A 49442-nucleotide genomic window follows, 5' to 3' on the forward strand; every position below is an offset into this window, starting at 1 on the left:
ATAAAATTCTTTCTTTGTCCGATATCTGTAAAATTGTGTCCGATATCAAAGTATGAGGCAAAAAAATACCCCCAAGGTGCATCACCATTGGAGGTTTTTGAGAAAGTTCTCTCTTTTTTTATAGAGTTGATGGGCAGTTTCAATGCTGCAGCGCTCAAATCGAATCGTTCCACCAGGCGGTAGCTGGGCGATTTTATAAGTATCGGCGGCAATGATCGTTGCGATTCGAGGATAGCCCCCTGTTGTTTGCCGGTCTGCTAAAAGGATGATGGGCTCGCCGCTACTTGGAACTTGAATACCACCAAGAGGGATTGCGTCGGATGCAATTTCGGCCCTTTCTTTATGCTGCAAGGGTTTTGTCCCCTTTAATCTATACCCCATCCGGTCCCCTTGAAGGGCCTGAAAGGTGTCGCTAAAAAACTGTTCGATGGAACTCTCGGTAAAATAATCCTGGTGTGGCCCTAAAATTGCGCGAACGGTTACCCCTTTATCAAAGGTTGGAACAAGGTAGTGCGAGAGTCCTGTATTTTTTCGAAGAGTATCAACAGAACCGTAAATAATATCACCATCGTTGATCTCTGTCCCAAGCTTTGCCTTTGCGTAATATGATTTACTTCCGAGGACTTCTTGAGCTTCAAATCCGCCCGCCACTGCTAAGTATGCGCGAGTTCCCGATACGGGTTTGCCAAACTTAATAATATCCCCTTTTGACACAACAAACGACTGCCATAATGGGGCTTTGTTTCCATTCACAGTCATGCTCAAGTCTGCCCCGCAAACAGAGAGTGTCATTGCGTCTGCTTCTACCCGTAATGTCGGGCCAAGCATGGTAATTTCAAGTACGGCCTCCTCTCTAGAGTTACCGACTAGAATATTAGCAAGCTGGCTTGAATATGTATCCATTGCTCCACTTGTTACGACTCCAAATTGTTGGTAGCCATAGCGGCCTAGGTCCTGAAATGTGGTTAAAAGTCCTTTTTTAAGGACGGTAAATAGCGGTTGTCCCATATAATCACCTAAATGCCTTAATAGTAATGCCTTCATTGGTTAGTGCATGTCGTAATTCTTGTACAAATTGGAGGGCGTGATCATTGTCGCCATGAACACAAATGGAGTCAGCTTTAATTGGAATAATTTCGCCAGTTGTCGTTTGAACGGTTTGTTCTTTCACCATTTGCAGAACTTGTTTGATTGCAACATGGCTGTCGTGAATAACTGCGTCCCCTTGGGTCCTTGGTGTTAAGGTTCCATCAGGTTGATAGGTTCGATCAGCAAACACTTCGGAAACCGTATGTAAGCCGTATTTTTCTCCAGCTTCAATTAACTTGCTACCAGCTAGTCCATAGAGTGAAAGAGTGGGATCAAATCTGCTGACAGCTTTAGCAATTGCCTCTGCAAGGTTAGTGTCGACTGCGGCCATATTATAAAGAGCACCGTGTGGTTTTACGTGAGAGAGCTTTACTTCGTGTGCTTTACAAAATGCAGCAAGAGCACCGATTTGATAAAGAACAAGATCATAGACGTCATTTGGTGAAACGGCCATGGCTCTCCTGCCAAATCCGACAAGGTCCTGAAAGCCTGGATGGGCACCGATAGCGACGCCATATTTCTTCGCCAGCTGTACAGTTTGATTGATTACATGCGGGTCGCCTGCGTGAAACCCACAAGCGATATTTGCGCTGGAAATAAAGGAGAGGACTTCCTCGTCTTTCCCGATTTTATAGGCACCAAAACTTTCCCCTAAGTCACAATTTAAATCAATGGTTTTCAATTTTTTTCACCTCTACTTTGTATTGGTTTTCTTTTACTAGATTTTCAATTTCTCTGTATTCTTGTGCTGAAATCTGAGTGAAGCGGAGGTAGTCCCCTGCTTTCAGTAAAAACGGATTCTGCCGTTCCGGGTCAAATAAAGGTACCGGAGTTCGTCCAATGAGATTCCACCCTCCTGGTGACTCGAGTGGATACACCCCTGTTTGATCACCGCCGATGCCGACCGCCCCTTTTGGAACTTTTAATCGGGGAGTTGCCAGGCGCGGTGTGCTAAGTGTAGCTGGGAGCCCTTTTAAATACGGAAAACCCGGTAAAAAGCCAATCATGTAGACAAGATAATCAACGCTGCTATGTATGGAAGTCACCTCTTCGGTTGAGAGCCCATTCCTGCGAGCGACATTCTCGAGGTCCTCACCATCATAACAGGTTGGAATCACAATGATCTCTTTTGAAGTGGTGCTTTGTTCTGTGGAATGCTTTTCGCAAATCTCAGCAACCTGAGCAAAAAGACGATGATAGGTAGTGAGAATTGGATTATAGTAAACTGTTATTGATTGAAAGGCAGGAACGAGTTCAACAACACCTGGTATACTCATTTGTTCAATGTGTTTCGTGGTTTGCTGAATTTGACGCTGCAAGTTGTCTGAAGCAGGCTCCTTGTATAGAATTTGCAGGGCCATGTCTCCAATAGGTATAATCTCGTAGTTCATAGTAAAACTCCTTTATGGTCTAGAGTCCTACTCCTATCTTATAATGAATATGGTAGAATAAAAATACGAATTTTAAAAAAAGGATGGAGAACGAAAATGAAATTGTTCTTAATATTGGGAGCGATTAATGCATTTTTAGCAGTTGCGCTTGGTGCATTTGGTGCCCATGGTTTAGAAGGAAAAATTACCGAAAAATACTTAAAAACATGGAATACAGCTGTCCAATATCAAATGTTTCACGCGATTGGATTATTTGTTGTTGCCTTTTTAGCGGACAAGTTTTCACAAGTTAGTTTAATTACAACGGCTGGTTGGAGTTTGCTTGTGGGAATCTTTTTATTTTCTGGAAGCTTGTACGTTTTAAGTGTGACTGGTATTAAAATCCTTGGTGCCATCACACCGCTTGGTGGGGTTGCCTTTTTACTAGGTTGGGTATTATTAATAGTGGCTGCCGCAAAACATATGTAAAAAACGAAAGATTAAAGGAGTGTCCGCGGACACTCCTTACTTTTTTAGCGTGGTGGGTAATTGACTAGGCCTTGGCCTCCACCAAATGGATATTGGTACTCAATTTCTTCGTCAAATGTAATGTATTGTAAGTAGACCATTAAGAGTAAGTAGCGCACGCCTGTTTGAGGGTCACTTAAAATAATGTGGTCACGCCCTGCAGCTTCAACAACGCCTTTGAAGACTTTTTGTTGGTTCGTGGTATCAAAGCCCATGTAAACAGTCGCTTGCTTTCCTTTGTTCAGGCGAAGAATGTTTTCGATGTAGGATTCTTCAAGCGGAAGCATACCCGGTACATTTTGCGCGACCCCACCCGTTTGAGCGAAAGTTGGCGTTTGTGGTGCCTGAAAGCCTCCTTGTTGTTGCTGTTGGAATGGATATCCCCCATATGCGAATTGGTTTGGATCCATGTAGCCCCCAAACTGGCCCATACTTTGCGGGTTAAACCCGTAAGCAGCATATGGATTTTGCATTGATTGATTATCTTGACTCAATGTAAGCCCTCCTCAGAATGTTTAATTTTTCTCTTTTTAAATTAAGGCATATGCCTTAGAAAACGTCTGGACAATCCTCCTGTGTTGGTTGGTAGAAGCAGTGTGCTTTAAACCTTCCCACGTTCCACTGGTTAAACCATTGTGCTGGACAGTTTCCTGATGGTTCAAAAAACCACAAAGAAAACCTGGCAGGGTGAAACCTTTCCCCTTTTAGTACCCTTCGTGCAAGTGCAATCTCAGACGGTCGAGCGGCCTGGTAGAAATAGCCCTTTTGGGTTGCTTCAAAGCCACCAGGACTTTGAAAGACCATTTTTCGGATGGTGTTAATATCTTTAAAATCCAGACAACGAGATCTCGCGCGATTTACCCCGACATTCCCTACTAATAGCATGCCTTGTTTACCTTCGCTTTCAGCCTCAGCGCGTAACAACCTTGCTAACAGCTTTACATCTGCTTCCGTGTGCGCAACTACTGCCATCTTTTCACCTCACTACAAAAGAAGACAAGGATAATGAAAAAGCCTCTTTACTAACTTATTGTTTAGGTGAAAGATGGGTTCCTACTTTTTGATTATTTTTGGGATTTTGACTAGAACTTTTTGGTGGTATGTTTAGTGGATTCATCATTGCATTGTATGAGCGAGGAAAAAGGATTATGAATATGGATAAAAAAAAGAGAGGAAGTCCCTCTCTTTTTTTATGTCTAGTTTCATGCGCCATCGGCTCTCTGGTCTAAGAAAAGCGCTTCGGAAGGTAAAATGCACCTTCTGTCAGCGCTTTTCTTATGCTTGTCGCCTAAAACAGGGCGCCTGTCACTTTTCTTAATTAATGTGTAGGAATTGTGGTACTTTTTCTTCAGTTAAAATGTTTCCAACGAAGAATGCTCCGAATTCACCGTATCGAGCACTTACTTCGTCAAAGCGCATTTCATAGACAAGCTTCTTGAATTGAAGCACATCGTCCGAGAATAAGGTTACGCCCCATTCATAATCATCAAAGCCAACAGAGCCTGTGATGATTTGTTTTACGATTCCTGCATATTGGCGGCCAATCATACCGTGGCTGCGCATAAGCTCTTTGCGTTCTTCCATTGAAAGCATGTACCAGTTGTCATTGCCTTCACGGCGCTTGTCCATTGGATAGAAGCAAACATATTTGTTCTTCGGTAAGGTTGGGTATAAACGTCCGCGTACATAAGGATTTTGATATGGATCCTCATTGCTTTCGCCTGCTACATAGTTACTTAATTCAACAACAGAAACATAAGAATATGTAGGAATTGTGTATTCAGCAAGCTTTGTTTTATTGAATTCATTTTCGATTTCATTTAGTTCTTCCATTGTTGGGCGAAGAATCATCATCATGAAATCAGCCTTTTGGCCGACAATTGTATATAATGCATGGCTTCCTTGGTTCTCTGCTTGAGTTTTATTCCACTTATCTACTAAACCAAGAAATTCATGAATTGCTGCTTGTCGCTCGTCACTAGAAAGGGTTTTCCAAGACGTCCAATCAATCGAACGAAAATCATGTAGGCAATACCAGCCATCAAGCGTTTGTGCTGCTTCAGCCATTACAATCACTCCTTATTTATCACATGTTTATGTATTCAACACTACTATATCACAGTTTCCCCTATAGCAAAGTGATTAAACCTTAGGAGATTTTGTGAACAAAAGTGAGAGTGAGTATTTTGTCAGGTTGTTGGGAAAATTGAAGATAGTGTCATAATACTGTCACATGATTTTTAAGGCTTTTTGGTTTTCAATTGATGAAAAAAGCCGTATCCTAATGGTTGGCAGTTTTGGTACGGCTAAATGCCTAACTTACATAAAACGCATTTATTAACATACTAGGAGGAATAAGAGTGAGCGATTTATTTACTCAATTAAAACAAAAGGTATCTGGAAAGGAAATGAAAATTGTTTTTCCAGAAGGATTAGATGAGCGCATTTTAACAGCGGTAAGCCGTTTGGCAAGTGAAAAGGTACTTGTACCAATTGTAGTTGGCGAAAAAGCAGCGGTTGAAAACAAAGCGAAGGAACTTGGTGTTTCCCTTGAAGGAGTGGAAATCTATGATGCTAATTCATATCCAGAGTTCGATCAGCTTGTGGCTTCATTTGTTGAACGACGTAAGGGCAAAGCAACTGAGGAGGATGCACGTAAGATCCTTAAGGATGAAAATTACTTCGGAACCATGCTAGTGTATACAGGTAAAGCACACGGGCTTGTAAGTGGTGCGGCACATTCAACTGCAGACACGGTTCGTCCTGCCCTTCAAATCATTAAAACAAAACAAGGTGTGAAGAAGACTTCTGGTGTATTTATCATGGTTCGTGAAGATGAGAAATATGTATTTGCTGATTGTGCGATTAATATTGCACCAGATAGTCAGGATTTAGCAGAGATTGCAATTGAAAGTGCCAATACGGCTGATATGTTTGATATCGAACCAAGAGTAGCTATGTTAAGCTTCTCAACCAAAGGTTCTGCAAAATCTCCTGAAACGGAAAAAGTAGCAGAGGCTGTTAAAATTGCAAAAGAAATGAATCCTGCCTTAGTATTGGATGGAGAATTCCAATTTGATGCGGCATTTGTTCCATCTGTTGCAAAGAAAAAAGCACCAGATTCCATAATCAAAGGTGACGCAAATGTATTTGTTTTCCCAAGCCTTGAAGCGGGTAATATCGGATATAAAATTGCACAGCGTCTCGGAAACTTTGAAGCGGTTGGTCCAATTTTACAGGGCTTAAATCAGCCAGTAAACGACCTTTCACGCGGTTGTAACTCAGAGGATGTTTATAAACTTGCTTTAATCACAGCAGCGCAAGCGTTGTAAGAATGAGAATGGCCATGTCTTTAGGACATGGCCTTTTTTGTGGGTGTATTTTTGCTAGTGGCAGTAAATTACGATTAGTGGCAGTAAATTAGAAATAGCGGCAGTAAATTAAGATTAATGGCAGTATTTCTGAAACAGTGGCAGTAAATCGTCAGCTACACACCCAATTGTCTGAATTTCAAATGTTCCAATCCGTTTTTAATACTTTTTTTAATAGCTCTACTTGTTCATCCCCGATATTTTCTATGATTTGTTTTTCAATCGTTGCTTTTAGTTCCTCATTTTTCTCATAGCACTCTTCACCAAGGGGGGTTAATTCGATTCGTTTTTCCTTTTTGTTGTTTTCAACATCCATTACGTTGACTAGCCCTTTTGCCTTTAAGTTTTTTATAAATTTATGTGTTGCTTGCCTAGTTATATCAACATTTTTAGAAACATTCGCAATCGTTGTTTGTCTTTTATAGATCCGCGACATGATATACCATTCTGAATTTGAAATCGCGATGTCGCTGGTCTCATTCCATAATTTTTCTGCAATCCCTCGAAGCTGTCCATGTCTTTCACTTAAGAGGTCGATTAAATCTAAATGTTGAAGTACAGGGTCCATAAATTCCACTCCCGTTTTTATAATCGCCATTACTATACAAAAATAAATAGATGTAGTCAACTAAGTTGACAAAATTTATGTGAGGGTTAAGCTGAAACTTTTGTCGATTTATACAGGATATTGAGGTTTTACAGGTCGGTTATTTGTCTTGGAAATGTTATTTTTGTCAACCAAGTTGATATTTTTTGAATTATGGTGTATGATTAAATAAAGTCAACTAAGTTGACAATCCATTGGATAGGAGCATGGTACATGTTTAATATCGGTGATCTAGTGATTTATTCGAATATGGGTATATGCCAGATAGATGATATTTGTGAAAAAACATACGGTGGTATGACTCGGACTTATTATATAATGCACCCAATTGAAGACAGCACGTTGATAATCCAAAACCCAGTGGATAATGACAAAGTATTAATGCAAGGAATTATTGATAAAAGTGAATCAGAGGAAATCTTAGAATCCTTTAAGCTACCAGGAATTCAGTGGATTGACAACAGTTCGGAGCGTCATAAAGTCTATTCTGGAATAGCTTCGTCCGGAAATAGAGAAGAAATATCTAAAGTACTAAATACATTGCTTTGTAAAAAGCATGAATTTGAAATGAACGATAAAAAATTGTCGGAACATGACCGTCGTTTACTTCTTTATTTACAAAAAATATTTTATAAAGAATTGGCGATTACGTTAGATACAACGGTTGAGGCCGTAACGAAAAAAATCAATCAAATGATTGCCTTTAAAATGAGCAAAACCTCACGACATGAGGTAGCTAAATACGTAAATTAAGGGTAAAATAGGACGGTACAGGAACCAGGCATCGCCTGGTTTTTTGGGGTTTATTTCTTTTAAGAACCTCATTGTTAATCTAGTATTTATTAACTTTATTCATTCAGAAGTCTCCTACTTCTGTGGGGGATGAATGCAAACAGAGTATACAATTCAGTCGGGGTTCTAACTCTGACTGAATAAAGTTAAAGCCTCCGGCGGATGCCACAGATTTTCAATGGAAACTTTTCGAGCAAGTAAGTTCAAAGACTAAGAACGCCACGTCCTGTGGCAACGTCTTTATGACCCACTTCATGTGGGCCTAAAATCTGGGCGCAAATACGCCATGGCGCATTTGATATTATAGGAGTATGCCTTATGACCGAAAGTCTTTTATTTCAGCCAAGTTGGCGGATTATTGATCAATCTAGTCTAGGCTATCAATTTGATGCACTACAATCGTTTGCGATAGATGACACTCTTTGTGCGTTTGTGGGTAAAGGTGAATCGCCAGCTACAGCGCGGACTTGGGTTCATCATCAAACCATAGTTCTTGGGATACAGGATACTAAATTGCCTTTTTTGGATGAAGGGGTTGAGTTCCTTGAATCATTGGGCTATCGCGCGATTGTTAGGAATTCAGGTGGACTAGCAGTGGTATTAGATGAGGGAGTGTTGAACATTTCACTCATTTTTCCTGAGACGGAAAAAGGGATTGATATCAACCGCGGATACGATACAATGCTTGAACTCATTCGAAAAATGCTTGAGGGCTATGAAGTCGATATCGTTGCACGAGAAATCGTTGGATCATATTGCCCTGGAAGCTATGATCTAAGTATAGATGGGAAAAAGTTTGCGGGGATTTCTCAGCGCCGCTTACGTAATGGAGTGGCTGTGCAAATTTATTTAGGTGTGACCGGAAGTGGGTCAGAACGAGCAGACATCATCCGTCGGTTCTATGATATAGGTTTGCAAGGTGCGGAGACGAAATTTGTTTACCCAGATGTAAAACCCGAAACAATGGCTTCTTTGGCGGAATTAGTTGATCCAAACCTTACCGTACAAACCGTCATGATGCTGTTGCTTCAAACATTAAAAAAAGAAAGTGAGCACATTTTTGCTTCACAATTAACGGGAGAAGAAATGCCGTTATTTGAGCAAAATTATGCACGTGTACTTGATCGGAACGAAAAAGCATTATAGGAAACTAGGAGATTTGGTTCTCCTAGTTTTTTTGTGGAAAAATGGGATTGTGGGCGTGCAATTGCGTGTTAGATATGATAATTGCGCGATAGATGCCCGGAAATGCGTATGTTAAATTCGATAATTGCGTGATAGAAGATCACAATTGCGTACTAAATCCAATGATTGCGTTTTACCGTAATTTTTTTCTCCAAAAGATATTTTCACTATTAAAATATTTTTTATTATAAAAATATTGAATTTTATTTTTGGGCATGATATGATTCTCGTCAAGTAAGTTATTTGAATGAAGTTAATTGAATATGTTTGCTGTATTTTTCTCTTATCAAGAGTAGGCTGAGGGATTTGGCCCTATGACGCCCAGCAACCGACCGTAATACCATTGTGAAATGGGGCGAGTTTTTTTCGCCGGGTATGACCCGTAAGGCACGGTGCTAATTCCAACAGAAGGATTTTTCTTTCTGGTAGATAAGAGGTGCGAAGACTTTTGTATGCTTCAAGCCTCTTTCTGATGAGAAAGAGGCTTTTATTTTTTTCAAAAAAGGCCTCATAAACGGGAGAGTGGTGGCTTTTTAAAAAGTAAGTAGATTAAAATGGCTCTTTTCTAATAGATTGTTGCTTTTATAAGAAGTGCAAACCAAGTTGATTGAAGCGGAAGGCGGCGACTCCAGCGGGAAAAGCATGAGACTTGAGACCCCGCAGACGCGACAGCGACCTGTCCAGTTGCAGCGGCTAGAAACTCGAGAAATTTCAACTCCTCCTTCAGAGGCAAAATACGCCTCTTTGTCGGAGTCTCCGACGCACAGGATGTGCTAGTGCCGACGTCGCCACAGGACGTGGCGCTTTAGTCGGCCAATTTTCTCGTTTCTGTTCAAGCCGCCTCCACACTTCGTTGAGGAGGCTCAAGCCACGCCCGCGGAAAGCGTCCGCCTGCAGTGGAGATCAACGGTGCAAAAAGCAACAATGTCTACGAAATCAGCCATTTAATATGAAAATGGATGACATACAAAAAAGGGGAGAAACACAATGAAATTAACAAAACTATTATTCACAGCGTTACTACTTATTGCAGTATTGGTTGGATGCCAACCGAAAGTCGCAGAGGAAACAACAAAAACAGATAGTACAGAAGTAAAAAATTCTGAACATCCATTAGCAAACAAAAAAATCGCTTTAATTATGCAACAAAACTTAGGAACTTTTTCTGCTCAATATATTGAGGGTGTTGAAGAGCAGGTGAAAAAGTTTGCTGGCGATACAACTGTTTTTACATCTGATGGAGACCTAGCAAAAATGGCGTCAAACGTCGATGCGGCGGTAAACCAAGGATTTGATGCTATCTTGATTGACCACGGAACAAAAGAAGCCCTACAAGGTTCAGTTCAAAAAGCGGTAGAAAAAGGTATCCCAGTTGTAGTGTTTGATGCAGAAGTGGAAGTGGATGGGGTTACAGTTCTTGAACAAGGTGACCAGCAAATGGCGCAAATGACACTTGAGAAATTAGCGGAAGATGCTGGTGGTGAAGCAAATATCGTAAAAATTTGGGTGGCTGGATTTGCTCCAATGGAAAGACGTCAAATCGCCTATCAAGAGTTTCTTGACAACAATACTGGTATAAAGGAAATTGCAACGTTTGGTGCAGCGACTGCTAATACTGCGCTTGATACACAAGCACAGATGGAAGCTCTTTTAAAGCAATATCCTGAAGAGGGTCAAATTACAGCAGTTTGGGCAGCGTGGGATGAATTTGCAAAAGGTGCTGTTCGTGCAATTGAACAAGCAGGCCGTTCAGACATTAAAGTTTATGGAATTGACATGAGTGATGAAGATTTACAAATGATTCAAGCAGAAAACAGCCCATGGGTTGCATCTGCGGCGGTTGATCCAAAAGATATCGGACGTATTCAAGTTCGTTTTGCCTACCAAAAACTAAATGGTGATGAAACACCAGAACGAGTAAAACTAGAGCCAGTATTCGTAACAAAGGATGCACTGCCTGAAGAAAAAATTACAACTGCAGAGCTTGACCAATACATTGAAGGCTGGGGTAAAAGCGAACAAGGTTACACAGATGAGCTGAAAAAGCTTGAAGCTGGGGAGTAAAAATGGGGGCCTCAAGGGGTCCTCTGTAAAGGAGGATATGCAGATGCCTTTACTCGAAATGAAGGAAATTACAAAAGGTTTCGGTAATGTGGTTGCACTTGAGAATGCTTCTTTTGAGCTACAAAGGGGCGAGGTCCACGCGTTGCTTGGGGCAAATGGCGCTGGAAAAAGCACGCTGATGAAAATTCTATCAGGAGCCTATGGGCTCGACGCTGGGACGATTACCCTTGAAGGCAAAACAATTGATATTCGTTCTCCGAAGGATGCAAAATCATCTGGTATTCACATTGTTTATCAAGAGGTCGATACGGCGATTGTACCGCAGTTAACGGTTGCTGAAAATATTTTACTCGATACTTTTTCAACTGAAAAAAGCTTGTTCATTAATAAAAGAAAGTTTCGTGAAAAAGCAGCCTCGATTCTAAGGCTCTTGAATGTCACGGATATACCAATGACAAAGCAGGCATTAGAGTTATCACTTGCCGAAAAGCAGTTGGTTTTGATTGCGAGAGCCCTTGCACATGAAGCGAAGGTCATCATTTTTGACGAGCCAACTGCACCATTATCGATTGAGGAAACAAAATACCTTTTCGATATTGTAAAAACACTGAAGGAAAAAGGTGTCGGTTGCGTTTTTATCTCACACCGATTACCCGAGGTGTTTGAAATCTGTGACAGGTTAACGATTATGCGTGATGGCAGGACGATAAACACTTTTTCAACTAAAGAGGTGACTCCAAAAACAGTTGTCGAAACGATGCTTGGAAGTACCTATACAGAACAATCCTCGAAACGAAAAGCCGTGACGGGTGATCTTCTTTTAGAGGTAAAGGGGCTTGATGATGGGGAAAAGCTTACCGATGTTTCGTTTACGGTTTCTGAAGGGGAAATTGTTGGGGTTGTCGGGTTAGTTGGCGCTGGAAAAACAGAACTTGCGAAAACATTGTTTGGCCTTCGTCCTTACGAACAGGGTGATGTGATCGTGAAGGGGAAATCTCATCATTTTACCCATTCACAACAAGCAATTGAGGCAGGTTTTGCGCTTATTTCAGAGGAGCGCCGTAAGGAAGGGTTGTTTATTCATGAATCAATCTCTACAAATCTATCCTTTGCCAATTTGAAAAAGTTCTCACCGTTTTTAATGATGAATCGACAGGCTGAAAAGAGCTATGCAAGCTCCATTATTGAATTGCTTGGAATAAAAACAAACGATACGGAAACTCTGGCTGAGCATTTAAGTGGAGGAAACCAGCAAAAGGTTGCGATTGGAAAATGGGTTTCTCGAAATGCGGGCCTCTATTTGTTTGATGAGCCGACAAAAGGGGTTGATGTCGGTGCGAAGCAGGATATTTTCAAGCTTATTTATTCCCTCGCCGATGAGGGGAAAGGGATCCTTTATTTTTCTTCTGAAATCGATGAGATTATAAGAATTTCAGACCGGATTCTTGTGATGTATGACGGAGAAATCGTAAAGGAACTTTCAGGAGGAGAGGCCACACAGGATCAAATCCTTTTGTATGCTAGTGGTGGAAAGGATGACGTACATGAAAGGGAATATCATCAGCTTCCTGTTTAAATATGGGGCAATCTTATTAATGGGCTTTATCTTAATCTATTTTAGTACTGTGAACAGTGCATTTTTTTCATATGGAAATCTATCAGATATCCTACGATCCATCTCAATTGTAACACTTCTTGCGTTAGGGGTTACGTTTACGCTTGTTGTTGATGGATTTGACTTATCAGTAGGGTCAACTATGTCATTGTCGGTCGTGATTACGGCGTCATTGATGGTCTGGTATGAGTTACCGCTCTGGGTGGTACTGCTATTACCACTATTAGTTGGGGTTGTAGTTGGTCTTGTAAATACGTTTTTAATCGTAAAAATAGGGATACCGGATCTACTCGCGACACTTGGAATGATGTATATCGTATCAGGTCTGCACCGGACCTATACGGAAGGGTATTCCATCTATAACCATATGCCATTGACCAGTGGCGGGACGGCCCCTGGTGAGTTCAATCAAGCATTTTTATGGATTGGGCAAGGGAAGATGCTGGGATTACCGGTTCCGGTCTGGATTATGCTCGTTTTCGTGCTTCTTGCTTATGTGATTCTTAACCATACGAGATGGGGCCGAATTCTATATATGACAGGTGGAAATGCAGAGGCTGCAAGATTGTCTGGTATCAATACAAATAAGGTAAAGCTGATTGCGTATACCGTTTCTGGAGTGTTTGCTTCAATGGCGGGAATATTGTTTACTGCTCGTGTCGGTTCGGGACAAATAGATGCGGGTGCTTCACTGTTAATGGAGTCTGTTGCTGCGGTGTTTGTTGGATTCTCCGTGCTTGGTGCTGGAAAGCCAAATGCACTTGGAACCTTTTTTGGAGCAGCACTTATTGGAGTTCTTTTGAATGGACTAACCATGCTAAATCTACCATACTATGCATTTGAAATTGTAAAAGGTGGGGTGCTGGTCTTGGCACTTGCTGTGACCTACATTGGCGTTAAATACCGACCAAAAATCATTCGAAAAAGGAGAGAGCAAAAACATGCCGCTTAAAAAACTAGAACATGTTGGAATTCAAGTAAAGGATTTAGACACGACAATTGAGTTTTATACAAGAGTATTGGGGTTAGAGTTGCTAGAAAAACAGGACCATGTCGATCCAAACTTGAAGCTAGCATTCCTTGGCTTTAGTGATTCAGACGAAACAGTGATTGAGCTCATTTCCGGATATAATCCAAACCTTCCAACAGAAGGAAAGGTACATCATATCGCATTTACCGTTGAAAATATCGAAGAAGAAATTGCAAGAGTTAAAGAGCATGGTGTTACGTTTGTTGATGAAAACATTACGACGCTTCCAAGCGGGGCTAAATACGTTTTCTTCAATGGGCCAGACGGCGAATGGATTGAATTGTTTCAAAAATAATAGAGAGTAATTTGCGACCAGGGGGGATCCTCTGGTTTTTTTTATTTTTCGTGCAACTTTTTTATGTCTATATACGTCAATAAATGAGGGTGTTTTCTGAAAATTACATATATGGTATGATTTTGTGGTAGTTCCTATTTTTTACAGTAAGAGGTGAGAGGGGGATTTTGGGTGCTTAAGAGATTAAGAGTATTTAGTGGGCGAGACTTGGTATCGATTCTTTATTTTGTGCTGGTTGTACTGGGTATTGCCTATTTTCTAGGGAATGGGGATGTGTCAACGTTTTTTTCAAGACTAAAAATGTTATTCCCTGTTTCCGATAGTTGGGAAACAATCAAGCATTTTACCAGCAATTTTCAGACTGAGGGCAGTCTTGGGGCAACGAAAAATAAGGAGCCATTTGAAGAAATCGTCCTTGAATATTTTCCGAGAAGTTTATCGGTGATTGTGACGGCCTTTTTGCTAGCGATTGCACTAGGAATCGGAAAAGGAATTTTTGATTATCGTAATCGTTATACGTCCCTAAACTTTTTAGGAACAGGGGTAACCTCTTTCCTCAATTCTTTACCTGACTTTTTTATGATTATTTCGTTGCAGTGGATTATTTTAATTCACTTTCGATTTATTGATTTTTTTGGTCATGACCAGTGGTTTAACTTCATATTACCAGGGATTTTAGTGTCTCTCTATCCAATGATGTATTTTGCGAGAATTATCTTTACTGCACTATCAGCTGAGGATGGCGAGATGTATATTCAATATGCTCGCGCAAAGGGACTGACCCAACGATATGTTATATATAAGCATATCTTGAAAAAATGCTTTCGTTCGATCTTACAACATGTTGGTGTTGTCATGACCTATGTCGTTTCGAATCTATTCATTGTTGAGTGGTTGATGGAGTATAAGGGTGCAGCTTGGCGAATGATGGTGTCAATCAAACGGTTAGATTTAAATATTCCGGAAAATCAACCATATGCTGATTTTCCGGAAACAGGGCTAATCGTAGAAATTTCTTTCTGCTTTGTCGTTCTCCTATTAATCACTCAAGTCGTGTCTGTGATTTGGCAAAATAAGTATGAGATTGAAAAAAGAAATATGTTGACCAAAATTACAAAAGTTATTTTTCAATATGCATTTGTTTGGTTATTTGTGTTTTATATTATTTCTTACGTAAAACCTGGTCATTAGGGAGGAGGGTGTTCATGAAAAATTGTTCGCTTTGGACAGGGTTAGTTCTACTCGGATTCATGTTATTTATTAGTTTTGTTGGGCCACATTTGCCTTTTATTGATGATACTGCTCCCGAACACCGTATGAGGTTTTATGAGGGTGGAGAGATTGGAAGGGCGCCTTTTCCGCCTTCTAAAGAAGATCCACTGGGGACTGACCGCGAAGCTCGCGATATATTGAGTATGATAGTTATAGGTGCAAAAGATACCCTTAAAATTATCGTGCTCATCACATTCATTCGGTACATCATTGCGATTCCGATGGCATTTCTGGCTTCTACGAAAAAAGGAATTGCCTACATGGTGTCAAATGGGTGGTATTCCTTATTTGGGAGTATCCCCACTATTATTGCTGCCATTTTGCTTCTTGAAATTGTCCCAGTTGAAGGCCTGGAAAACGCTGTATATTGGAAAGTCATGATCATCGCACTTATTGAAGTGGGGAGGGTTAGTTATATTCTATCCCATGAAATTTACGAGGTTTCGCAGAAAGAGTTTGTCCAAGCGAGTGTGACGGTGGGGAGCACTCCCTTTCAGTTATCAGTCATGCATTATTTGCAATCCGTTTCCCAAAGTGTAGTTGTCAATTTTTTTAATGATTTAGCACGTGTGACATTGCTAGTGGGACAGCTTGCATTGTTTCAATATTTTATTGAGCATGCAATTGACTATATTCCAGGTGGTGGGACTTTTCATGAGGAATCTGGATATAACTCTGTGACTGGAGTGTTCGATTGGCCAGGGCTATTGTCTGCTGCCCGTTATGAAGTAATGAAGGCCATCTGGATACCGCTGTTCCCAGCACTTGCACTTACATTGCTGCTGCTAACGTTTCAATTATTGAGTGAGGGGTTCAGGAAATTATTTGAAAGACAGACATCTAGTGAGAAAAATCAAACGGTAAGACGTTTGGTTGAAAGAGTTGGAGAAGCGTTTGTTACTAGTAAAATGGCGGGGGCTGTGACACTAGTCATGTTTGTGGTTATGGTTGGAACCGTTATTGTAACTGGGGTTGGAAATAAGACAACAGAAGTGGCTGCACCAGTTGAGGAAGAGGTTGAGGAGGAAGTCGAGGAAGTAGTTAATGAAGCAAAACATTTTGATGAAGATAAATATGTGTTTGAAAATGGAAAACTTGTAGCGACAACAGTTGCAACCACTGCAAAAGGTGGGTTTTACGATAAATTAGAGCATCTAGAACTCCATATGGAGAAGAAATCAGATAACGATTATGAGACCGATACCTTCGTCCTTAAATGTAGAACAATTGGAGCGGGTCGTTGTGAAAAACCCGTGATTAAGTTTAAAAAACCTATTACCAATGTAGAGGAAGCTTATCAACTATTGGTGGACCATTTGCCAATAGATGCAGTAAAAGATGTTGAGTTTCAAGACAAAGAAAGATATGTTTACGCCCTAGAAAGTTCCCTATTGAAAGAGAGCTATTTAGAGGTTGGTATTAAATCGATATTTGTAATGTTCTACATCACACCAGAAAAAACGATTGAAAAAGTAGAATTTGAAGGAGTAGGTCCTTGGTAAAACAAACCCCCTGCCCGTTTGTAAAAACAAACAGCCAGGGGGGTATCTACTCTATTCCGCCATTTTCTCCAAATTTCCGTTGCGGTCCATTTTAAAAGAAGTAGCTGGACGTTCTTCGTCTTCAAATAAGACGAGTTTTCGTGCACGGTTCATAATCTTCATTAATGTTTCGTAGTCTTCTTGAATATTGGCAGAACTTTGCTCAAGCTGGGCAATTTTCTTTTCAAGTTCCTCATTTTTACGAAGTATCTCATTCTTTTCTTTTTTCAATCTCTCATTCTCGGATTTCAGTGCTTCAATCCCGAGATTTTTGCTGCCCATAGATTGAAGATAGGAAATCACGGAATCAATCGTCATTTGTGGTCTAGAAGTAGAATACTGCGGTGTCCGTGTTTCCTGACGTATACTCGTAGATTCAGATGGAAATAGCGGGAGCTCGTCCGCAAACTCTTCTAGACTTGGAGTTGGTGGTGTATACAACAGCTGCTTTTTCACAGGTTGATTTTTACCAAGTGCACGTTGGCGTTGTTTACGGTGCTTCTTTGCAAGCTGTAAATCCTTCTCGTAGCTATGACGAACAACAGCGTTCCAACGGAAGCCGCAAGCAGCAGAGGTACGGTTTAATCTATCTCCAACCTCTTCAAAAGCATTTAGTTGTGTACTACCTTCTCTTACGTGTTTTAAAACAGTTTCAGCTAATAACAAATCATTTTCTTCTGTCCAAGCATCTTGTCTTTCTTTCATATTTATTCATCTCCCAATATAAATGTATATAGTTGCATTAGGTTATTACTTATATTGGTCAATAGATTCAAACTTTATACCATATTTGTAAAAGGATAGTAGACTTATTTATTTATATTTAGATATCATACCTCGTACATGTGTAGAATTTTTGAAAATTGTCTCGTTCCCTTGCAATGGCTATGTTGTAAGGGTTAAAATACCATGTAGTGTTTTTAAAGGAAATCGTCATGCTAATCATGACTGATCAAATATATGAACGACTCGGAATTTACAAAATGAAGGGATTGTACGTAATATGGCAAACGAATTTCGCATCTGTGATGATTGCCAGGCAACCAATATTAAAACATTAGTGCCACGCTTAAAGGAAGTAGATAGTGAGGCAACCATTGATATCCGCTGCCAATCATACTGTGGCCCTGGTAGAAAAAAATCATTCGCATTCGTTAACAACCGTCCGGTATCAGCTCCAACTGAAGACGAGTTGATTGAAAAAGTCATGAAGAAATTGAAAATGGACTAAAATCGCCTTTCTCTCCTAAGAGAAAAGGTGATTTTTTATGCTTTTTATGCAGGGTTTCCCAAAATCCACCTAGAAATTCTAATGCATGTCGAAAAATTTTCCAACCATTGATATGACTTGGCTAAAGGCGATTTATGAAGAATTTTAGGTTTTTTTGTCAGTCATAAAAATATATAATAATAGCATGCCAGTATGGAAGAGGTTGAATACATGACAAATTCCAATGGGAAATTAAGTGAAGAAAAGGTGTTTAAGGACCCTGTACATAGGTATGTTCATGTTCAGGATAAAGTGATTTGGGAACTCGTCGCAACATCGGAGTTTCAAAGATTGCGTCGCATCCGCCAATTAGGGACAACCTATTTTACCTTCCACGGGGCGGAACATAGCCGTTTTAACCATTCATTAGGTGTATATGAAATTGTCCGGAGAATTATCGATGATGTATTTCGTGAACGCCCCTTGTTAAATGACGAGGAGCGCTTACTGTGCTTATGTGCGGCACTACTTCACGATCTAGGTCACGGGCCATTCTCACACTCATTTGAAAAAGTATTTCATTATGATCATGAAGAATTTACACAAGCAATCATTGTTGGGGATACAGAAGTAAATCGCGTACTGAAACAAGTCGGAGATGATTTTCCGAAAAAAGTCGCCGAAGTGATTGCAAAAACATATAAAAATAAATTAGTCGTGAGTCTCATCTCCAGTCAAATTGATGCTGACCGTATGGATTATTTATTACGAGATGCTTATTATACGGGTGTTAGTTACGGAAACTTTGATATGGAGCGGATTTTGCGTGTCATGAGACCGCAGGAAGACCAAGTTGTTTTTAAAAGCAGTGGGATGCATGCGGTTGAAGATTACATTATGAGCAGATACCAAATGTATTGGCAAGTGTATTTCCATCCCGTTACACGAAGCGCAGAGGTCATTTTAACAAAAATCCTCCATCGTGCCAAACATTTGTACAAGGAACACTACGAATTTAAAACAGCCCCTGTCCATTTGATATCCATTTTTGAAGAAAAGCTGACATTACATGATTATGTAAAACTAGATGAAGCGATTTTTACTTTCTATTTTCAGGTATGGCAGGACGAGGATGACGAAATTTTAAGTGATTTATGCCGTCGTTTTCTCAATCGTAATCTCTTTAAATATGTAGAGTTTGATCCTAGTGCACAAATGATGAAAATGATGGAGCTAAGAACTCTTTTTGAGGAAGCAGGGATTGATCCGACTTATTATTTAGTGGTCGATTCATCATCAGATTTGCCGTATGATTTTTACCGGCCGGGTGAGGAAGAAGAAAGACTTCCAATCAACTTGTTAATGCCAAATGGAGAAATTCGCGAATTATCAAGGCAGTCTGAAATTGTGGATGCCATTTCTGGAAAAAGGCGTACGGATCACAAGCTATATTTTCCACAAGACATGATTGGAAAATTACCAAATGATACAGTAAAACAGAAAATAAAAGATGTTTTAGATATATAAAAGGTATTCTGGCCAATTTCGGATGAGGAGATGAAGGGGTTTTGTTAACAGAACATGCAAAGGTAATGAAGGCATTCGCTGCTGCAGGGGAAATCACGGGTCGAAAAAAACTTCAAAAAATGATTTACATCGCCAAAAAGATTGATTACCCATTTTACGAAAAGTACAACTTTCATTTTTACGGGCCATACTCAGAGGAGCTCACATTACGTGTGGAGGAGCTCTGCAATCTTGGATTTTTGGATGAGGTCAAAGAGAAAAAAGGTGGCTATTATCAATATCGCTACGCATTGACCGAAAAAGGCGAGCAGTTTTTGGGACATTACCAATTGGACATGCCTCCACTTGAAGACTGCATGCAAGCCCTAAATGAACAAAGTGCGCGCTTTTTAGAGCTGGTGTCTACTGTCTTATACTTCGAGGGACTTGAAAAGGAAGAAGTCAAAGAGAAAGTATTTACATTAAAAGCAAAGCAACGTTATACAGACGAGGAAGTTGAAGAAGCTTATCAATATATCGATTCTCTTCGTAATCTTGTAAAACATTAATAGAAAACTCGGCAGGTAGAATCTGCCGAGTTTTTTTGTATAGTCCAGTTCCAGCGCCTAGCACTTCGAGGTCATAAGCTAATCCGTCAAGAAGGATAAACTACATCCTTCTTGCTGGCATTTCTTATGCTTGTCGGACTTGCACACGATGTGCTGACGTCTACGTTTGCCACAGGACGTGGCAGTAGTTAGTAGACGTTCAATTTCAAGTCGCTTTCACATTCTGTATCAATGTGGTAAAAATGCAAGTTGGTAGAAAAACAATACAGCAAATAGATAAACAAGTGGGTGCACTTCTTTCCATTTACCCATGACCACTTTCATAAGCGGGTAGGAAATAAAGCCTAATGCAATTCCTGTTGCAATACTCGATGTGAGTGGCATACTTAGAATAATTAAGAATGCTGGAAAGGCTTCATCAATCTCATTCCATTTGATATGTGCAATGCTTCCCATCATGAGTGAACCAACAATAATTAAGGTTGGGGCTGTAATCGCCGCAATCCCAGAAACGGCACTTACCAAAGGTCCGAAGAAGGCAGCTATGATAAACAAGATTGAAACTGTTACTGAAGTGAGACCTGTTCGACCACCTGCAGCTACCCCAGTTGACGATTCAATATAAGCACTTGTAGGACTTGTTCCAAACATGGCTCCAACCGTTGTACCAACCGAATCAGCAAGAAGGGCTTGTCTTGCACGTGGCATAACATTACCTTTCATTAACCCTGCCTGTTCAGCAACTCCAATCATCGTACCTGTCGTATCAAAGATTGTAACGAGTAAAAATGAAAAGACAACAGCGTATAGTCCGTACTGAATGACATCGCCAATCGCAGCAAATGGATTTGCAATAATTAATCCTTCAGGTAGAGACGGCTTGTCCATGAATCCTTCTTTAAACTCAAGTTGTCCCGTAAAGTATGCAATAAGAGCTGTGATAATCATTCCGAAAAATAAAGCTCCGTTTACTTTACGTGCCATGAGAATAAGGGTGATTGCTAATCCTGCAAGTGCCAAAAGGACCTGTGGCGCGTGTAAATCACCTAATGTAACTAAATTTGTTGGATGTGCGGTGATAATCCCTGTAAGACGAAGACCAATAAAGGCAATAAATAAACCAATTCCTGCTGTGATCCCGTGCTTTAAGTTTGGTGGAATCGCCTCAATTAATTTTTCACGAAACGGTGTCAATGACAAAATGACAAAAATGATACCAGCCACAAATACAGCAGCAAATGCTGTTTCATACGTAATGTTTTCATTTGCACCTACAACTGAATAAGCAAAAAAAGCATTTAATCCCATTCCAGGAGCAATCGCAATTGGATAATTTGCAAAGAGTGCCATCCAAAGTGTTCCCACAACAGTTGCGATAATTGTAGCTAAAAACACTTGTTCAAAAGGAACGCCTGCATCTGATAAAATAACAGGATTTACGACGACGACATATACCATGGTTAAAAAGGTCGTAATCCCTGCTAGAACTTCCTTTTTAACGGTTGTATTTAACTCCGATAATTTAAACATAATAGTTTGTACCTCCAAAAGACGAACGATTTAAAAATCCTTTTCTATAATATTCGTTTTAAAGATGGACTGCAAGAGAAAGTTTAAATTGTCTTCGGTTAGTTTTCCCGGAATAGTCATTTGGTGAGGTGGAAAATCGTGGATTTTGACTGAGAGAAAGGTTGTTTGCCCTGCAAAAAATAGCGATCTTGGGGTAAAATTAAGATAAGCTTACTAGAGTAGAAGTTATAAGGAGGAATTCAACATGGCAAAAAAGGAATTGTCACTAGAACAGGTTGAAGAATTGCTCAACACACTACAAGAGCGATTTGAGAAAAATTTGAACCGCCACAGCGATCTTGAATGGGCAAAAGTTCAAGCAAAGCTAGAAGCTAATACAGAAAAACTGTGGTCATTAAACGAAATGGAAGCAACTGGCGGTGAACCGGATGTTATTGATTATGATAAGGATACCGATGAGTATATTTTTTATGATTGTTCAGCAGAAAGCCCAAAAGGCCGTAGAAGTGTTTGTTACGACCGTGAAGCACTTGAAGCCAGAAAAAAACATAAACCTGATAACAGTGCTATCGATATGGCAACGGAAATGGGCATTGAACTATTAACAGAAGAACAATATCGTGAACTTCAGGAACTTGGAAATTTTGACTTGAAAACGTCGAGTTGGGTCCAGACGCCGGCAGCTATTCGAAAACTTGGCGGGGCTATCTTTTGTGATCGTCGCTATGACACTGTCTTTACATACCACAATGGAGCAGATTCCTACTATGGAGCTAGAGGCTTCCGTGGCTCATTGAGGGTTTAATTTTTACATAATAAAAATAGAAACCCGTGGTTTCTTTACCACGGGTTTTTAAACACTCTATTCTTGATCACTTAAGCGTTTGCCGCCTACTGCATAATGGTTTTTTGTCATTTCCTCAATAAAAACAACAATTTTATCATCTGGAGCTCCAGTTGTTTCAGATACTGCTGCAGTTACTTTTTCAACGAGCGCCTTTTTTTGTTCTTCAGTGCGTCCTTCTAGCATTTTTACTGTTACGTATGGCACAATGAATCTCTCCAATCATTCTTTTATATCATCATAAGAGTATTGTATACTGAAAATAACAACTTTTCTACAAAAAGGGGAAATTTGGTGGAACAATTAAGTGGTTTTTTAGCATTTGATTTATCTTTGATACCATATGTAGTGATCACATTACTGGTTGCCTTTACGGTACATGAGTTTGCTCATGCGTATGTGGCATATAAGTTTGGGGATGACACAGCAAAGCGGCAAGGGAGATTGACCTTAAACCCGATTGCTCATTTAGATCCTTTTGGGACAATTCTGATTTTCCTAGCTGGGTTTGGATGGGCACGACCTGTACCTGTTAATCGATTTCATTTTAAACGGCCAAGGCTTGCTGGGATTCTTGTTTCCGTCGCTGGACCACTAAGTAACCTGCTTGTAGCGGCACTTGCTTTACTCATTTATATCATCTTGATTCGTGTTGGTGTATTTGCATCGATTCCAGAAGCATTTGGAGAGGGTTTTGAAACGTTCTTTAACCTGTTTGTACGGTTGAACCTTGTGCTGTTTATTTTTAACTTATTACCGTTTCCACCGCTTGATGGATATCGCATCATTGAAGACCTTGTCCCAGCTCGTATCCGCCCAAAATTAACACAGTATGAGGGACTTGGAATTGTGCTGTTTTTGGTTCTGGTCATTACACCAGTTGGGGATCGGTTTCTATATCCGTTACTGACGAATGGGGTATATGCCATCACAGATCTACTGGTCATGATCTTCAGACCAATTCTTCAATTATAAAATTAGAAGTTCATATGGTAAAATGGTTGGTAATGAATAGAAAAATGTGAGTTCTAAAGGAGGGTGAAAAGGACCAAGAATTTCAAGGCGGCGCGAGCTCCTGAGTACCGGAGCGAGGCAATTGCTTGAGTTAACTCCTTTGCAGCCTTGCAGTGAGGAATTGCCTTCGTGAATAAACTAGGACGCAAGCACATAACTGGTTATTCACTATGTTCGTGGAGTAATGCACCCAGAAATTCTATGCGTCACTTTCGGCCGATTTTTAGAACATCCTTTGGAAAGGGAAAGGTGGATGTACGGTGGATCAAAACAAGAAAAAAGTAGCCTTTAATATCATTAAAAATGATCCAACTGATGGGCATAAAGGATATGGAATTGGGGCGCTTAGCCTCGAAAATATTTCACCCGTATTTGTTGATATAGACGCTGAAGATGTATTTGTTGACGTCGGTGCAATGCATGCACGAAGTGTGGTTGAAAAAGGGATAAAATTTCTACCGAATAAAGAAGATGTCCCTAATGGGAAGCCATACTGGCTTGTGTGGGTTACGATTGATCGAAGGGAAGAGGGTCCATATTATGCGGGAGTAACAGCTTGTGAAATGACGGTTGACCGCTCGATTCGTCGTGGCTATAAATCCTTACCGGAGCACGTAAACAAAATGGATAAATCATTAAAGCGCCATATCATGGTCGATTTTATGGACGACAAATCAAAGAAGCTACTTGCGGATTTCTTAATTAACCACAATAAAGAAATTTGGGATAACTCAAGTGAGGAGTTAAAAGAGGGGCTTAAGGTCAAATAAAGATGAGAATAAAAGCGAAACCCCCAGGCTGTGTAGGTCTGGGGGTTTCTATGTCCTAGTTTCAATGTGTGTACATTGTAAATTTAGTGTACTTTATTTTGTTAAAAAAGCTCAAGCTTTAGTCTGTTTGTTCACCAAAATGTCACAATTACAGAAGATGATTTGAGAAAAGAGGGTTCGTTCTAAGTATAGAGTCCATGATTGGTAAAATTAGGAACTGATTGTGACGCAAAGTTTAAAGTACCCGATGAATGTGTCCGAATCCAGCCGTCATTCGGACAGGAAACGGCCAATTCTGTCGGTTAGAATCTGAATCCAGCTCAAATTCAGACAGAGAACGGCAAAATCAAACGGTAAGAGTCTGAACCCAGCTCAAATTCAGACAGATATCGGTTAAATCGAGCGGTCTGTGTCCGAACCCAGCTCAAATTCGGACAGAGAACGGCTAAATCAAATGCTCAGAGTCCGAACCCAGCTCAAATTCAGACAGAGAACGGCTAAATCCAGCGCACAGAGTCCGAATCCAGCTCAAATTCAGACAGAGAGCGGCTAAATCAGGGGGTCTGTGTCCGAACCCAGCTCAAATTCAGATAGAGAACGGCTAAATCAAGCGGTCTGTGTCCGAACCCAGCTCAAATTCAGACAGAGCACGGCAAAATCAAGCGGTAAGAGTCTGAACCCAGCTCAAATTCGGACAGAGAGTGGCTAAATCAAGGGCACAGAGTCCGAACCCAGCTCAAATTCGGACAGAGAGTGGCTAAATCCAGCGGTAAGAGTCTGAACCCAGTTCAAATTCAGACAGAGATCGGTTAAATCAAGCGGTCAGTGTCCGAATCCAGCTCAAATTCGGACAGAGAGTGGCTAAATCCAGCGCCCAGAGTCCGAACCCAGCTCTCATTCAGACAGAGAACGGCTAAATCAAATGCTCAGAGTCCGAACCCAGTTCTAATTCGGACAGAGCACGGCTAAATCCAGCGGTCAGAGTCTGAATCCAGGTTTAATTCAGACAGAGAACAGTCACCCCGAGTACTTAGAGTCCGAATCCATCCCAAATTCAAACAGAGAACAGTCACCCCAAGTAATCGGGGGTTGGATCTGCCACAAACCCCCAAGACTTTTCCCATTCTATAACACTTGAGCAGAAGTGCAGTGCATTTTATCTAAAACCAATCAAAGATTCGCTTAAAGAAACCTTTGTCTTCTTTCTCTTCGTCCTTTTTTGGATTCTCTTTCTTTACATCCTCTGTATTTTTCGAACAATATTCTGTTGGCTCAGTTCCTGCTTTATAATAAGTAAGCCTTGAAACGGGGCAATCCTTCGTCGGGAGCAAACCTGTGTCTGGATTTACATACACTCCAACAACCCCTTCAGTCGGTTTAAATGGTGTTGGTGCAATGTCCTGATGTGCTTCTTCCATGAAACCTGCCCAAATATTCTTTGCATACTGTTTTTCTGCAACAATTGTCATTGGTTCATTATTGTCATAACCGGTCCAAATACCTGCGACGAGCTGGGGTGAGTACCCAATCATCCAGCTATCTGCGTCAGTCGAACCTGATTTGCCAGCGTAAAATCTGGTCAGTTTATCGCTAATTGTAGATCCGGTGACAGCTGTGTAATCGTTAAGTTTTTCATCAAACATGCCTGTCATTAGCTGTGTTGTGACAAAGGCGAGATCTTCATCAAGCACTTGTTTTGGCTTTGGGGAATTTTCATAAATGACTTCACCTTTGTAATTTTCAACTCTAGTAATAAAAACAGGCTTATGGCGCATTCCGCCATTATTAATGGTTGCGTAGGCATTAACCATTTCGATTACACTTACACCAGATGTTCCAAGAGCAAGAGAAGGAACATCTTTAAGTTTACTTGTAATGCCAAGCTTTTTCGCAGTGTCGATGAGTTCTCCATCATCAAGAAAGAGATGGGTTTTCACAGCGTACACATTATCGGATAGGGCAATTGCTTGAGCTAACGTAATTGAGTCGTTAGCATAATAATTTTTGTAATTTCGTGGTGTATATTTTGAGCGATTGTCATCATACGAGAACGTCGTTAACTCGCTTCGAATTTGGGTCGATGGAGTGTAGCCTTTTTCAAGGGCTGCATAGTATAAAAATGGCTTAAAGGTTGAACCAGGCTGCCGTTTTGCCTGTGTGGCCCGATTAAATGGGCTTTCCTCGTAATCCCGTCCACCAAGGAGTGCAAGAACTTCACCATTTTTTGGATCCATCGCAACAAACCCAAGTTGAATTTTTGACTCTTCTTTAATCGAGTTCTTCGCTTTATCCTCAGCAATTTCTTGAAGCTTTGGGTTGAGCGTGGTGTAGACACGTAATCCCTCTGTTTCAATTGTTTGTTGGTCAAGTTTTAGTTTTGTTTGAAGTTCCTTTTTTACAACATCCTGGAAATACGGGGCAATGTCTTCACGCCCGACCATTTTGTTTCCTGTAAAGGTTAGTTCCTCAGCCTGTGCCTGTTCAGCGGTCTTTTTTGAAATAAAGCCATTCTCCACCATTGAAAGGAGGATGACTTTTTGACGCTGTTTCGCTTTTTCCTCGTTTACTAATGGTGAGTAATGGGTTGGACCCTTTGGCACTCCTGCAAGCATGGAGGCTTCCGCTAGAGACAGCTCGCTTGCTCTTTTTCCATAATAGTAATTAGCAGCTGCTTCAATTCCATAGACGCCATGTCCGTAATAGATTGTATTTAAATATCCTTCTAGAATTTCTTGTTTCGAATAATTTAGTTCTAGTCGAATGGTGTACAGGGCCTCTGTAAGTTTTCGATTCCATGTTTTTTCATGCTCTAAAAAGAGGTTTCTGGCATATTGCTGGGTAATGGTACTCGCCCCTTGCACCTTTGACATTGCTTTAATGTCGGCAATAATCGCTCCGCCAATTCGCTTATAGTCAAACCCATGATGATCAAAAAAGTTCCGGTCCTCAATGGAAACGGTGGCATCAACAATGGATTCAGACATATCGTCGAGAGATACCCAATAGCGAGTCTCACCTTGATGACGTTCTTCCCCAATTAACGTTCCGTCCTCGGCGTAGAATAAGGTGGATAAAGGAACTGCAAGAGGAGGTGCCCCCTGTGTCTTTGCATAGGCAAGCACACCTAATATCCCGACAGCAACTAGTGTACAGCAAATTAAGCCAATAAATAATAGAGCTCGCATGATTTTAATAGCGGTTTTTAAACGATCATTTGTAATTAGCTCCACAGAGTTCACCTCTCTCTTTTTCTATTTGAAAGCTTCATATAGAGCCATTTTCGTAGGCATATATCAATCAGTATGAAAAGTTTTCTGCCTTTTTAAACATTTATTTGCTAAAAGATGAAAAATTTTCTTGCATTTTCGGGCGGTTGCCTTATACTTTTTGAAGTTGACATCGATTTTTTTAAGGGAATAGGGAACGATAAGGGAATAAATCCCTAAGTTATTCAATGAAAGGATGTTATGAAAATGGAATTATGGTTTACGGAAAAACAAACAAAAAGCTTTGGTATCACAGCAAAAATTAAGCAAACCTTACATACAGAACAAACAGAGTTTCAAAAACTCGATATGATAGAAACTGAGGAATTCGGTAACATGCTCGTTCTTGATGGGATGGTTATGACCACTCAAGTGGATGAGTTCGTCTATCACGAAATGGTGGCACACGTGCCATTATTCACTCACCCAAATCCAGAAAACGTCCTTGTTGTAGGTGGCGGTGATGGCGGGGTAATCCGTGAAGTGTTAAAGCACCCAAGTGTGAAAAAAGCAACTTTAGTTGATATTGATGGAAAAGTAATCGAGTACTCAAAGAAATACCTTCCTGAAATTGCAGGAAAGCTTGAAGACCCACGTGTCGATGTGAAAGTTGACGATGGCTTCATGCATATTGCAAAAAGTGAAAATGAGTATGATGTTATTTTGGTTGACTCTACTGAGCCTGTAGGTCCAGCGGTAAATCTGTTCACAAAAGGCTTTTATGCAGGGATTTCAAAAGCGTTAAAAGAAGACGGTGTATTTGTGGCGCAAACGGACAACCCTTGGTTTACACCCGACTTAATCCGAAACGTACAGCGTGATGTGAAGGAAATCTTCCCAATCACACGTCTTTATATTGCGAACATCCCAACATACCCAAGTGGACTTTGGACATTCACAATCGGTTCGAAAAAATATGATCCACTAGAAGTGAGTGATGACCGCTTCCATGAAATTGAAACAAAATATTACACAAAAGAACTCCACAAAGCAGCATTTGTATTGCCTAAATTTGTTGCAGATTTAATTTAATAAGTTGTAATTAACACACCTATTGTGGAGTACAACTGCAATTTGCAAAAGATAATAATCAACTGAATTAAATTAAAAGCCTCCGGCGGATGCCACAGATTTTCAAAGGATGTTTTTCGATCAGTAAGATCAAAGACTAAAAGCGCCACGTCCTGTGGCAACGTCTTTATGACCCACTTCCTGTGGGCCTAAATCTGGGCGCAAATACGCCAAGGCGTATTTGATTAATAATTATTGGGGGATTTTCGATGAGATTTGATGAAGCTTATTCAGGAAATGTGTTTATCAAAAGCCATCCGAATTTTGAAGAGAGCGAAGCCGTCATTTACGGAATGCCAATGGACTGGACAGTTAGCTACCGTCCAGGCTCACGTTTTGGCCCTAGCCGAATTCGCGAGGTGTCGATTGGACTTGAGGAATACAGTCCATATCTTGATAAAGAGCTAGAAGAAGTGAAATTTTATGATGCTGGTGATATTCCATTGCCTTTCGGAAATCCGCAGCGTAGTCTTGATATGATTGAAGACTTTGTGGATCAAGTACTTGCAGCAGGAAAGTACCCACTTGGTATGGGTGGCGAGCATCTCGTTTCTTGGCCGGTCATGAAGGCTGTTTATAAAAAGTATCCAGATCTTGCGATTATTCATATGGATGCCCATACTGATTTACGTGAGAATTATGAGGGAGAAGCACTTTCTCATTCCACGCCAATTCGTAAAATTGCTGAATTAATCGGACCAGAGAATGTGTTTTCATTTGGCATTCGCTCAGGGATGAAGGAAGAATTCCAATGGGCAAAGGAAAACGGCATGCATATTTCAAAGTTTGAAGTGCTTGAGCCGCTAAAAAAGATTCTTCCGAAGTTAGCGGGTCGTCCAGTGTATGTGACCATTGACATAGATGTATTAGATCCAGCACATGCACCGGGTACAGGTACAGTTGATGCCGGTGGTATTACATCTAAAGAGTTGTTAGGGGCGATTCATGAGATTGCTAAATCAGATGTGCGTGTAGTTGGTTCAGACTTGGTAGAGGTTGCACCGATTTATGATACGTCTGAACAAACGGCGAATACCGCAAGTAAACTGATTCGTGAAATGATTTTAGGGTGGATACCGAAAAAGTAAAAACTTGCGTTTAAATGCTTGGGCCATGTGGCTCAAGCTTTTTTGTGATTCCGCAAAACCAAAGTCCCGTAAAAAATAAATTTAACTATTATGACAATTCTTTCTAGCCAGGCGAATATAATACTTTTGAACTATAAATTACCTATTTAAGGGGGAGTTCGATGGTTGGGGTTCGCTTTTTGAAAATGGCTGCCGTGTATTTTGTGATTGGTGTTCTCATTGGGATGGGGATGTCGATGTCACATAATTACACATTAACAGGGGTCCATGTTCATATTAACTTATTAGGCTGGGCATCTATGGGGCTTGCAGGTATTGTCTATTATTTATTCCCTCAAGCAGGAGAATCCAAGCTTGGAAAGACTCATTTTTGGCTTCATAATATTGGTTTACCGGTTATGATGATTGGACTCACATTGTTATTGCTCGGAAATGCTGCAGTCGAACCCGTAATTGCTGTCGGTGGTACTGTGACAACCCTTGCGATCATCCTCTTTGCAATCAATATTTTCTTGAACGTTAAAGTCACAAAGCAATAATACACTTATCACACTTTTCTCAAACTCGACTTACTAAGTCGGGTTTTTTATTTTGGCTTGACTGACATCTTCCATTTTAATTTGAAATCCCATTACAAAATGCCGTATACTAGTAAAGTTAATGACCTAAAATACGTGTTCAAAAGGAGGTTGAAAAGGACCGAGAAGTTCAAGGCGGTGCAGCTTTGAGTACCGGAGCGTATGCAGTTAATACGTGAGGAACGGAGAAGCAAGACAACGCAGAAATTCGATGTGTCATTTTCAGCCGAATGTTTGAACATCCTCATATAGGGATGTGTGGAAATGAGTCAAGCAGGAGTACCTATTGATCTCAAATTTGTAACAGAAATTAAAGACGGACCGCGAAAAGAAAATGTTGCTTTTGACGCAAATGGTCTATACTACATAAAAGGCGACAATACATATTTGCAATTTGATGAAAAGCAAGAAACAGGTACGGTTAAAACAGTGATTAAAATCTCCGAAAAAGAGGTCCTCATCCTTCGTTCGGGACAGGTGAAAATGCGTCAGGTTTACCGGAAAAATGTAACCACACAAGGTTCATTCCAAAACCAGCACGGAACCTTTGACCTCACCGCAAAAACAAATAATATCGAATACAAATGGTACAAAAACTCTCGTAAAGGGACGTTATTTTTAGCATATGAGCTTTCACTACATGGTGAAAAGTCTGGATTACATAAAATAACCATTACATTTAAGGAGCGAAACTAGATGAATGTTGTTGATCAGGTAAAAGAACGCTTAAAAGCGGAAATTAAAGACTCAGTTGTAAAAGCTGGACTAGCAACGGAAGAACAGATTCCAGAAGTTGTGTTGGAGCTTCCAAAAGATAAAGCGCACGGGGACTATGCGACAAACATGGCAATGCAACTGGCACGTGTGGCAAAAAAAGCCCCTCGTATGATTGCAGAAGAGATTGTTGCTAATTTTGATAAATCAAAAGCATCGATCGAAAAAATTGAAATTGCAGGACCTGGGTTCATCAATTTTTATATGAATAATTCCTATTTAACGGATCTTATTCCGACCATTTTAACAGCGGGTGAGGCGTACGGTGAAACAACCATTGGGAACAAGCAGAAAGTTCAGGTAGAGTTTGTTTCAGCAAACCCAACAGGTGACCTGCACCTTGGACATGCACGTGGTGCAGCGGTGGGTGATTCTTTAAGTAATATTTTACAAAAAGCAGGTTATGATGTATCACGTGAGTACTATATCAATGATGCTGGGAACCAAATTAATAACCTTGCAAAGTCTGTTGAGGCACGCTATCTTCAAGCGCTTGGTCAAGAGGCTGAAATGCCAGAAGACGGCTATCATGGCCAAGATATCGTGGGCATCGGAAAGCATCTTGCTGAAGAATTTGGTGATAAATATGTCGCGATGAATGAAAAAGAACGTTTTGACTTTTTCCGTGAATATGGTTTGAAATACGAGATGGAAAAGCTTCAAAAGGACTTAGAGGAGTATCGAGTTCGTTTTGATGTTTGGTATTCGGAAACGTCACTATACAATAACGGAAAAATTGACCGCGCACTTGAAGCGCTTCGTAACGCAGGACATATTTATGAAGAAGACGGTGCAACTTGGTTCCGTTCAACAACATTCGGTGATGACAAAGACCGTGTTTTAATTAAAAATGATGGTTCTTATACGTATTTAACTCCTGATATCGCGTACCATCAGGACAAGCTCGAGCGTGGTTTTGAAAAGCTGATCAATGTGTGGGGAGCAGACCATCACGGCTATATTCCTCGGATGAAGGCGGCGATTCAAGCACTAGGCTATGATAAGGACACACTTGAGGTTGAAATCATTCAGCTTGTTCACCTATTTAAAGATGGTGAAAAAATGAAGATGAGTAAGCGTACAGGAAAAGCTGTTACAATGCGTGAACTGACAGAAGAGGTTGGCTTAGATGCGGTACGATACTTCTTTGCAATGAGAAGCTCAGACACTCATCTTGATTTTGACCTTGATTTAGCGGTCTCACAATCAAACGAGAACCCTGTGTACTATGCGCAATATGCACATGCACGTATTTGCAGCATGCTACGCTCTGGCGATGAGTTGAATATTGCATTAGATGGCGATTACGAGCTTGACTATATCAATTCTGAAAAAGAAGTTGACCTATTGAAAAAACTTGGGGAATTCCCTGCAGCCGTGACAGAAGCAGCAGAAAAAAGAATTCCACATCGCATCACGAACTATATTAATGAACTTGCAGCTGCACTTCATAGCTTCTATAATGCAGAGAAAGTGCTTGACCAAGACAATCTTGAAAAAACGAAGGCACGTCTTGCGTTAATGAAAGCTGTTCAAATCACATTGCAAAATTCATTAAAGCTAATCGGTGTATCTGCACCAGAAAAAATGTAATCTATATATTAAGAGGCCCTTACGTTGAGTAGAGGGCCTTTTTAACGGGAATAATGAAGGGAAAAGGGAGGATACACATATGAAAGAGGTTATATTGGCACTCTTGACAGGTGTCGTTGTCGGATTTATTTTTGCTTTATTAAAGCTACCAATCCCTGCTCCACCAGCACTTGCAGGGGTAACTGGAATCGTGGGGGTTTATTTAGGATTTAAGCTATTCCAATGGTTAGCACCAATGATTCAATTTGGACCAAAATAACAGGCACCCATCACGGGTGCCTGATTTGTTAGTGGCAATAAATCTCGAATAGTGGCAGTATTTTTCGATTAGCGGCAGTAAATCTGAAATAGTAGCAGTATTTTTTGGTTACTGGCAGTAAACGGGCTAATGAAAGTATTTTTTAGATGGTGACAGTAAATTTGGGCTAGTGACAGTATTAGTTGCACAAGCTGCTATTCCTTTAACACTATTCCGCACTCATCTCCTTATAAAAAGTGAGAAACCCATGTTGCAATCTTAATCTTTAACTTATTCTCAGTCTTTAGTTCTTCGATTCGGTCGCGAGTAAGCTCATTTGAAGTTTTAAAATCCTCTGTTACCATATTTTTAACCTCTTGAATCACTTCTTTATCATGGATATAGCAATTAATTTCATAATTAGAGTAAAGGCTTCTTTTATCAAAATTGGCTGTTCCGATATCGCAAAGCTTGTCATCAATACAAATGACTTTTGCGTGGTAAAAACCTCTAGTGTACATATGAAACTGAATGCCGAGCTTTGAGAGCTCGTCCATATACGGAATGGCGGCCTCTTTGACCAATGGGTGATCCGGCTTTTTCGGTAAAAGGATGTGAATCCTAACATTTCGTTTCACTGCATTTTTTAACTCTTCTTTGAGTTGTTCACTTGGTACGAAATAAGGGGAGCCAATAATGATTTCGTGTTCAGCTTGTTTGATCATATTCATAAATTGTCCTTCAAGATATGCTCCATTAGTAGAAATGAGTCTCGTTTTTGACTTTCCTATAGGAAGTGGCGGGTAATAGGCATTTCGGTTTTCAATTTCCTCTTTTGTGGCGCCATACCAATCTTTCAAAAACTGTGTTTGAAGATCTGCGACTCCTTCACCGGTTAGTTTCAGATGGTAATCCCGCCAGAACCCAAATTTCGGATCCTTACCAAGATATTCTTTTCCAATATTGAAGCCGCCAATATAACCAATATTTCCATCAATGACGGAGATTTTCCTATGATTGCGGGCATTCAGCTTATAAAAAAGGTACGGAAATTTGGGCTTATTGCTATAGGCTAACGAAACTCCTGAGCGAGTTAGGTCTTTTTCCATTTCCTTTGTAACATTGTGGCTGCCCACCCAATCCAAAAGCAGGCGAACCTTCACACCTTGTTCGGCCTTTTGTTTCACAAGCGAGACGAATCCTTTACTAAAGTCATCATCCTGCAAAATATAAAATTCAACATGGACATGTTCTTTCGCGTTTCGAATATCTGTAAATAAATCGTTGAAGAGTGTTTCTCCTGTTGAATAAAGGGAAATGTTACTGTCGCGTAGAGGAAATTCCTCATCCTCTTGTTTTTTTAGATGACTTTTTCTTCCGAGACTGTAATCAAGGCGGAGTAACAGTAATAGAATAATGATAATAAGGACAATCCAGAAGATAGCTCGCAAATATACCCCTCCTATGATGAGGTTGTGCTTAATGGCGTTCACTTAGTTTATACGAAAATGGGATTGATTATTTAAGGTTTTTAAAGAAAAAGTAGTTGACTGAATGCTCATTCATTATATAATGGAGATACGAACTATATAGTCAGAATTTTAACTCCATTCAGCAGGGCAAGCCTGCCTGAAAAGAGTTAAGCCTCCGGCGGATGCCTCAGATTTTTTAGAGAAAATATATCGAGCAAGCTCGATAAAAATCTGGGCGCAAATTCCCAAGGTGAATTTGATTAAGTTTAGCAAATTTTAGAAAGGGGTTAAAAAGTGAATATCCTCTTAGTAATTAATCTTCTTGCATTCTTATCTGTAACCGCTTACGCAATTTATCTTTTCGTTTATTTGATCAAGACAAGAATTGCTTATATCAAACTTGGCAAAAAAGTCGAATTTGATGGGGAAGTAAAGGAGAGACTTCAGCGGATATGGGTCAACGTGTTTGGGCAGAAAAAACTTTTAAAAGATAAAAAGAGTGGAGTCATCCATGTGATGTTCTTTTACGGGTTTATTCTTGTCCAATTTGGCGCGATTGATTTTATTTGGAAGGGTCTAAAACCAGGTTCACATCTGCCACTGGGACCTTTGTATCCAGGCTTTACTTTTTTCCAAGAGATTGTCACATTTATGATCTTAGTTGCAGTCGTTTGGGCTTTCCACCGCCGTTATGTGGAAAAGCTTGTTCGATTGAAAAGGGGCTTTAAATCAGGACTCGTTTTATTATTTATTGGTGGTTTAATGCTTTCTGTTTTATTAGGAAACGGTGCTGCAATCGTTTGGCATGGCCATGAAACAACATGGACCGAGCCTATTGCATCCATCATCTCACTTGCATTAGGCGGGCTTAATGAAACAGTTGCCATTGTGATTTTTTATGTCGCATGGTGGATTCACTTACTCTTCCTGTTAAGCTTCTTAGTTTATGTGCCGCAATCAAAGCACGCGCACTTAATTGCCGGGCCTGCAAATGTGTATTTAAGCAGACAAACAAGCCCAGGGAAGCTTGAGAAAATTGATTTTGAGGATGAAACACAAGAGACTTTTGGTGTTGGGAAAATTGAAGACTTCAAGCAAACCCAGTTAGTTGACCTTTATGCATGTGTGGAATGTGGACGCTGTACAAATATGTGTCCGGCAACAGGTACAGGAAAAATGCTTTCCCCAATGGATTTAATTGTGAAATTGCGTGATCACTTAACGGAAACAGGTGCTGTTGTAACATCACAGGTTCCGTGGGTTCCAGCAGTTGCATTCAATCATACAAAGGCAAATCAGCTAGCGCTGGCTTCAGCTGGCCAAGGTGCAAATGAAACAGCTGCTACAGCAGAGTTAGCATACAACCCAAGCTTAATTGGTGATGTTATTACAGAAGAAGAGATTTGGGCTTGTACAACTTGCCGTAACTGTGAAGACCAATGTCCAGTCATGAACGAGCATGTTGATAAAATTATTGATTTACGTCGTTATCTTGTTCTGACAGAGGGAAAAATGGATGCGGATGCTCAACGTGCGATGACGAATATTGAGCGCCAAGGAAATCCATGGGGACTGAATCGTAAGGAAAAAGAAAACTGGCGTGAAGTTCGTGAAGATGTTCATGTACCAACTGTAAAAGAAATGAAAAAAGCCGGAGAAGAATTCGAATACTTATTCTGGGTTGGTTCAATGGGTGCATTCGATAACCGAAGCCAAAAAATCGCTCTATCTTTTGCGAAGCTTATGAATGAGGCTGGCGTGAAATTTGCGATTCTTGGAAACAAAGAGAAAAACTCTGGTGACACACCACGTCGACTCGGAAATGAATTCCTATTCCAAGAGCTTGCGACGAACAATATTGCTGAATTTGAAAAGGCAGAAGTGAAGAAGATTGTGACAATCGACCCACATGCCTACAATATCTTCAAAAATGAGTATCCAGATATGGGACTTAAAGATGTCGAGGTTGTCCACCATACAGAGCTATTGTATGACCTGGTAAAAGAGGGTAGATTGGTTCCAAAGCATGCGGTAAATGAAGTCATTACATGGCATGATTCCTGTTATTTAGGCCGATACAATGATGTGTATGATCCACCTCGCGAAATTTTAAAACAAATTCCAGGTGTTCAGTTGGTTGAAATGGAACGTAACCGTGAAAAGGGAATGTGCTGTGGTGCTGGCGGTGGTCTCATGTGGATGGAAGAGGATACAGGAACTCGTATTAACGTAGCAAGAACAGAGCAAGCGATTGCGGTGAGTCCTACAACGATTGGTTCTGGTTGTCCGTACTGCTTAACAATGCTAAGCGATGGTACAAAGGCGAAGGAAGTAGAGGAGCAAATCGGCACATATGATATTGCTGAAATCCTTGAAAGATCCGTTGTCGGTGATCAAAAAGAAATTGCATCATAGTGGAAAAATATGATTTATCTTCCAACCTCTATATTGTAAAATAGGAGTATAGGAAACATTTATTTTATTTGTAATAGATTAACAGATAAAGAGAGGTGTACATTGGTACGCCTCCTTCTTTCAGACAAGGCTGAGCGAGCGTTCAGTCGGAAAAATGTAAGCGGTTTCGATTTTTGCGTTAAGTCGAGAAAAATCAAGGAGGTTTGAGCATGGGAAAAACAGTCATTATCAGTGGTGTTCGTACTCCGTTTGGGAAATTAGGGGGGAATCTTAGTTCATTAACAGCGTCCGAACTTGGTGGAATCGCTATCAAGGCAGCATTAAAGCGGGCAGGCATTGAAGGTGAAAAGGTTGATGAAGTGATTTTTGGAAATGTTCTACAAGGTGGCCAAGGGCAAATTCCATCCCGACAGGCTGCAAGAAATGCAGGAATTCCGTGGGAAGTAAAAACAGAAACCATTAATAAAGTGTGTGCATCAGGGCTTCGCAGTGTCACACTTGCTGATCAAATTATTCGTGCAGGTGACGAAGAGATAATTGTCGCTGGTGGTATGGAATCAATGAGCAATGCGCCTTACTTTTTACCTAAAGCACGATTTGGATTACGAATGGGAGATGCAAGCTTAAAGGACTTAATGGTTCATGATGGCCTAACCTGCAGCTTCCAGGGTGTTCATATGGGGACCTACGGCAATGAGGTTGCGTCAGAGTTTAGCATTTCCCGTGAAGAACAAGACGAGTGGGCTCTTCGCAGTCACGAACGTGCCATAGCGGCAATTGAATCTGGCAAGTTCGCGGAGGAAATCGTTGCAGTAGAGGTAAAAGGCCGTAAAGGTGCAAACACAGTTGTTGACCAAGACGAAGCACCGCGAGCAGACACAACCATTGAAAAGCTAGCAAAGCTGAAGTCCGTGTTTAGCGCAGATGGCACGATTACGGCTGGTAACGCACCTGGCGTGAATGATGGTGCAGCTGCACTTGTTCTCATGAGTGAGGAGCGAGCAAAGCAAGAGGGAAAAGAGCCACTTGCAACGATACTTGCTCATGCTGCAATTTCTGTTGAAGCAAGTGATTTCCCGAAAACTCCTGGCCTGGTTATCAAAGAATTGTTAAAGAAAACGGGCAAGTCAGTCGATGAAATCGATTTGTTTGAAATTAACGAAGCCTTTGCTGCAGTTGCCTTAACAAGCGGTAAAATTGCTAATCTTGACCCTGAGAAAGTCAATGTCAATGGTGGGGCTGTAGCACTTGGTCACCCAATTGGAGCTAGTGGTGCGAGGATAATTATTACCCTTATTCATGAATTAAAACGCCGTGGCGGCGGCATAGGCATAGCTGCGATTTGTAGTGGTGGCGGTCAAGGCGATGCCATTATGATTCAGGTATAACTTTATTTATAAGGTAGGAACGTAATTAATTCGATACTTAGATTTCTGTGTCTAGCTCCGGCGTCTAGCCCCTCGAGGTCACAATCCATTCCGTCAAGAAGGTCAGAGAGCAACCTTCTAGCCGGCATGTATTGTGCTTGTCGGGGCTGAGCAAGGCGCCTGCGCATTTCAAATTAGGAGGTATGTTTGATGAAGGTACAAAAAGTGATGGTCATAGGTGCAGGACAGATGGGCTCTGGGATTGCACAGGTTTGTGCGATGGCAGGCTACGATGTAAAGCTCCATGATTTAAAACAAGAATACGTGGATCGCGGGTTTGGGACGATCACGAAAAACCTTACACGACAAGTCGATAAAGGTCGCATGAGTGAAGAAGAAAAAGCAGCAACTTTGGGAAGGCTTACTCCCTCTCTTGATTTGCAGAATGCAAGTGATGTCGACCTTGTGATTGAGGCGGCCGTTGAAAATATGGACATCAAGACAAAACTTTTCTCACAACTAGATGAAATTGCACCTCAGAATGCTATTTTAGCAACCAATACTTCCTCTCTTCCGATTACAGAAATTGCCGCAGCCACGAAGCGCCCGGAAAAGGTAATTGGAATGCATTTTATGAATCCAGTTCCAGTAATGAAATTAGTTGAAATTATTCGTGGCTTAGCCACAGCTGATGAAGTTTATCAAGTGATTGAAGATATGACAAAAACGTTGAATAAGGTACCAGTTGAAGTCAATGACTTCCCAGGATTTGTGTCAAACCGTATTTTAATGCCGATGATAAATGAAGCAATCTACACCCTTTATGAAGGTGTCGCTACAAAAGAAGCAATTGACGAAGTGATGAAGCTTGGCATGAATCATCCGATGGGGCCACTGACACTTGCTGATTTTATCGGGCTTGATACATGTCTTTACATTATGGAAACCCTACACGAAGGCTTTGGTGATGACAAATATAGACCATGTCCATTGCTTCGGAAATACGTGAAAGCGGGTTGGTTAGGAAAAAAATCTGGTCGAGGTTTCTACACATACGAATAATAGGGGTGAGCACGAAGTGACAACTCTTAAATACAACCCAACTCATCAAGATCCCGCATTGGAGGGAAACAGCATGAACTTTCATTTTTCAGAAGAACAAGAAATGATGCGAAAAATGGTGCGTGATTTTGCAAAAGAAGAAATCGCACCGTTCGTGGAGCGCATGGAAAAAGGAGAATTTCCACGAGAAATTCTTTCGAAAATGGGGTCCCTTGGATTAATGGGAATTACAACCCCTGAAAAATATGGTGGAGCAGGGATGGATTTTACGTCCTATATTATTGCGATCAACGAGCTTTCTAAGGTGAGCGCAACCATCGGGGTTATTTTATCCGTTCATACCTCAGTTGGTACGCATCCTATCTTATATTTTGGAACAGAAGAGCAGAAGCAAAAATATATTCCAAAGCTTGCAAGTGGAGCGTATTTGGGAGCTTTTTGTCTCACAGAACCGAGCGCTGGCTCAGATGCTGCTAGTTTAAAAACAAGAGCAGTCAAACAAGGTGACCATTATGTGTTGAATGGGTCAAAGGTGTTTGTCACAAATGGTGGCGAAGCGGATGTATATATTGTATTTGCCCGCACAAACCCGAACGAAACGGGAAGCAAGGGCATTACGGCTTTCATTATTGAAAAAGATACACCGGGCTTTGTGTTCGGAAAAGATGAGCATAAAATGGGACTTCTCGGATCACGTACGCTTCAAATCACCCTAGAAGATGTAATGGTACCAACTGAAAACATTCTAGGGGTTGAAGGTGAGGGTTTTAAAGTCGCGATGGCGAATCTAAGTATGGGTCGAATCGGCATTGCTTCCCAAGCGCTTGGAATTGCGGAAGCGGCGCTAGAACATGCAGTGGAGTATGCGAAGAATCGTTACCAATTCGGTAAACCAATCGCCTCCTTGCAGGGAGTCGGCTTTAAGCTTGCAGATATGGCGACAAATGTCGAGGCTGCTAGACTACTAATCTATCGGGCTGCATTCCTACACGACCAGGGCTTGCCATGTAGCAAAGAATCCTCGATGGCAAAACTGTTTGCCTCTAGAACAGCGGTGGAGGTTGCAACCGAAGCCATTCAGGTTTACGGGGGCTATGGCTATACAAAAGATTATCCGGTTGAACGATTCTTCCGAGATGCCAAAATAACTGAAATATACGAAGGAACTAGCGAAATTCAAAAAATCGTCATCAGCAAACATCTATAAATGGGTCAAGGGGACAGGTCCCTTGTCCCAGGAAAAAAATGGTGGGACGAGGGACCTGTCCCTCTGTCCCAATGGAGGTAATGGAAATGTATTTTAAGTTGTCTGAAGAGCATGAGATGATTCGTAAGATGGTTCGTGATTTTGCAAAGAATGAGGTTGCACCGACAGCGGCGGAGCGTGATGAAGAGGAACGCTTTGATCGTGAAATTTTCGATAAAATGGCGGAGCTTGGGTTAACGGGAATTCCGTGGCCAGAGGAATATGGCGGAATTGGTAGTGACTATTTAGCATATTGTATCGCTGTCGAAGAACTTTCAAGAGTATGCGCTTCAACAGGGGTAACTCTTTCCGCTCATACATCCCTTGCAGGTTGGCCGATTTACAAGTTTGGTAGTGAAGAACAGAAGCAAAAATACTTACGACCAATGGCACAGGGTGAAAAAATCGGTGCCTATGGATTAACAGAGCCTGGCTCTGGTTCAGATGCAGGTGGAATGAGGACAACTGCTAGATTAGAAGGCGACCATTATGTGTTAAACGGTTCGAAAATCTTCATCACAAACGGTGGGATTGCTGATATTTATGTGGTGTTTGCGTTAACTGACCCATCTTCAAAACATAAAGGTACAAGTGCGTTTATTATCGAAAGCGACTTCCCTGGTTTCTCTGTAGGGAAAAAAGAACAGAAGATGGGAATTCGTTCATCACCTACAACTGAAATTATGTTCGAAGAGTGCCGTGTCCCTAAGGAAAACTTACTCGGCGAAGAGGGTGAAGGCTTTAAGATTGCCATGATGACGCTTGATGGAGGTCGTAATGGGATTGCAGCCCAAGCGGTAGGAATTGCTCAAGGTGCCCTTGATGCAGCTACTGAATATGCGAAAGAACGTGTCCAATTCGGTAAACCAATTGCCGCTCAACAGGGAGTCGGCTTCAAGCTTGCGGATATGGCAACAAGTGTCGAGGCAGCTCGTCTCTTAACCTATCAAGCAGCGTGGTTAGAATCAGAAGGACTTCCATATGGCAAAGAGTCTGCGATGTCAAAACTTTTTGCTGGAGATACAGCGATGAAGGTAACTACAGAAGCGGTTCAAGTGTTTGGTGGTTACGGCTATACAAAGGACTATCCAGTCGAGCGTTATATGCGTGACGCAAAAATCACTCAAATCTATGAAGGCACACAAGAAATTCAACGCCTCGTCATATCTAGAATGTTAACAAAATAGTGGGTCAAGGGGACAGGTCCCTTGTCCCAAGAAAAAAGGTGGAACGAGGGACAGTTGCTTCAAAATGTCTAGCTCCATGCGACGTCGGTTCTAGGTCATAAGCCAATCGTTTCGGAAGGTAACATGCACCTTCTGTCAGCGCTCGTTTTATGCTTGTAGCCGATATGTTCGAGCGCCCTGGGCTTTATCTTTGGAGGTGAAAAGATGCGAAGGAATGATGTTCCGGCTTCAGTGAAGGATGAGCGGTTGATTAAGAAGCGGCGGGATCAGATGATTAAGGGTGCGGTGACGCTTTTTAAGGAAAAAGGGTTTCATCGCTCAACAACGAGAGAAATTGCGAAAGCTGCTGGTTTTAGTATTGGCACACTTTATGAGTATATCCGTAAGAAAGAAGATGTTCTTTATTTGGTCGTAGACAGTATTTACGATCAGGTTAAAGAGCGAATGGAAGAAGCAATCAACACAAAGGAAGGTAGTATAGAGAGTCTAAAGCTTGCGATTCGCAATTACTTTCTTGTAATGGATGAGATGCAGGATGAGGTACTTGTCCTTTATCAGGAGGCGAAATCTCTCTCAAAGGATGCCCTTCCATATGTGTTGAACAAAGAAGTAGAAATGGTGGGTATGTTTGAAAGGGCAATTGAAGATTGCATTGCCAACGGGGAACTTCAATTGCCGAAAAAACAGGTTGAACTTGTAGCTCATAATATTTTTGTTCAAGGCCAGATGTGGGGCTTTCGCCGCTGGGCGATGCGCAGGCTTTTCACGCTTGAGGAATATATTGAGATGCAAACAGAGCTTTTATTAAAAGGTATCGTTTCAAAATAGGTGAGACTGGGGGAATGGAAATGAGTACGGTAGAGGTATATCGTCCTAAGCATCATGTTCGGTTTGTGACGGCTTCAAGCTTATTTGATGGGCATGATGCCTCGATTAATATCATGCGTCGCATCCTACAGGCGAGTGGTGCAGAAGTAATCCATCTTGGACATAACCGCTCGGTGGAGGAAGTAGTGAATGCAGCAATCCAAGAGGATGTGCAAGGTATCGCGATTTCCTCGTATCAGGGTGGACATGTGGAATATTTTAAATTTATGTATGATCTTTTAAAAGAGCGCGGGGCTTCTCATATTCGCATCTATGGCGGCGGTGGCGGAGTTATTATCCCTCGTGAAATAAAGGAGCTTCATGAATACGGAATTGCAGGGATTTTCTCACCAGACGATGGTCGCACTCTGGGTCTTCAAGGGATGATCAACAAGATGCTACAAGAGTGCGATTACCCAACAAGCACGGAGCTAACCGATGAACTTGAGCTCCTTCAAAATGGGGACTACAATACGGTCGCTAAGCTCATAACGATTGCGGAAAATCAAATTGGAACCAACAATGAAACGGCTGCAGCGACTGAAACAATCATTCAAAAAATAAAAGATCTTGAAAAAACGGTTCCAGTTGTGGGGATTACAGGTACAGGTGGAGCAGGAAAAAGCTCCCTCACGGACGAACTGATTCGCCGCTTTATCAATGAATTCGACGATAAAAAAGTTGCGATCCTATCTGTTGACCCAACAAAACAAAAAACCGGTGGTGCTTTACTTGGTGACCGAATTCGCATGAATGCTATTTTCTCTCCAAGGGTTTATATGCGAAGCCTTGCTACGAGAGGTTCAAAATCAGAATTGTCGCTAGCCATTAAAGATGCAATTGCAGTAGTAAAAGCAGCGGGCTTCGACTTAATCATTGTTGAAACAAGTGGGATTGGGCAAGGTGACGCCGAAATTACAGAGGTCTGTGACATCTCCATGTATGTTATGACAAGTGAATTTGGTGCACCTTCACAGCTTGAAAAAATCGACATGATTGACTATGCCGACTTGATTGTGATTAACAAATTCGAACGCAAGGGTTCAGAAGATGCAAAACGTCAGGTGCAAAAGCAGTATCAGCGTAGCCACCTTTTATTTGAAAAAGACTACGAAGATATGCCGGTATTCGGTACGATTGCAAGTCAGTTTAATGATCCAGGAACGAACGCCCTTTTTGCTAATCTAGTGGATAAAATCAATGAAAAAATGGGTGCAGACTGGGAAACTTCATTCGAAAAAACGGCAGATGTCCAAAAACAAAATGTCATTATCCCGAATGACCGACGCTATTATTTACGTGAGATTTCTGACACAGTTCGAAACTATCATAAAAAAGCAGCCGAACAGGTGGAAATCGCAAGAAAGCTATTCCAAATTAGCGGTACGATTGAGAGCGTGAAGGAACTGGGCAACGAGGACGTCCTCAAAGCTCTTGAAACACTTCAATTCCAATATGAAACAAAGCTTTCGGATGAATCGAAGAAAATCCTTGCAAACTGGGAATCTTTGAAAGAAACCTATAAAGGTGAGAAATTCATTACGAAAATTCGTGACAAGGAAATCGTGACCATTTTAAAAACGAAAAGTCTCTCGGGTCTATCGATTCCAAAGATTTCTCTCCCAGGCTTTAAGGACTTCGGAGAAATTCTCCGTTGGGTTTACAAAGAGAATGTTCCGGGTTCATTCCCTTATACAGCAGGTGTGTTTCCGTTCAAACGTGAAGGCGAAGATCCGAAACGTCAGTTTGCAGGCGAAGGGACCCCAGATCGGACGAATCGACGTTTTCATTATTTATCAAAGGATGATGATGCAAAACGCTTAAGTACAGCATTTGACTCTGTAACTTTATATGGTGAAGACCCTGCTTATCGCCCAGATATCTATGGGAAAGTTGGAGAAAGCGGCGTCAGTATTTGTACCCTCGATGATATGAAAAAGCTCTATAAAGGGTTTGATCTTTGTGCACCGTCTACTTCGGTTTCAATGACAATCAATGGACCAGCACCAATTATCCTAGCCATGTTCATGAATACTGCTATTCACCAACAGGTTGAAAAGCGTGAACAGGATCTTGGCCGCATCTTAACGGTGGAGGAGTTCCAAGAGGTACGCGCGAAAACATTACAGACAGTTCGTGGAACAGTTCAAGCGGATATTTTAAAAGAAGATCAGGGCCAGAATACGTGTATTTTCTCAACTGAATTTGCGTTGCGTATGATGGGGGATATCCAAGAATATTTCATAGATCATAAAGTAAGAAATTATTATTCAGTATCAATTTCTGGTTACCATATTGCAGAAGCGGGTGCTAATCCGATTTCTCAACTCGCCTTTACCTTATCAAACGGGTTCACGTATGTGGAATATTACCTAAGCCGTGGGATGAATATTGATGATTTTGCACCAAACTTATCCTTCTTCTTCAGTAATGGGCTCGACCCAGAATATACCGTAATTGGTCGGGTGGCACGCCGCATTTGGGCAACGGTCATGAAAGAAAAATATGGAGCAAATGAGCGTAGTCAAAAATTAAAGTACCATGTACAAACATCTGGACGTTCCCTCCATGCACAGGAAATTGATTTTAATGACATTCGTACGACACTGCAGGCACTAATGGCTCTTCACGATAATTGTAACTCGCTTCATACGAATGCATACGATGAGGCCATTACAACACCAACCGAGGAATCGGTTCGCCGTGCGATGGCGATTCAGATGATTATTACGAAAGAGCATGGATTAACGAAAAATGAAAATCCGCTACAAGGTTCTTTTATTGTTGAGGAACTCACTGATTTAGTGGAAGAAGCAGTGCTTCAGGAATTCGACCGACTGAATGACCGTGGTGGTGTTCTAGGTGCGATGGAAACACAGTATCAGCGCGGAAAAATTCAAGATGAGTCCATGTATTATGAGATGAAAAAGCATACGGGTGAGCTTCCGATTATTGGCGTAAATACGTATTTAAATCCTAATCCGCCAACAGAGGAGGATTTAAACAATATCGAGCTTGCGCGTGCAACAAAAGAAGAAAAAGAACTTCAAATTAAAAATTTAAAGGAATTCCAAGAACGAAATAAGGATAAAGTAGAAGAAGCATTAAAAAAGCTTAAACAGGTTGCAGTGAACAATGGCAATATTTTTGAAGAATTGATGGAAACGGTTCAGGTCGCAAGTCTTGGCCAAATCACACAGGCGCTCTATGAAGTTGGCGGACAGTACCGTAGAAATATGTAGAAAATGATCGAGGCTGAACTAATAACTTTATTCAGGGAGGCCTCGATTTTTTTAGTATGGGAAATTAATGATAAGTATACAATGAGTGAAGAACTTAAATATGGGCTGAATAAAGTTATAGCCTCCGGCGGATGCCTCAGATTTTTTAGAGGAAGTTTTTCGAGCAAGTCGAAAAAAATCTGGGCGCAAATACTTTAAGGCGTATTTTATTTAGTTAGTTCAGCCTTAAATTATGATATGTCTGGCATAAAGTGGTTGATTTTGTTTATAATGAATGATATGTATTTTACAGAACTCTTTTTTATTTTTTATAAGAAGAATCCTGACAACAAGTTTTTACCAGAATTCCAGTTACATACATAGAAAGGGAGTGCCTTGATGAGTCTCGATCAATACTCACCAGAGCAAATTAAAGAAATGTCAATGCTTGAAGTAGCGTATGAGATTTTCTTAGGGAGAAAAGACGCGATTACATTTAACGAGCTAGTTGACGAAGTAACAAAAGTATTAGAGCTTTCAGAAGAAGAGGTTCGTACAAGAATTTCTCAGTTTTATACAGATCTCAATATCGATGGTCGTTTTATTACATTAGGTGATAATCGTTGGGGACTTCGTACTTGGTATCCATACGAGCAAATCGACGAAGAGGTTACTCATACTGAAAAGCCGAAGAAGAAGAAAAAGAGCAAGAAGAAGGATGAGGATGACGAACTCCTTGGCTTTGACGATCTTGACGAAGATGATCTTGATTATGATGAGGACTTTGATGAAGAAGATGAAGATGTGGATGACATCGAGGATGACGAAGAAGAAGAAGAAGATGAGGACTTTGATGACATCGACGACGAAGATGACTTCGATGATGACGATGAAGAACTCATTGATGATGAAGAATATGAATTAGACGAGGAAGAAGAAGACGAAGAGTTTGAAGAAGAGGAAGAAGACTAATCCTCAAGATCTAACTAGTTAAATTAAACTCAAACTCATATTGACTTTTTAATCTTATCTCGGTAGAATACTTTTTGGGCTCTAAAAAAAGAGTATCTACGAAACCATATTAAAGTTTCGCTCCCTTACATATTGTAAGTGGAGCTTTTTTATTTTATCCCGCATTAACTAGCAGCAAGTCCCTTGGAAGGCGGCTGTCAGTTAAAGCTTCACTTTATAGAAGTGTAAGGTTCGGTGAGTTAAAAACAATTTACCCCCGCACCAAGAAGTAAAGTGCAGGCGCCTTTAATAGAGGAACATCGACTTAAAACTGCCACGTCCTGTGGTAAACGTCGATGTCAGCACTTCCTGTGCAAGTCCGACAAGATGGCAAAAAGGATGCTGTTTATCCTTATTGACGGCTTGACTCATGACCTCGAGGGGCTAGGCGCTGAACTAGACAAAGAATTTCTTTATACATTTTGATTTTTTGAGCAAACTTTAACTAATTACATGATTGGGGGAAAAGAGAAAGATGACTAAATATATTTTCGTAACAGGTGGGGTTGTATCATCCCTAGGAAAAGGGATTGTTGCTGCATCTTTAGGTCGTTTATTGAAAAACCGAGGTATGAATGTAACGATTCAAAAATTTGATCCATACATAAATGTGGACCCAGGAACAATGAGTCCGTATCAGCATGGTGAAGTTTTCGTTACCGATGACGGCGCTGAAACAGACCTTGACTTAGGCCACTATGAACGTTTTATCGATATTAACCTAAACAAATACAGCAACGTAACGACTGGTAAAATCTATTCAACTGTACTAAAGAAAGAGCGTCGTGGTGATTACCTAGGGGCAACGGTTCAGGTTATTCCGCACATTACAAACGAAATCAAGGAAAGAGTGTTCCGTTCTGGACGTGAAACCAATGCAGATGTCGTGATCACTGAAATCGGTGGTACAGTTGGAGATATCGAGTCATTACCTTTCCTAGAAGCAGTTCGTCAAATTAAAAGTGATGTTGGCGCCCGCAACGTAATGTATGTCCATTGTACGCTTGTTCCTTACATTAAAGCGGCTGGTGAAATGAAGACAAAGCCAACCCAACACAGTGTTAAAGAACTTCGTAGCCTTGGAATTCAGCCAAATATCATTGTTGTTCGTACAGAAATGCCAATTTCAGAAGATATGAAAGAGAAAATTGCGCTATTCTGTGACATCGATCCAAAAGCGGTTATTGAGAGTCGTGATGCAGAAACATTATATTCAATTCCTTTATCCCTTCAGGAGCAAGGTATTGACCAAATTGCATGTGAGCACCTTCAACTTGATTGCCAAGAAGCAGACATGACAGATTGGATCAAGCTTGTTGAGAAAGTGACACACCTTACAAAAACAACGAATATTTCATTAGTCGGAAAATATGTGGAGCTTCAGGATGCGTATCTATCTGTTGCAGAAGCATTAAAGCATGCTGGCTATGCATTTGATGCTGATATCAATATCAACTGGGTAGACTCTGAAAAAGTAACAGCTGAAAATGTTGAAGAATTACTTGCAGGCTCAGATGGAATTCTAGTTCCAGGCGGTTTCGGTGACCGTGGAGTGGAAGGGAAAATTGTAGCCCTCAAATATGCGAGGGAGACAAAGACACCATTACTCGGTATCTGTCTTGGTATGCAGCTTGCATCTGTAGAGTTTGCACGTAATGTACTAGGTTTAGAAGGAGCACATTCTGCAGAACTTAATCCGGATACTCCTCACCCAATTATTGACCTTTTACCAGAACAAAAGGATGTTGAGGATTTAGGTGGTACGCTTCGTCTTGGCATCTTCCCATGTAAAATTGAGGAAGGCACAAAGGCATATGAAGCATATAACGATGAAGTGGTATATGAGCGCCACCGCCACCGTTACGAATTCAATAACCATTATCGTCAAGCAATGGAAGCAGCAGGCTTTATCTTCTCAGGGACAAGCCCAGACGGCCGTCTTGTGGAAATTATTGAATTGAAAGACCACCCTTGGTTTGTGGCTTCTCAATTCCACCCAGAATTTAAATCAAGACCAAACCGTCCACAGCCATTGTTCAGAGAATTTATTAAAGCATCATTAACTCAAGCTGAAAAAATGTAATGGAAAAAAGCGAGTGTCAATTCACTCGCTTTTTTGTATGGGGTTATGTGGGATGAAATAGGATGAAGTACGGGTTTGTCCCAAGTATTGGTTGGTTAAGTCCGTCGTTGGTGTTATGAAGGACGATTTGGTTGTATAGAAGCACAGTTATGTAGTTCATCTAGCTTGTGAAGAACATAACTCTCGAAGGAAAGTATGGTTATGTACTTCATCGAGGTTATGAAGAACATAACGCACGAAAAAGAGACTGGTTATGTACTTCATTGGGCTTATGAAGAACATAACGCACGAAAAAGAGACTGGTTATGTACTTCATTGGGCTTATGAAGAACAAAACGCACGAAAAAGAGACGGGTTATGTACTTCATTGGGCTCATGAAGAACATTACGCATGAAAAAGAGGCTGGAAATGTACTTCATTGATCTTATGAAAAGGAAAAAGCATTCGAGTTTGAATCCGAATCCCCTTCATCGAGCTTATGAAGAGGAAAAAGCATTCGATTTTAAATCCGAATCCCCTTCATCGAGCTTATGAAGAACATAACGCACGAAAAAGAGACGGGTTATGTACTTCATTGGGTTCATGAAGAACATAACGCATGAAAAAGAGGCTGGAAATGTACTTCATTGATCTTATGAAGAACATTACGCACGAAAAAGAGACGGGTTTTGTACTTCATTGGGCTCATGAAGAACATTAC

The 49442-nt window shown here is 40.9% G+C and carries 43 protein-coding genes and 1 riboswitch; of the genes, 31 read left to right on the plus strand and 12 right to left on the minus strand.

Features of this window, described 5'->3' with window-relative positions; genetic code table 11:
- Positions 1-81 precede the first annotated feature (81 nt).
- The 3 genes from AC6CHV_RS24765 to pxpB are packed head-to-tail and all read right to left on the minus strand — an operon-like array spanning position 82 to position 2480.
- Positions 82-1008, minus strand: coding sequence for a 5-oxoprolinase subunit C family protein (locus AC6CHV_RS24765; protein ID WP_341333294.1), 927 nt, complete (start codon positions 1006-1008; stop codon positions 82-84).
- A gap of 4 nt (positions 1009-1012) precedes the next feature.
- The gene (gene pxpA / locus AC6CHV_RS24770) at positions 1013-1771 is read right to left on the minus strand and encodes a 5-oxoprolinase subunit PxpA (RefSeq protein WP_498079879.1); all 759 of its coding nucleotides are present in this window, start codon (positions 1769-1771) and stop codon (positions 1013-1015) included.
- A complete protein-coding gene (gene pxpB / locus AC6CHV_RS24775; protein WP_498079880.1) occupies positions 1758-2480 on the minus strand; it encodes a 5-oxoprolinase subunit PxpB in 723 nt (240 codons plus the stop codon). Before pxpB ends, pxpA begins: the two co-directional genes overlap by 14 nt.
- A 96-nt stretch (positions 2481-2576) precedes the next feature.
- Here pxpB and AC6CHV_RS24780 point away from each other — a divergent pair, with 96 nt between their 5' ends.
- Positions 2577-2948 carry a DUF423 domain-containing protein gene (locus AC6CHV_RS24780; protein ID WP_341333291.1) on the plus strand — a complete coding sequence of 124 codons (372 nt, stop codon included), beginning with the start codon at positions 2577-2579 and terminating at the stop codon, positions 2946-2948.
- A 44-nt stretch (positions 2949-2992) separates the two neighbouring features.
- On the opposite strand, the gene gerQ is transcribed toward AC6CHV_RS24780, so the two are convergent.
- The 3 genes from gerQ to hemQ form a co-directional block, all read right to left on the minus strand.
- Positions 2993-3481, minus strand: a complete 489-nt coding sequence (gerQ, locus tag AC6CHV_RS24785) for a spore coat protein GerQ (RefSeq protein WP_246006490.1) — start codon at positions 3479-3481, stop codon at positions 2993-2995.
- A gap of 55 nt (positions 3482-3536) precedes the next feature.
- Positions 3537-3959 (minus strand): cell wall hydrolase, encoded by a 423-nt coding sequence (locus AC6CHV_RS24790; RefSeq protein WP_121448346.1) that lies wholly within the window; start codon positions 3957-3959, stop codon positions 3537-3539.
- A 342-nt stretch (positions 3960-4301) separates the two neighbouring features.
- Positions 4302-5054: a hydrogen peroxide-dependent heme synthase gene (gene hemQ / locus AC6CHV_RS24795; protein ID WP_121448345.1), complete on the minus strand. Its 753-nt coding sequence runs from the start codon at positions 5052-5054 to the stop codon at positions 4302-4304.
- A 293-nt stretch (positions 5055-5347) separates the two neighbouring features.
- Between hemQ and pta the strand changes: the two genes are divergently transcribed.
- Positions 5348-6319: a phosphate acetyltransferase gene (gene pta, locus AC6CHV_RS24800; RefSeq protein WP_341333290.1), complete on the plus strand. Its 972-nt coding sequence runs from the start codon at positions 5348-5350 to the stop codon at positions 6317-6319.
- Between the two features lie 178 nt (positions 6320-6497).
- Here pta and AC6CHV_RS24805 read toward each other — a convergent pair whose 3' ends face one another.
- Positions 6498-6926, minus strand: coding sequence for a winged helix DNA-binding protein (locus AC6CHV_RS24805; protein ID WP_121448343.1), 429 nt, complete (start codon positions 6924-6926; stop codon positions 6498-6500).
- Positions 6927-7178: 252 nt separating this feature from the next.
- On the opposite strand from AC6CHV_RS24805, the gene AC6CHV_RS24810 reads away from it, so the two are divergent.
- From AC6CHV_RS24810 to AC6CHV_RS24845, 8 genes are all read left to right on the plus strand, one after another.
- On the plus strand, positions 7179-7718 hold the full coding sequence (locus AC6CHV_RS24810; RefSeq protein ID WP_121448342.1) for a CarD family transcriptional regulator: 540 nt from the start codon (positions 7179-7181) through the stop codon (positions 7716-7718).
- Between the two features lie 357 nt (positions 7719-8075).
- Positions 8076-8903: an octanoyl-[GcvH]:protein N-octanoyltransferase gene (lipL, locus tag AC6CHV_RS24815; RefSeq protein WP_121448341.1), complete on the plus strand. Its 828-nt coding sequence runs from the start codon at positions 8076-8078 to the stop codon at positions 8901-8903.
- Positions 8904-9222: 319 nt separating this feature from the next.
- Positions 9223-9378: riboswitch (SAM riboswitch) on the plus strand.
- A gap of 551 nt (positions 9379-9929) precedes the next feature.
- Positions 9930-11006, plus strand: a complete 1077-nt coding sequence (locus AC6CHV_RS24820; RefSeq protein ID WP_341333289.1) for a sugar ABC transporter substrate-binding protein — start codon at positions 9930-9932, stop codon at positions 11004-11006.
- 37 nt (positions 11007-11043) lie between these two features.
- Positions 11044-12582: a sugar ABC transporter ATP-binding protein gene (locus tag AC6CHV_RS24825; protein WP_341333288.1), complete on the plus strand. Its 1539-nt coding sequence runs from the start codon at positions 11044-11046 to the stop codon at positions 12580-12582.
- Complete coding sequence (locus AC6CHV_RS24830; RefSeq protein ID WP_341333287.1) at positions 12551-13573, plus strand: ABC transporter permease; 1023 nt, start codon at positions 12551-12553, stop codon at positions 13571-13573. The genes AC6CHV_RS24825 and AC6CHV_RS24830 overlap by 32 nt, the downstream gene beginning before the upstream one ends.
- The gene (locus tag AC6CHV_RS24835; protein ID WP_121448337.1) at positions 13563-13946 is read left to right on the plus strand and encodes a VOC family protein; all 384 of its coding nucleotides are present in this window, start codon (positions 13563-13565) and stop codon (positions 13944-13946) included. The genes AC6CHV_RS24830 and AC6CHV_RS24835 overlap by 11 nt, the downstream gene beginning before the upstream one ends.
- 171 nt (positions 13947-14117) lie before the next feature.
- Positions 14118-15137, plus strand: a complete 1020-nt coding sequence (locus tag AC6CHV_RS24840) for an ABC transporter permease subunit (RefSeq protein WP_341333286.1) — start codon at positions 14118-14120, stop codon at positions 15135-15137.
- Positions 15138-15151: 14 nt separating this feature from the next.
- Complete coding sequence (locus AC6CHV_RS24845) at positions 15152-16720, plus strand: hypothetical protein (protein WP_341333285.1); 1569 nt, start codon at positions 15152-15154, stop codon at positions 16718-16720.
- Positions 16721-16771: 51 nt separating this feature from the next.
- Here the strand turns inward: AC6CHV_RS24845 and AC6CHV_RS24850 are convergent, their stop codons facing one another.
- Positions 16772-17464, minus strand: a complete 693-nt coding sequence (locus AC6CHV_RS24850; protein WP_341333284.1) for an RsfA family transcriptional regulator — start codon at positions 17462-17464, stop codon at positions 16772-16774.
- A 298-nt stretch (positions 17465-17762) separates the two neighbouring features.
- Here AC6CHV_RS24850 and AC6CHV_RS24855 point away from each other — a divergent pair, with 298 nt between their 5' ends.
- From AC6CHV_RS24855 to AC6CHV_RS24865, 3 genes are all read left to right on the plus strand, one after another.
- Positions 17763-17990, plus strand: a complete 228-nt coding sequence (locus AC6CHV_RS24855) for a DUF1450 domain-containing protein (RefSeq protein WP_121448333.1) — start codon at positions 17763-17765, stop codon at positions 17988-17990.
- 210 nt (positions 17991-18200) lie between these two features.
- Complete coding sequence (locus AC6CHV_RS24860) at positions 18201-19496, plus strand: HD domain-containing protein (protein WP_341333283.1); 1296 nt, start codon at positions 18201-18203, stop codon at positions 19494-19496.
- A gap of 41 nt (positions 19497-19537) precedes the next feature.
- Positions 19538-20044 carry a YwgA family protein gene (locus tag AC6CHV_RS24865; protein WP_341333282.1) on the plus strand — a complete coding sequence of 169 codons (507 nt, stop codon included), beginning with the start codon at positions 19538-19540 and terminating at the stop codon, positions 20042-20044.
- Between the two features lie 228 nt (positions 20045-20272).
- Here AC6CHV_RS24865 and AC6CHV_RS24870 read toward each other — a convergent pair whose 3' ends face one another.
- Complete coding sequence (locus tag AC6CHV_RS24870) at positions 20273-21574, minus strand: NCS2 family permease (RefSeq protein ID WP_341333281.1); 1302 nt, start codon at positions 21572-21574, stop codon at positions 20273-20275.
- 244 nt (positions 21575-21818) lie between these two features.
- Here AC6CHV_RS24870 and AC6CHV_RS24875 point away from each other — a divergent pair, with 244 nt between their 5' ends.
- Positions 21819-22379 (plus strand): DUF4256 domain-containing protein, encoded by a 561-nt coding sequence (locus tag AC6CHV_RS24875; protein WP_440273254.1) that lies wholly within the window; start codon positions 21819-21821, stop codon positions 22377-22379.
- Between the two features lie 57 nt (positions 22380-22436).
- Here the strand turns inward: AC6CHV_RS24875 and thmT are convergent, their stop codons facing one another.
- On the minus strand, positions 22437-22625 hold the full coding sequence (gene thmT, locus AC6CHV_RS24880; RefSeq protein WP_121448328.1) for a 2-hydroxymuconate tautomerase: 189 nt from the start codon (positions 22623-22625) through the stop codon (positions 22437-22439).
- 87 nt (positions 22626-22712) lie between these two features.
- Between thmT and AC6CHV_RS24885 the strand changes: the two genes are divergently transcribed.
- Entirely contained in the window at positions 22713-23393 is a 681-nt protein-coding gene (locus AC6CHV_RS24885) for a site-2 protease family protein (RefSeq protein WP_498079881.1), read from the plus strand.
- Positions 23394-23692: 299 nt separating this feature from the next.
- Complete coding sequence (locus tag AC6CHV_RS24890) at positions 23693-24202, plus strand: YwhD family protein (RefSeq protein WP_341333278.1); 510 nt, start codon at positions 23693-23695, stop codon at positions 24200-24202.
- Positions 24203-25362: 1160 nt separating this feature from the next.
- Here the strand turns inward: AC6CHV_RS24890 and AC6CHV_RS24895 are convergent.
- Positions 25363-27432 (minus strand): transglycosylase domain-containing protein, encoded by a 2070-nt coding sequence (locus AC6CHV_RS24895; protein WP_341333277.1) that lies wholly within the window; start codon positions 27430-27432, stop codon positions 25363-25365.
- A gap of 243 nt (positions 27433-27675) precedes the next feature.
- Between AC6CHV_RS24895 and speE the strand changes: the two genes are divergently transcribed.
- The 6 genes from speE (at position 27676) to AC6CHV_RS24925 (ending at position 32831) form a co-directional block, all read left to right on the plus strand.
- On the plus strand, positions 27676-28500 hold the full coding sequence (speE, locus tag AC6CHV_RS24900) for a spermidine synthase (protein WP_121448549.1): 825 nt from the start codon (positions 27676-27678) through the stop codon (positions 28498-28500).
- A 248-nt stretch (positions 28501-28748) separates the two neighbouring features.
- On the plus strand, positions 28749-29627 hold the full coding sequence (speB, locus tag AC6CHV_RS24905) for an agmatinase (RefSeq protein ID WP_121448548.1): 879 nt from the start codon (positions 28749-28751) through the stop codon (positions 29625-29627).
- A gap of 161 nt (positions 29628-29788) precedes the next feature.
- Positions 29789-30166, plus strand: a complete 378-nt coding sequence (locus AC6CHV_RS24910) for a cytochrome-c oxidase (RefSeq protein ID WP_341333276.1) — start codon at positions 29789-29791, stop codon at positions 30164-30166.
- A 297-nt stretch (positions 30167-30463) separates the two neighbouring features.
- Positions 30464-30901: a YwiB family protein gene (locus tag AC6CHV_RS24915; protein ID WP_165918249.1), complete on the plus strand. Its 438-nt coding sequence runs from the start codon at positions 30464-30466 to the stop codon at positions 30899-30901.
- A complete protein-coding gene (argS, locus tag AC6CHV_RS24920) occupies positions 30902-32572 on the plus strand; it encodes an arginine--tRNA ligase (RefSeq protein ID WP_498079882.1) in 1671 nt (556 codons plus the stop codon).
- Between the two features lie 79 nt (positions 32573-32651).
- On the plus strand, positions 32652-32831 hold the full coding sequence (locus tag AC6CHV_RS24925) for a XapX domain-containing protein (RefSeq protein ID WP_099360873.1): 180 nt from the start codon (positions 32652-32654) through the stop codon (positions 32829-32831).
- 227 nt (positions 32832-33058) lie between these two features.
- On the opposite strand, the gene cls is transcribed toward AC6CHV_RS24925, so the two are convergent.
- Positions 33059-34261, minus strand: coding sequence for a cardiolipin synthase (gene cls, locus AC6CHV_RS24930; protein ID WP_341333273.1), 1203 nt, complete (start codon positions 34259-34261; stop codon positions 33059-33061).
- Positions 34262-34576: 315 nt separating this feature from the next.
- Between cls and AC6CHV_RS24935 the strand changes: the two genes are divergently transcribed.
- The 9 genes from AC6CHV_RS24935 (at position 34577) to pyrG (ending at position 48741) form a co-directional block, all read left to right on the plus strand.
- Complete coding sequence (locus tag AC6CHV_RS24935) at positions 34577-36697, plus strand: (Fe-S)-binding protein (RefSeq protein ID WP_440273261.1); 2121 nt, start codon at positions 34577-34579, stop codon at positions 36695-36697.
- Between the two features lie 209 nt (positions 36698-36906).
- Positions 36907-38085, plus strand: coding sequence for an acetyl-CoA C-acetyltransferase (locus tag AC6CHV_RS24940; RefSeq protein WP_440273262.1), 1179 nt, complete (start codon positions 36907-36909; stop codon positions 38083-38085).
- A gap of 189 nt (positions 38086-38274) precedes the next feature.
- Positions 38275-39126 (plus strand): 3-hydroxybutyryl-CoA dehydrogenase, encoded by an 852-nt coding sequence (locus AC6CHV_RS24945; protein ID WP_440273263.1) that lies wholly within the window; start codon positions 38275-38277, stop codon positions 39124-39126.
- A gap of 73 nt (positions 39127-39199) precedes the next feature.
- Positions 39200-40333: an acyl-CoA dehydrogenase family protein gene (locus AC6CHV_RS24950; protein WP_498079883.1), complete on the plus strand. Its 1134-nt coding sequence runs from the start codon at positions 39200-39202 to the stop codon at positions 40331-40333.
- 86 nt (positions 40334-40419) lie between these two features.
- Positions 40420-41559: an acyl-CoA dehydrogenase family protein gene (locus AC6CHV_RS24955; RefSeq protein ID WP_121448539.1), complete on the plus strand. Its 1140-nt coding sequence runs from the start codon at positions 40420-40422 to the stop codon at positions 41557-41559.
- Positions 41560-41763: 204 nt separating this feature from the next.
- Entirely contained in the window at positions 41764-42387 is a 624-nt protein-coding gene (locus tag AC6CHV_RS24960) for a TetR family transcriptional regulator (RefSeq protein WP_121448538.1), read from the plus strand.
- Positions 42388-42407: 20 nt separating this feature from the next.
- The gene (gene icmF, locus AC6CHV_RS24965; protein ID WP_440273265.1) at positions 42408-45668 is read left to right on the plus strand and encodes a fused isobutyryl-CoA mutase/GTPase IcmF; all 3261 of its coding nucleotides are present in this window, start codon (positions 42408-42410) and stop codon (positions 45666-45668) included.
- 378 nt (positions 45669-46046) lie between these two features.
- Positions 46047-46619: a DNA-directed RNA polymerase subunit delta gene (rpoE, locus tag AC6CHV_RS24970; RefSeq protein ID WP_341333267.1), complete on the plus strand. Its 573-nt coding sequence runs from the start codon at positions 46047-46049 to the stop codon at positions 46617-46619.
- A gap of 514 nt (positions 46620-47133) precedes the next feature.
- Positions 47134-48741, plus strand: coding sequence for a CTP synthase (gene pyrG, locus AC6CHV_RS24975; protein ID WP_341333266.1), 1608 nt, complete (start codon positions 47134-47136; stop codon positions 48739-48741).
- The last annotated feature ends 701 nt before the right edge of the window (positions 48742-49442 follow it).

This window comes from Ferdinandcohnia sp. GQ5 (genome assembly GCF_059759275.1).

Excerpts from the sequence above, each read along its gene's own strand:
- hemQ (WP_121448345.1), bottom strand. The coding sequence starts at position 5,054 with ATGGCTGAAGCAGCACAAACGCTTGATGGCTGGTATTGCCTACATGAT.
- AC6CHV_RS24940 (WP_440273262.1), top strand. The coding sequence starts at position 36,907 with ATGGGAAAAACAGTCATTATCAGTGGTGTTCGTACTCCGTTTGGGAAA.
- AC6CHV_RS24805 (WP_121448343.1), bottom strand. The coding sequence starts at position 6,926 with ATGGACCCTGTACTTCAACATTTAGATTTAATCGACCTCTTAAGTGAA.
- AC6CHV_RS24845 (WP_341333285.1), top strand. The coding sequence starts at position 15,152 with ATGAAAAATTGTTCGCTTTGGACAGGGTTAGTTCTACTCGGATTCATG.
- AC6CHV_RS24955 (WP_121448539.1), top strand. The coding sequence starts at position 40,420 with ATGTATTTTAAGTTGTCTGAAGAGCATGAGATGATTCGTAAGATGGTT.
- AC6CHV_RS24780 (WP_341333291.1), top strand. The coding sequence starts at position 2,577 with ATGAAATTGTTCTTAATATTGGGAGCGATTAATGCATTTTTAGCAGTT.
- AC6CHV_RS24810 (WP_121448342.1), top strand. The coding sequence starts at position 7,179 with ATGTTTAATATCGGTGATCTAGTGATTTATTCGAATATGGGTATATGC.
- AC6CHV_RS24910 (WP_341333276.1), top strand. The coding sequence starts at position 29,789 with ATGGTTGGGGTTCGCTTTTTGAAAATGGCTGCCGTGTATTTTGTGATT.
- rpoE (WP_341333267.1), top strand. The coding sequence starts at position 46,047 with ATGAGTCTCGATCAATACTCACCAGAGCAAATTAAAGAAATGTCAATG.
- AC6CHV_RS24830 (WP_341333287.1), top strand. The coding sequence starts at position 12,551 with ATGAAAGGGAATATCATCAGCTTCCTGTTTAAATATGGGGCAATCTTA.
- AC6CHV_RS24825 (WP_341333288.1), top strand. The coding sequence starts at position 11,044 with ATGCAGATGCCTTTACTCGAAATGAAGGAAATTACAAAAGGTTTCGGT.
- argS (WP_498079882.1), top strand. The coding sequence starts at position 30,902 with ATGAATGTTGTTGATCAGGTAAAAGAACGCTTAAAAGCGGAAATTAAA.
- AC6CHV_RS24950 (WP_498079883.1), top strand. The coding sequence starts at position 39,200 with ATGAACTTTCATTTTTCAGAAGAACAAGAAATGATGCGAAAAATGGTG.
- AC6CHV_RS24960 (WP_121448538.1), top strand. The coding sequence starts at position 41,764 with ATGCGAAGGAATGATGTTCCGGCTTCAGTGAAGGATGAGCGGTTGATT.
- speE (WP_121448549.1), top strand. The coding sequence starts at position 27,676 with ATGGAATTATGGTTTACGGAAAAACAAACAAAAAGCTTTGGTATCACA.
- AC6CHV_RS24870 (WP_341333281.1), bottom strand. The coding sequence starts at position 21,574 with ATGTTTAAATTATCGGAGTTAAATACAACCGTTAAAAAGGAAGTTCTA.
- pyrG (WP_341333266.1), top strand. The coding sequence starts at position 47,134 with ATGACTAAATATATTTTCGTAACAGGTGGGGTTGTATCATCCCTAGGA.
- AC6CHV_RS24860 (WP_341333283.1), top strand. The coding sequence starts at position 18,201 with ATGACAAATTCCAATGGGAAATTAAGTGAAGAAAAGGTGTTTAAGGAC.
- AC6CHV_RS24850 (WP_341333284.1), bottom strand. The coding sequence starts at position 17,464 with ATGAAAGAAAGACAAGATGCTTGGACAGAAGAAAATGATTTGTTATTA.
- icmF (WP_440273265.1), top strand. The coding sequence starts at position 42,408 with ATGAGTACGGTAGAGGTATATCGTCCTAAGCATCATGTTCGGTTTGTG.
- AC6CHV_RS24855 (WP_121448333.1), top strand. The coding sequence starts at position 17,763 with ATGGCAAACGAATTTCGCATCTGTGATGATTGCCAGGCAACCAATATT.
- AC6CHV_RS24875 (WP_440273254.1), top strand. The coding sequence starts at position 21,819 with ATGGCAAAAAAGGAATTGTCACTAGAACAGGTTGAAGAATTGCTCAAC.
- pxpB (WP_498079880.1), bottom strand. The coding sequence starts at position 2,480 with ATGAACTACGAGATTATACCTATTGGAGACATGGCCCTGCAAATTCTA.
- AC6CHV_RS24925 (WP_099360873.1), top strand. The coding sequence starts at position 32,652 with ATGAAAGAGGTTATATTGGCACTCTTGACAGGTGTCGTTGTCGGATTT.
- lipL (WP_121448341.1), top strand. The coding sequence starts at position 8,076 with ATGACCGAAAGTCTTTTATTTCAGCCAAGTTGGCGGATTATTGATCAA.
- AC6CHV_RS24835 (WP_121448337.1), top strand. The coding sequence starts at position 13,563 with ATGCCGCTTAAAAAACTAGAACATGTTGGAATTCAAGTAAAGGATTTA.
- AC6CHV_RS24945 (WP_440273263.1), top strand. The coding sequence starts at position 38,275 with ATGAAGGTACAAAAAGTGATGGTCATAGGTGCAGGACAGATGGGCTCT.
- AC6CHV_RS24790 (WP_121448346.1), bottom strand. The coding sequence starts at position 3,959 with ATGGCAGTAGTTGCGCACACGGAAGCAGATGTAAAGCTGTTAGCAAGG.
- speB (WP_121448548.1), top strand. The coding sequence starts at position 28,749 with ATGAGATTTGATGAAGCTTATTCAGGAAATGTGTTTATCAAAAGCCAT.
- AC6CHV_RS24765 (WP_341333294.1), bottom strand. The coding sequence starts at position 1,008 with ATGGGACAACCGCTATTTACCGTCCTTAAAAAAGGACTTTTAACCACA.
- AC6CHV_RS24820 (WP_341333289.1), top strand. The coding sequence starts at position 9,930 with ATGAAATTAACAAAACTATTATTCACAGCGTTACTACTTATTGCAGTA.